Here is a 41,225-nt window from a genome sequence, read left to right as displayed (position 1 = left end):
CCCGGAGAGCCGGACGGCCACTCCAGGGAAGCCACGGTCGGCAAGAACCCATCAGCCACATCCGGCCCTCCCGGGCCACCTAACACCTTACGGAGCACCGATGAGCGAACGAACCGGACCCGCCCCCGACCGGCGCGCGGGGTGCGACGGACGCTCCTGGTGCTCCTGGTGCTCCTGGTGCTCCTGCCGCGATGGGCTCGGCGGGGTGGCCGCATGAGCACCACCGGCTCCCCCACCGACGCCCCCGTCCGGCTGCTGGTCTGCGACGACCACGCGGTGGTCCGGGCCGGCCTGCTGGCACTGCTCGCCAGCGCGGGCGACATCGCAGTGGTCGGCGAGGCCAGCACCGGGGAGGAGGCGGTCGCGCTGGCCGCCAGGCTGGCGCCGCAGGTGGTGCTGATGGACCTCCAACTCGGCGACGGCATCGACGGGGTGGAGGCCACCCGCCGGATCACCGCCACCCCGGGCGGCCCGCACGTGCTCGTGCTCACCACCTACGACACCGACGCCGACATCACCCGGGCGATCGCCGCGGGCGCCACCGGCTACCTGCTGAAGGCCGAGCGGCCGGAGGAGTTGTTCGCCGCCGTGCACGCCGCCGCCCGGGGCCGCACGGTGCTCTCGCCGCCGGTCGCCTCCCGGGTGATGGCACAGATGCGGGCGCCCGCACCGCAGCTCACCGAGCGCGAGCAGGACATCCTCGCGCAGCTGGGGCAGGGGCTGGGCAACCGGGAGATCGCCCGGGCGCTGTTCATCAGCGAGGCCACCGTGAAGACCCATCTCGGCCGGATCTACGACAAGTTGGGGGTGGACACCCGGGCCGGCGCGGTGGCCGTGGCCAAGGAGCGCCGACTGCTGCGCTGACGGGCGCTCACGTACGCCGGGCCCGGCCCGTCGGCGAACTCACTCCGCATCAGCCCGCCGGGGCACCGCCGGACGCATCCGCTGCGCTCAGCGCTCGCGTGGTGTCACTGCGTGCTGCCATGATGCTCGGAATGTCGGATTCCAGCACGGCCCACGCCCGGCCCGCCGCCCGTACCGGCGCCCGCCGCGCGCCCGCCGAAGGGCCGCCGGGCGCCCTGTCGGGCCTCAATCCGCTGGTCCGGCGCCTGGCGGGACCTTCCGGACCGACCATCACGTTTGTGGATTTTTCGTGGATCCCGCTATTGACAAACCAACCACGCGGTTTGTTAACGTGATACCAACGACGTCCCCGGGGGTGGGGGCTCGCCGGGGCCTGTGCGGACCGCTCTCGCCGGAGGGTGCTGCCAGGGGGGAACGGCGGGGCTGCCGGGGAGTCGGGGGGAGCGGCAGCGCGAAGCCGCGCGACGAGGCGGTGCGGAGCGAGTCCGGGGGGACTCGCTCCGCGCCTCCCCTGCGTGCGCGGCCCTCAGCCGCGTCCAGCGCCTTCCATTTCTTCCGGCTTTTCCGGCTTTTCCGGCTCTTCCGCAGCCGGCTAGACCATCGCGCTCCAGTACGGGCAGCACACGTTCGGCAGCGGCGCCGGGCCGCGGCCGCCGGCGCCCTGCAGTGACGGCAGCCGCTCCGAGCGGGCCACCCCGGGCGAGCTCGCGGTCAGCCCGGCCTCACCCAACTCGCCGAATGCCAGAGCCAGTTGATAACCGTCCAGGGTGGCGGCGGCAACCCCGGGACGGCTCCGGCCGGCGTTCAGCGAAGTGATCGTCCAGCCGCGCTGCCGCCAGTGCCGCTCGACCGCGTCCACCAGTGCCGCCCGCCGGACCGCCGAGACGATGGTGAGGATGTCCCGCCCCCGGGTGACGTACCAGCGCAGGTCCGGGTCCCGCCCCGGCAGCGACAGCCGTGCGCCCGCTCTGGGCGCCGCCCCCTGCCAGACCGGCGCCGGCCGGACGGCGTCCAGGGTGTCCTGAAGCAGGGTCTCGCAGCGCTCGGCGGCTTCGAGCTGATCGACCGCCGGCGCTGGGCCGGGCCACCGGGCGGGTGGCACGACCGGCGCACCGCCTCGGCTTCCACCCGGGAATCCGACGTTCAGTTCGGCACCACCTGGCTGCACTGGTCCCCTCCGCGCTCCTCCCGGTGTTCAGGCCGGGCCGGGATTCCGTCCACTGCTTGGACGGTGGGCGTGGACGGACAGTTCCGCCTCTTACCGTTCCCACACCCTCTTCCGCACCCCTCCCGCACGCCCCTCCCGCGCCCCCCGCATCCCACCCGCAGCCGCCAGGGGTCGCGCCCCGCTCACCGGCCCGGCTCGGCGCCCTGGGTGAGTTCGCGCAGGCGCTGGACCTCGGTGGTGAGTTCGTCGATGCGCCGGTTCAGGGCCTGGATGCAGACCAGGGCGATGCCGTTGGCGTCGACGACGGGGATCACGCGGGTGTTCTCGTGGTGGAAGTCGAAGGAGGCGTGCCAGTCCTGGGCCATCGGCCCGATGTGCCGCACCTGTTCGGGCTCCCACAGGTAGCGCCAGGTGCTGATGGGCAGGGCGAGGACCGTCTCCAGTACCTGATGGCCGTTGACCGCCCCGGCCGGGGCGACGGCGGCGGCGTCGGCGGTCTCGGTGTGCTCCGGGGCGGTCCGGGCCGCCTTCCCGGAGCGTCGGAACAGGCCCATGCTCAGCGGCTCCAGTCGATCGGGACGCCCATCCCACCCGAACGCCCCACCCGCCCGCGTCCGACAATCAGGACATAGGGGATCCCGCCGCCACGCTTCCCCCCATCGAGTGAAGCCCCCGCCCGGACCCGCATTCGACCGCCGCACCACCTGTCCGAGCCGCCGCACCACCTGTCCGAACCGCCGGCCGATCCGTCGAGGGCCGATCGGTACGAAGCCCAGGGGGAGTTGGCAGGAGCAACCGGCGTTGAGCCTCGGATTTCAAGGCCGGGGTCGAATGTTAACGGCGGGTTTCCGACGGGAACTATGCTCACGGTCGGAAGCACGGGGGGTCCTTGAGGTAAACGACGGGCCTTCTGTGCGCCTATGGCGGGTCAAGTCGCTTTTCGGGAGCTCTCATTGGGTCACGGTGCGTACCGACTGGGCGACGATCGCCACTCGGAGTCGTCAGGCGAACGGCCAACCCCGAGAGATCCCCTGTCCCGCCTCACCAAGGGCATCGTGGTCATGGCGGCCCTCGGGTTCTTCGCCGCCTCGGTCGTGGCCACCGTCCGAAACCGCGACGGCTTCTCGTACCAACTGGCCGCCATCACGGTCCTTTTGGTCCTGCTCGGCTTTCAGCTCCTGCACGCCGGCCCGTGGCGCCACAGACGGCCGTGGTGGCCGTGGAGCCTTCTCGCCCACGGAGTGATCACCTACCTGCCGTTCCTGGTCTTCGACGGGGCGTGGGTCGGCATCCCCGGGTCGTTCGCCGGATCGATGCTCCTGACCGTCGCCGCACCCAGGTCCTGGATCCTCTTCACCCTGCTGGTGGCGGGCCAGTACCCGATCTACGCGGCGCTGGGCGACGACGTCGGGCAGTGCCTCAACGCGAGCGTCTCCACGGCCGCGGGCGGAATCGTCGTCTACGGCGTGGCCCGACTGGCCGACCTGACCGCGGAGTTGCGGGCGGCCCGCACCGAGCTGGCGGAGCGCGCCGTGGACCAGGAGAGGCTGCGCTTCTCCCGGGACCTGCACGACCTGCTCGGCTACAGCCTCTCCGTGGCAGCACTGAAGTGCCAGATCGCCGAGCGGACCGTCCTGGAGGACCCGCGGCGCGCCCGGGCGGAGATCTCCGAGGTGCTGGCGATGGTGAGACAGGCGATGTCCGACACCCGGTGGATCTCCAGTGGCGACCTCCAGATGTCGTTGGCGCGGGAAACCCGCTTCGCCGCCTCGGCGTTGCGGGCGGCCGGCATCAGCGTGGAGGTCGACCTGGCCCACGGCGCCCTGCCGCCCGAGCACGACGCCGTACTGGCGACGGTGACGCGGGAGGCCGTCACCAACATGCTGCGGCACAGCGTGGCCCGGCGCTGCGAGATCCGGGCCGTCAGGGGCGAACTCGGCGATGTCAGCCTGGTGGTCTCCAACGACGGCGTCCTGGCGGAGGGTGTCTCGGCGGAGCCCGGCGGCGGCCAGGGCATCGACAACCTCACGGAGCGGTTGCTCGCCGTCGGGGGACGACTGACCGCGGAGGAGGGCGAGACCGGCTGGTTCCACCTCTCGGCGGTCATCGCGGCCCCGCCGACCAGGACGACGTCCAGGGCCGGCTGACCGTGCGGTCGTGGCCGCCCGACACCCGACGCCCGACACCCGGCGGCGACGGCCACGACCGCACGGCGCCCGCTACTCCCGAAGCCCCATGGCCTCGACCGGCTCCCTGCGCAGCGCCAGCCGGGTGGTCAGCAGCACGGTGCCCAGACCCAGCAGAGCTGCCCCGCCCAGCACCGCGGCCGCCCAGGCCGCGGGTACGGACGGCCAGGCCGAGCCGGTGAGCGCGAGGCTGACGGGCACCAGGACGGCGGCGGTGACCGCGGCGCCGAGGGCGAGGGCCACGCCGACCGTGATGCCCCCCTCCCAGGCCATCATGCGCAGGATCTGACGACGGGTGGTGCCCACCAGCCGCAGCAGGGCGAACTCGCGCAACCGCTCGGTCGTGGCCATCACCAGGGTGTTGACTACGGCGATGGCGGTGAACAGGCTGATCATGCCGAGGAGCAGCCGGCCGACGGCCGTGGCCGACTCCTGCCGGTGCCTGCGGGCTTCGTCGTACGCGGCCCGGTCGCTCGTACGGGCCATGGGGTAGGCGGCGGTGAGGCTTTGGAGCTCCCGGCCGACCTGCTGGGGGTCGGCGTCGGGGGCGGAGCGGACCAGGACCGTCGGCGCGAGGGGGTCCGGTGTGTGCGCGGCGGCGAACTCGGTGGGGAGGAGGGCGTCGGCGAACCCCAGGTCGCGGTCGTAGACGGCGACCACCGTGGCGGTGCTCTCGCTGCCGTCCATCCAGCCGATCCGGAGCTTGGTGCCGACGCCGGCGCCGAGTCCGGAGGCCGAGCGCTGCCCCAGCGCGACGCCGTCCCCGCGCAGTTGGGCCAGCGAGCCCGCGGTGACCCCGGGATCGAGCAGTTCGGACAGCTCGGCGGAATCGACCACCTTGGCGCTGACTCCCCGCGAGCCGGCGGTGCCGGGCGACGCGTTGGACACCATGGTCGTGGCGGGTACGACCCCGCTGACCGCTGTGACGCCGGGCAGTTGGCGGGCCGCGGCGACGAAGTCCGGGGGGAGCCCGACACCGTCGGCCTGGACCACGTGGTCGGCCCGCAGCCTTCGACCGTCCTCGGCCGCGGCGGCCTGGGCCTTGACGCCGGGGACGAACAGCACCGTGCTGGTGAAGGCCACCGCCAGCACCAGCGGGGTGACGGCGGCGGCGAAGCGGCGGGGCTGGGCACGCAGGGCCGCGGACGCGAGGAACCCCGCCACGGGGAAGAGCCTGCCCACTGGTCCACCGATCACCACACTGGCGACCCGCCCGACCACCGGTCCGAGCAGCGCCACCCCCAGGAGGAGCAGCAGGACCATGCTCTCGGCCGTGCCGGCCCCGCTCCGGCTGCCCGTGGAGGACGACAGCACCACGGCGCACACGGCGAGCGTCCCGGCCCCGAGCACCGTCCGCACCCAGCCGATCCGCGGCGCGGGCGCAGAGGACTCGCGCAGAGCCTGGGTCGGTTCGACCCGGGACGCCCGGCGCGCGGAGGCCCACACGGCGAGTTGCGCGGTGACGACGACCCCGCCGACGACGGTCAGCAGTGCGGTGGGCCCGACGTGGAGCGGGACGTCGGAGCGGACCACACCGCGGTCGACGAGTACGCCGCGGAGCAGCGAGGCGACGCCGACCCCGACCGGGCATCCGACCAGCGCGGCGCCGAGGGTCAGGACCAGCGTCTCCATCGCGATCATCCGCCGCACCTGTCCCGACGTGGCGCCCACCGCTCGCAGCAGGGCCATCTCCCGCAGGCGTTGCTGGACGGTGAGCGCGAGCGCTCCCGCCACCACGAACACCGAGATGAACAAGGACAGGATGCCGACGGTCCCGGCGAGCGAGGCCAGGCCGTCCCCGGGCCCGGGTGCGCCCGAGAACTCCCGCTCGCCCCGCTGGTCGCCGGTGCTCACCTCGGGCCCGGACCAGAGCTCCGCCCCGGTGGCCGGGAAGGCCGCGGCGAGGACCTGTTCGGCCTGCGCGGCCAGCGCCTGCGGGTCGGCCCCGTCCCGTGCCGTGATGCCGATCGCGTCCGCGCCCTTGGTGGTGCCCGCGAGCCGGGCCGCCTGGTCGGGGCTGAAGAAGAGGGCGCTCTGGCGGGCCAACTCCCTTGGGGGTGAGGCCAGTCCGGACACCGTGTAGGCGCGGGGGGCGGTGGTGGTGGCCAGCCGCACGGGGTCGCCGGGCCGGAGCCCGTCGCGTGCGGCCGTCGCCTCGTCGAGGACCACCTCGTCGGGGCCGGCCGGCGGGTGACCGGAGGTCAGGTGGAAGGGGGCGAGGACGGCGCTGGTCCAGGAGTGCCCGAGGGACGCCCCGCCCTGCGGGCCGGAGAGGACCTGCCCCGATCCGGTGATCACGGCGGCGGGGAAGGAGACCTCCGGGGCGACGGTCCCGGCGCCGGGCAGTGCGGCCAGCTTTCCGATCAGCGGATCGACGTCGGCCATCCGGGTCGAGCCGCCGATCACGACCGGGGCCGCCGCGTAGCGTTCGGTGGGGGTGCCCGCACGCAGGGCGGACTCCAGCAGGACGCCGCACGCGGCGGTCAGGACGAGGGCGAACGACAGTGCGGCGAAAGCACCCGCGAAGCCCGCCTTGCGGGCGCGCACCGTCTGCCAGGCCAGTAGGAGCATGCCGTTCAGCGCCTTCCCAGGTGGGTCATCCGGTCCGCGACCTGTTCGGGCGAGGGGTTGGCGAGCGCCTCGGCGAAGGAGCCGTCCGCCAGGAAGAACACCTGGTCCGCGTAGGAGGCGGCGACCGGGTCGTGCGTCACCATGATCACGGTCTGCCCCAGTCCGTCGACGACGTGCCGCAGCAGCCGCAGGACCTCCGTACCGGTGGTGCTGTCCAGGGCGCCCGTGGGCTCGTCCGCGAAGACGACCTCGGGTCGTGTGACCAGGGCCCGGGCGATCGCCACCCGCTGCTGCTGACCGCCCGACAGCTGGGTGGGCAGGTGCCGCACCCGGTCGGCGAGGCCGGTCCGGTCGAGGATCTCCCCCAGCCAGGCCCGGTCCGCCCGGCGCCGGGCCAGTCGCAACGGCAGCGTGACGTTCTGCTCGACCGTCAGGGAGGGCAGGAGGTTGAAGGACTGGAAGACGAAGCCGATCCGCTGCCGGCGCAGGACGGTCAGCTCGGTGTCGCCGAGCGCCCCCAGCTCCAGGCCGGCCAGCCGGACCTGCCCGGAGGTCGGGCGGTCGAGCCCGGCGGCGCAGTGCAGGAACGTGCTCTTCCCGGACCCCGAGGGCCCCATCACCGCGGTGAACCCGCCTCGGCGGAATTCCATCGACACCTCGCGCAGGGCGTGCACGGCCCCCGCTCCGCGCCCGTACACCTTGCTCACCCCGTCGAGCCGCACCGCCAGGTCCGGCTCCGAAGTGGAATGGGCCTGTTCCGGATCGCTGGAATCCGCAGTCCGAGAGAAAACGGGAATCCCCTCCTCGATGTGGCGCCCTGCCCTCATTTACCGCAAGCTTAGCCAAATCCACACCGCCCGCTTGGACGTCCGACGGCTTCCGGACAGCGGTCGAGCGGCGCCCCCGGAGGTTCCTTCCCAGGTCAACCGGCCGCCAAGCCTGCCGGCCGCCCGCCCGGGAGGGTCCGGAAGTGGACAACCCATGGACACATCCATGCGAATCGCATGGGGCATTTCATGGAGTACCTCGTAGCCAAAAGGCCACCCGGATGCCAGGATCGTACTTGTTCGAAATAACCAAACGCGAACCTCCGGAATTCGGCGAAGATAGCTCCTGTCCGGTTTTCCGGACTTCCGACGGTTCGGCCACTCATTGCTTTGGAGCACTTCGAAGAAGTCACGGGGGTAGTGATGTCCCAGCATTACGATGTGTACTGTATGGCTGATCCGACATTCTTCGACTCGCCCACCGAGTTGAAGGAGGAGGGCCTGGATTTCGCCCTGTCCGACCGGGCGGTGCCCGAGGGCTGGAGCCGGATCCGCAACGGTGACTGGGTGATATACCGCCCCGAGGGCGGCAGGCCGCTGCCCGGGCAGGGCTGGAAGATCCACACGTCCGGCCGAGCGGAGAACGCCGACAGGATTCTCGACGAGGTCTGGGACCACTGCTTCACCGAGCGCATCGCGTTCAAGCACCTGTCCGGCCGCCACATCCTGCACACCCGGAACATGAAGTACGCGCACCGGGGCTCCAGCGGCAAGCTCGTCACCATCTACCCTCGGGACGAGGCCCAGCTGAAGGCCGTGCTGGAGGCGCTCGACCTCCGCATCGGGGGCGAGACCGGGCCCTACATCCTGAGTGACCTGCGCTGGAACGCCGGCCCGCTGTACGTGCGCTACGGCGGCTTCACCGAGCGGCACATGGTCTCCGACCAGGGCCTGCTCGTCCAGGCCATCGAGGCGCCCGACGGAACGCTGGTGCCCGACCGGCGCGACCCGGCCTTCCACGTCCCGCCGTGGGTGACGCTTCCGGACTTCCTGGCTCCCCAACTGAGGGCCCGCCAGCAGGAGTCGGTCGAGGACCTGCCCTACCGGATCCAAAAGGTGCTGCACTTCTCGAACGGCGGCGGCCTCTACGTCGGCGAGGACGAACGGACCGGGCAGCAGATCGTGCTCAAGGAGGCCCGGGCCCACGCCGGTCTGACCAGCGACGGGGAGGACGCGGTCGCCCGGCTCCAACGCGAGCGGGACGTCCTCGAACGGCTCGCCGGACTGAGCGTCGTGCCCAGGGCCATCGACTACTTCGTGGTCGGCGACCACCATTTCCTGGTCGAGGAATTCCTGGACGGCCAGCCGCTCAACAAGTTCTTCGGCCAGCGCTACCCGTACAACAAGTCCAGGCCGGACGAGGCGGAAATCGCCGAGTACACGGACTGGGCCCTCGGGATCTGCCGCGCCATCGAGGAAGCGGTCGACGCGCTGCACGGGCGCGGAGTCGTCTTCGGTGACCTGCATCCGTTCAACGTCATGGTCCGGCCCGACGGCCGCGTCGCGCTGATCGACTACGAGGTCGCGGCCGGGGTGGAGGCCGAGTCCAAACCGGCGCTCGGCAACCCCGCCTACGCGGCGCCGCGCGACCGGACCGGGTTCGACATCGACCGGTACGCCTTGGGCTGCATCCGGCTCGCGATGTTCCTGCCCCTGACCGCCCTGCTCCGCCAGGACATCGGCAAGGCCAGGCACCTGGCGGAGGAGATCGCCGCCCGGTTCCCGGTGCCACCGGACTTCCTCGACGCCGCGGTGCGGGACATCCTCGGCCCGGCCCGTACCGACGCCACCGGCGCCGGCTCCGGGGGCGGCTCCCGCTCCCGCTCTGGCTCCGGTTCCGGTTCCAGCTCCGGGCCGGCCGCAGCGCCCTTGCCGACGCCGCGCCAGGCCGACTGGGCAGGCACCCGCGACTCGCTGGCGAGCGCCATCCTGGCAAGCGCCACCCCGGACCGTGACGACCGGCTCTTCCCCGGCGACATCGAGCAGTTCAAGACGGGCGGACTCAACCTCGCCCACGGCGCCGCCGGAGTGCTGTACGCGCTGGACGTGACCGGAGCCGGCCGTTTCCCGGAACACGAACAGTGGTTGCTGGACCGCGCCCTGCGGAGGGACCAGCGCGCCCGGTTGGGTTTCTACGACGGCCTGCACGGGGTGGCCCACGTCCTCGACCGTCTCGGTCATCGGACCGAGGCGTTGAAGGTGGTCGAGCTCTGCCTAGCCGAGGCCTGGGAAGGCCTGGGGGCCGACCTCCTGAGCGGTCTCTCCGGTCTCGCGCTCAACTTCGCGCACCTCGCCGACGCCACCGGGGAGTCCTCGCTGCGCGACGCCGCCTTCCGGGCCGCCGACCTGGTGTCGGGACAGCTCGGCGGAGCGGACGACGTGCCCGTGACCAGCGGCGGACGCCATCCGCATGCGGGGCTGATGCGCGGCTCCGCCGGACCCGCCCTGATGTTCATCCGACTGTACGAACAGACCCGCGACGAGGCCTTCCTGGACCTGGCCGCCACCGCACTGAGGCAGGACCTGCGCCGCTGCCTGGTCCGCGGGGACGGCGCCCTGCACGTCAACGAGGGGTGGCGCTCGATGCCCTACCTCGCGACCGGCAGCGCGGGCCTCGCGATGGTTCTGGAGCTCTACCTGGCGCACCGCGAGGACGAGCAGTTCCGCACCGCCACCGCCGGTGTCCGGATCTCCTCGCAGTCCGAGCACTACGTCCTGTCCGGCCTCTTCAACGGCAGGGCCGGCATCCTGCAGCACCTCGCCTCGACGTCACGGCACCCGCGGCCGGCGGACGACCCCGACGTGGCCGTGCAGATCAAGGCCCTCTCCTGGCACGCCCTCTCCTACCAGGGCCACCTCGCCTACCCCGGCGAGCAGCTGCTCCGGCTGTCGATGGACCTCGCCACCGGCTCCGCGGGGGTGCTGCTCGCCCTCGGCTCGGCCCTGGGCGAAGGCCCGGTCCACCTGCCGTTCCTCGGCCGCACCGGCTCCGCCTGAACCGGCCCGGACCGCCTGAACCGGTACAGAGGCCCGGACCGCCTGAACCGGTACAGAGGTCCGGGCCGCCTGAACCGGTACGGACCGCCGGCCGCAGCAGCCCTCCCGGCCGGGCGACGCCCTCCACCGGGCCGCGCGACCGCCGCCACCCCACAGACCCCCCTTCCGACCCCGGAAGGGTGCCCACAAGGGCAAGACCGCATCCACCTGAAAGGAACGACCATGGCACTGCTCGACCTGCAGACGATGGAACTCCCCGCCGAGGCGGAGGAGATGACCCCGATGGGCAGCGGCCAGAGCAACGACTGCTCGAACTCCAGCTGGCTGTTCTGCAACTGACGCCGACCGGTTCGGTTCGGTCGCAGCACCCGGCACAGCACTGACCACCGTACGACCACCCGCACGACAACCCGAAAGGAACGACCATGGCACTGCTCGACCTGCAGACGATGGAACTCCCCGCCGAGGCGGAGGAGATGACCCCGATGGGCAGCGGTCAGAGCAACGACTGCTCGAACTCCAGCTGGCTGTTCTGTAACTGACGCCGACTCACCCATTAGTCGGTGAGGCCACCCGGTCCTGGGCAAGCACCTGCCCAGGACCGGGTGGCCTGCGCCTCGCGTCCTCCGCACGGTCGACGCACGGCCGAAGATTCAGCAGTCCACCGCGACGACCTGGACGGGCAGAGCGATGACCGACTCCCTGGAAACGGGCGACCATGCCGGCCCCCGGCTCGGCCGTGCCGCTGACCGGCTGCTGCTGCGCACGGTGCGGCAGGCCGGCGGCTGGGCCGTCCTCCTGGTGCTCTCGGCGCTCGGGAGCGTGGTGGCCCAGGTGCTCCTCCCCGCCCTGGTCGGCGCCGCGGTGGACAGCGCGATGGCCGGCCGCACCGCGGACGGGCGGATCACCACCTGCTCCTTCGCGATCGCCCTGTTCATCGTCTGCGAGGTGCTGGCCGACCTCGCGGCGGGCCGGAGCTCCGCCACCGCCACGGCCTGGCTGCGCCGCGCCCAACTCGCCCATCTGCTGACCCTGGGCGGGCGGGCCACCGCCCGTTTCAGCCCCGGTGACCTCACCACCCGACTGATCGGCGGCGCCGCGGACGCGGGCGCCGCGGGGGAGGCCGCCGTGTGGGCGGCACTGTCCGCCATCCCGACGCTCACCAGCGTCGTCGCGCTCTGGCTTATCGACCCGCGGCTGGCCGCGACCTTCCTCCTCGGCATGCCCGCACTGTTCCTCTTCCTGCGGTCGTACGCCCAGGACATGTCGGCCCTGATCGCCCGCTACCAGCGGGTCCAAGGGGCCATCGCCGCGGGCTTCGTCGAGGCCTTGGGCGGAATGCGGACCATCGCCGCGGCGGGGACCGCGGACCGGGAGGCGGAACGGGTCCTGCGCCCGCTCCCCGAACTGAGCAGCCTCGGACACGGGTTCTGGCGGGCACAGACCAAGGTGGCGGCACAAAGCGCGCTCCTGGTGCCGCTGTTGGAGGTCGCCGTGCTCTCGGTCGCCGGGTTCGGCCTGGCGGCGGGCCGCGTCACGCCCGGCGAGATGCTGGCCGCCGCCCGCTACGCCGCCCTGGGCGCGGGAGTCGGCATGACCGCGATGCTCCTCGGCAGGATCGCCCGGGCCAGGGCCGCCGCCGGACGGATCGAGGAGGTCCTGGCAGAGCCCGCCATGGCGTACGGGACCAGGGAGCTGCCGGCCGGCGCCGGGCGTCTGGAACTCCGCGACGTCACCGTGCGGGTCGCGCAGGAGACACTGTTCGAAGGCGTCAACCTGACGGTGTCCGGCGGGACTTCACTCGCCCTGGTGGGCCGCTCCGGCGCGGGCAAGTCCGTACTCGCCTCCGTCGCCGGACGGTTGACGGACCCACAGGGCGGCACGGTGCTGCTGGACGGGGTGCCGCTGCCGGATCTGTCGCACGACGGGCTCCGCGGCGCGATCGCGTACGCCTTCGAACGCCCGGCCCTGTTGGGCGGGACCGTCGGGGAGGCCATCACGCTCGGCGACGCGGCGGAGGCGGACCGGCCGCGAATCGCCCGGGCCGCCGCGGCCGCCTGCATCGACGCGTTCGTCCAGCGGCTGCCGGAGGGCTACCGCACCGACGTCCGGAGGGTGCCGATGTCCGGGGGCGAGATCCAACGGATCGGCCTGGCCCGGGCATTCGCACACCGGGGCAAGGTCCTGATCCTCGACGACGCGACCTCCAGCCTCGACACCGTCACCGAGTTCCGGATCAGTGCCGCCCTCACCACCGAGTCGGGCAGCCGTACCCGCCTGATCGTGGCCCACCGGGCCTCCACCGCTGCCCGCTGCGATCTGGTGGCGTGGCTGGACGACGGCGGCATCCGGCAGGTCGGCCCGCACAGCGAGCTCTGGGGCCTGCCCGAGTACCGGGCCGTGTTCCAACCCGAGCCGTCGCCCGGCGGGGGCGGCTCGGAACACACCCCGGAGCGTCCCCGACAGGCCGAGGTGACCGCATGAGCGGCGTGAGCGGCATAAACGGTGTGAGCGGCGTGAGCGGGCCGCCGGCCGGCCGACCCGTCCCGCTGCGGACCGCGCTGATCGCCCCGCTTCGCCGTCAGCCCCGCGTGGTCGGGCAACTGGCGCTGTGGTCGATGGTGGAGGCGGTGCCCGGGTTCGCCGCCGGCCGGCTGGTGGCGGCCTCGGTCGACTCCGGCTTCGGCGCCGGCCGGCCGATGGCCGGGATGGCCTACCTGGCACTGCTCGGGGCCGCGGTCTTCCTCGGCGCATGGGCGACCCGCCAGGTGTACCCGCGGTTGGCGGCCCTGGTGGAACCCCTCCGGGACGAGCTGGTGCGGCGGGTGGTGACCGGCGGGCTGCACGCGGTCGAAGCGCTTCCGGGGCGTCCCGACACCTCGGGCGTTGCCAGGCTGACGCACCAGGTGGAAATCGTCCGCGAGGCGTACGCCGGGATCACCATGGTCGTCCGCAGGTTCGTCTTCACGGTGGGCGGCGCACTGCTGGGCATGTGCTTCCTGGAGCCCGTGGTCCTGGCCGTGGTCCTGCCGCCGCTGGTCGCCGCAGCAGGCCTGCTGGCGCTGATGCTCCGCCGGACGACCGACGGCCAGCGCGAACTGCTCCTCGCGGACGAGCACCTCGCCGCGATGGCCGGCACCGTCATCGCCGGACTGCGCGACGTGACCGCCGCCGGCGCCGAACGGTGGACGGGCGACCGGCTGGAGGCGGCCGTCCAGCGACAGGCCGACGCAGCACAGCGGATCGCCCGGCTGACGGCGAACCGGACCATGGTGCTGGCCGTCGGCGGCTGGCTACCGCTGGTCCTCCTGCTGTCCAGCGCATCCTGGCTGACCGGGCAGGGGGTGACGGCCGGGGCCCTCCTCGGCTCGGTCACCTACATCATGCAGGGACTCCAACCCGCGCTGCAGACCCTCGTCCAGGGCCTGGGCGGGAGCGGTGTCCGACTGGCCGTCACCCTGCGCCGCATCCTGGAATCCACTCCGGCCGTGCAGGCCCCGGCCGCCGGGGCCGTGGAAGGCCCCCACCAACCGGCGGACGCGCACGGCGGAACCGGCCTCGGGCGCGGCGTGGAGCTGAACCAGGTCACCTTCGCCTACGGCCCCGGTGCCGAACCGGTGGTGCGCGACCTCGACCTCGTCATCGAAGCCGGGGACCACCTGGTCGTGGTCGGCCCCAGCGGGATCGGGAAGTCGACCTTCGCCGGCCTGATCGCCGGCCTCCTCCGGCCCACGAGCGGCGAGGTGCGGTTCGACGGACGCCCGCTGCCCGACCTCGCAGCCGCACTGGTCCACCGCCGCGTCCTGATCCCGCAGGAGGCCTACGTCTTCTCCGGGACCCTGGCCGAGAACCTGACCTACCTCAACCCCACCGCGAGCTCGGACGAGTGGGAGGAGGCCGTGGCCGCCATCGGTCTGGAACGGCTGGTCGAACGGCTCGGCGGCTACCGGACCGCCGTCTCGGCGGAGGCGCTTTCGGCCGGTGAGCGCCAGCAGATCGCCCTGGCCCGCGCCTACCTGTCGCCTGCCGAACTCGTCATCCTGGACGAGGCGACGTGCCATCTCGACCCGGTCTCGGAGGCTCGGGCAGAGGAGGCGTTCGTCCGGCGCCCGGGAACCCTGGTGATCATCGCCCACCGGATGAGTTCGGCTCTGCGGGCCCGTCGAGTCCTCGTGATGGACGGGACGGACGCCACCGTGGGAAGCCACGAGGAACTGCTGACGCGCTCAGGGCTCTACCGTGACCTGGCCGGCCACTGGCAGCGACCCGCCGGCGCCGGGGCCCTATGAGGGGCGAGGACCGGCGGACAGCCATCCCATCTCCTCGGCGATCCGAATGGCATCCACCCGGCTGCGTCCCCCCGCCTTGGTCACCGCGGCGGCCAGGTGGTTGCGGGCGGTTCCCGCCGAAATGAACAGCCGGGCGGCGATCTCCGAGACGGAGGCACCTTCCGCGGCCAGGCGCAGGGTGTCGAGCTCCCTGGGCGTCAGCGGGTTCTCACGCGCCCCCAGGGCGGCGAGGGCCAGCTCCGGGTCGATGGCGCGCTCGCCGGCCGCCACCTTCCTGATCGCCGCAGCCAGTTCCTGTGCCGGGGCGTCCTTGCCGAGGAACCCGAGCACGTGAACGGACATCGCACTGCGCAGATGCGCGGGTCTCGCCAGCCCGGTCAGGATGAGCGTCCCGCACGTCGGGAGCTTCTCGTGCAACTCGGCCGCGGCCCGGAGCCCGTCCAGACCGGGCATGTCGATGTCGAGCACCGCCACGTCCGGCCGGACCCGCAGAGCCGTCGGCACCACCAGGTCACCACGCTCGACGTCCGCGACGACCTCCAGGTCGTCCTCGTACGCGAGGAGTGCCATCAGCGCGCTGCGCACCATGGTCATGTCCTCGGCTAACAGAACCCTGATCATCTGCGTCCTCCCCTGCCAGGCAACCGCTACCCGCGCGGCTCCATGAGACAACAGGGCTGCGGGCAGCCCGTATCCGATTGATCCACCATGCGTTACCGCGCGCGACGGAAACAACAGTGCGAAACCGATCGAACTACGGCCGACCCTCCACGAACACGGATCCGGCACAACGGACCCGAAGTGGTCCAGACAACAGAAAGAGCCGCAGGTCAGATGACCTGCGGCTCTACTGCTGGAGCGGGCGACGAGAATCGAACTCGCGCTCTAAGCTTGGGAATCTCGGTCAACTACCATCCCGAAATGTGGCCTGACCTGCGCTTATGCACCCGAGCAATCCTCTGGCTGACACTCTCAGGCGCCCTGTGGTGACCGTGATTTACCGGTAGATGCCGTCCAGTGGGGCACGCTTGGGACACGGTGCTACCTGCAGTAGACGAGGTCGGCGCACTCGCCGCACTGAAACACGTTCCGCCCGTTGGCCGGCTGATGCGGCCCCTCAGCGCCACAGCCCGTGCAACGCTTCTCGTGGAGCCACGGAACACCATTCTTGTCAGGCCTGACGACGCCGTTTCCAGACATCAACTCCCCTTCCGATGGCTGCCCATCCTCGCATCAACGCCCCCCAAAAAGGCGGATGTTGACCCGCGACACGGCGGGCACGACGCAATCGCCCCCGGCGCACCTCGGTCTGAGCGGGTGGTCCCCTCCTCGATCGGGCAGCTTCGCCGCACCCGGGTTCTCCAGGGGCCGCCAAGGCTCACCCGGTGACGCTTGCGCTTGGCCTTGGCGGCCCCTGGGGGTTCCGGGTACGCCCTTGGGTGACCGGTCGAGGAGGGGGCCTCCCGCGACCCGCCCACGATCACCCTCTCGAAGCCGCACCCGTGCGCCTGCCCCCGGTCCCCTCCGAGGAGGGCCCGGCGGAGCCTCTTGCCCTGACCCGCACCGTCCGTCTGCCCGGCGGGCTCTCTCACATCGGCATCCCGGCCGCACGCTCGACGTGCGCGGCCGGCCGCCGCCGAAGCGGGGCGCAGACAGGAGCGACGGCGAGCGGCAGGGCCGCGCGCTGGCGCGCTGTGCGCGCCCTTGAACCAGTAGCGAAACTCGTAACAACCACCTTGTCACCACACCCCCTCACACCCACTCCCCTGCTACCTACCTCCCAACCCACACACCGCCCGCCTGGGTCTGCACGACGTTGGCGCCCACCCCTTGAAGCCTGTAGGTACCTCACCCGCTCCGACCGTGCTTCCTTGTCCGTGGTTGAACTGGCCCGGCTAGCTGGCTCTCCGCGTTCCTGCTGATCGGTACGTGGGCATGCTGGCCTTGGTCAGGGAGGCCATGCCAGAGGGGGACGAATGACGGAGCTGGTGGTCAAGCCTTGGAGGGTGCCGGGGAAGGAACGGCTCTACATCAACACGGCTGGCGCCCGCGGGGATTCAGTGGCCTGGCTCGACTGCAAGACCGGGGTCGTCACGGTCGACGTCGCGGAGTTCGAGGCTCTCGCACTGGCCAAGGTCGAGGAGTGGTGCAAGTCCTTCGGCAGCCATGTGCCACCGCGGACCGTCCGGCACCAAGGAAAGAAGAATCTTCCGGCGAAGGCAGCTCCCGTGCCTGTGCCGCAGCCTCGGGCAGAGGTTCCGTTCCTTCCCCCAATGCGAGATGAAGACGACCTTGCACGGAACCTGCCCGGCGCGGGGTTGGAGAGCCTGGTGCGCGAGGGCGAGGAGAGGTACGGGCTACTCGTCCGGCTCGCTGCCAAGGTCTACCGCCAGCGCCTCGGTGATTCGAGCACGCTTCGCGGCCTGGAAGGTGAGCAGATCGTCGGGGCCCGGCTGGAGCTGCTGAAGGCCGCTGGCTGGAAGGTGCTGCACGGGGTTCCGCTGCCGTCCGGGTCTGACATCGACCACGTGGTGATCGGCCCGTCGGGCGTCTTCACGATCAACTCGAAGCACCACCCGGGTGCCACCGTGTGGGTCGGCGACAAGGTGGTGAAGGTCAACCGCAACGGCTTCCCGTACCTGGAGAACTCGGAGTTCGAGGCGAGCCGTACCGCCAAGTTGCTCACCGAGTGGTGCGGCTTCGAGGTCCCCGTTCACCCCGTCATCGCCGTCGTCGGTGCTCAGAAGATCACGCTCGGTGCGACACCGGGGGTGACGGTCATCGACGGTGAGCAGGTCGCCTCGGTTCTGCCCTCCCAGCCGGCAGTGCTGTCCCCGAACAGGGTGGATCGGGTTTTTACCATCGCCCGCCACCGGCACGTCTGGAGCCAGCTGGGCAAGCGCGGCCGGAAAACCGACTGACTCAGCTCGCCTACGGCATGTCGATGAGCGTCCGCCCGTCGTGCGTCCGGACGTGCGGGACCGTGTCGCCCCGGACGGCGTCGAGCAAGCGGACTGCGTAGACCTCGCCCATACGGTCGGTGATCTCCTCCGGAGTTAGCCAGGCGACGGCCGTCGACTCGTCGGACAGCTGCTCGCTGCCGCCCTCGGGGTGGCACCGGAAGACCAGGGCGACGATGCCACGGGTCACGTTCTTGTAGACCCCAGTGAGCCGCTCCACCGAGACCTTGATCCCGGTCTCCTCGTACACCTCGCGGCGCACGCCGTCCTCGACCGTCTCCGAGAGCTCCAGAACTCCGCCTGGCGGTTCCCAGGTGTCGTTATCGGCCCGCCGGATCGCGAGAATCCGGCCATCGTCGCGCACCACCGCCCCAGCCACGGACACGGAGTGGAGAGGCGTTGAAACTTGCCTTGCGGTGCTGGTACTCATGTACAGGAGAATAGGAGACCTTTCAGCACCATGGCGAGTGGCGAGGCCGCATCGACGGCGAAGGCGAAGTACCAGCAGATCGCGGACGACTTGGCGTCGCAGATCCGGTCCGGGGTCCTGGCTCCCGGCGCGGCGATCCCAAGTGAAGCCGAACTCATGGAGCGCTACGGGGTCGCCTCCGGCACGGTCCGCAAGGCGGTCGCGGAGCTTCGGACGACGCAGTTGATCGAAACGCACCACGGCCGCGGCTCCTTCGTCCGCTCTCGCCCGCCTGTGCAGCGCAAGTCCTCGGACCGCTTCCGCCGCGCCCACCGGCTCGCAGGCAAGGCGGCGTACCTGGCCGAGGCAGAGCAGTCCGGCGGCAAGCCTTCCGTGAACGTGCTCTTCGTCGGACCGGTCGATGCCCCGGAAGAGATCGCCGAGCGACTGAACGTGCCCGCCGGCTCGAAGGTACTGGCCCGTAAGCGGCGGTACTTCCGCGACGGGACACCGACTGAGGAAGCGACTTCCTACCTGCCGTGGGACGTGGTCAAGGACATCCCGGAGACCTTCGCCGAGAACCCCGGCGGCGGCGGCATCTACGCACGCCTAGAGGAGCACGGCCACACGTTGGCCGAGTTCACCGAGACCGTCCGGGCCCGGCTGGCCACGAAGGCCGAGACGGCCGCGCTGGCGCTGAGTCCTGGTTCCCCAGTGATCCACCTCGTCCGGGACGCCGTCACGAATGACGGCCGCGTGGTAGAGGTCTGCGACACCGTAATGGCCGCTGACCAGTTCGTTCTGGACTACCGCTTCGCCGCACGCGACTGACGCCAACTCAACTCCTGTAGCCCGTCGCAAGATTCTTTCTCGCGGCGGGTTGACTCATGTACAGGAGTCGGGCGCTCTTCTATCCATCAGCTCATGTACATGAGTGCATGAGAACATCTCCGTTAGAGGAGCTGCACCGGGCTGCCCCACTTGGCCCGGATGCCCGATGAAGGAGCCAGAGCATGCGCTTCATCCCCGTCGACACGACCGACGCGCTGGTGATGGTCGCCCAGGCGCCCCGCCCGAAGCTCAAGGACCGCCGGACCGGTGAGATGGCCATGGACGCCGAGACCGGTGCGCTGCTGATCACCCTGGATGTCACGTTCGTGGCCAACGGCGAGGCGGACATCCTGTCCCTCACCGTGCCGCAGCCGGGCATCCCGGACGGGCTGGCTCCCGGCGTGCTGGTCACCCTCACGCGGCTGATCGCCCGGCCGTGGGAGAACGAGTTCAACGGTCAGAAGCGCTCCGGCATCGCCTTCCGGGCCGACGCCGTGACGATCGCCTCCCCGGTCCTCGCCGGCGCGAACGCCTAATCGCCGTGGACACCCTGACCACGACGCTCCTGGAGCTGAGCGTCCCAGCGGCCACGGTCGGCGTCGGCGCGTTCTACGCCAAGGCAAAGATGCCCCGGACCTACTGGGCGACCATCGGCCTGCCGCTGGCCGTCCACCGCATCCGGCACGACTTCGAGAACGTCATGGAGGCCTGTGGGCTGACCGTGGAGCCCACGTTCTGGCGCGCCATGTCCTCATCCGGCACCGACCGGCCGGCCAAGCCCGCGATGCCGGTGATCCGTGGCGTGCAGCCGAGTTCGACTGGCCTGCGGATTCGACTCCGTCTCGCCCCGGGTCAGCAGACGGCGGACCTGGTCGACGCCGCCGAACGGCTGCGGCACGCCTGGGAGGTCCACGCGGTTCACGTCTCGGAGGTCAAGCCCGGGGTAGTCGACCTGCGGATCGTCGGCTTCGACGTGTTGCGGAACGTACGCATGCCGCGCCGGGCCATCGCCAAGTCCCCTGAGCTGCTTCGGGTTCCGGTCGCGCTGCGGGCCGACGGCACCGTTCACTACCGGGACTACCGGCAGGCTCCGAACGGGCTCAACCTCGGCGCCAACCAATCCGGGAAGTCGATGTTCACCCGCAATCTGGTCCACGGCCTCGCCCCTCAGCCGGTCGCCCTGGTCGGGATCGACTGCAAGCGCGGCGTTGAACAGCGCCCCTTCGCCCCGCGGCTGTCCGCTCTGGCCACCAACCAGGGCGAAGCGCTCGGGCTGCTACTCGCGCTGCTGGTCGAGATGGACGACCGGTACGACCTCATCCGGGACCACCAGGGCGTCCCCGGATCAGTCGCAGCCGAGGAGCTGACCGCCGACATCTGGGGCCTGCCCGAGGATGTTCGACCGGCCCCGATCGTCGTCCTGGTCGACGAGATCGCCGAACTCTTCCTGGCGGCCAGCAAGGCCGATGAGGAACGGCGAAACCAGATCGTCACGGCGCTCATCCGGCTGGCCCAACTCGCCCGCGCCGCCGGCATCTACCTGGAGATCGCCGGTCAGCGCTTCGGCTCGGAGCTAGGCAAGGGCGCGACCCTGCTCCGTTCCCAACTCACCGGCCGCACTGTCCACCGGGTCAACGACCTGGAGACGGCGAAGATGGGTCTCGGCGACATCTCCGACGACGCAGTCACGGCCTCCACCAGAATCAGCCCGGACATGCCCGGCATGGCGGTCGCCGGCGACACCTCCGGCCAGTGGTCCGAGATCCGCACGCCGTACCGCTCGCTCACCGAAGTCGCCGATCGCTGCGGCGAGTTCGCATACCTGACGCGCGACCTGGGCCGTCTGGCGGCCTTCCGCCCGCAGGTCGCCAGCCCGGCGAGCATTCCGCCGATTCCCTCGACGCCGCCGGACCTGGTTCCGGTCTCGCTCGGCAAGTAGCGACACCTCCCCCCCATCGGCCGGCGCGGCCGTATCGCGCCAAGTCCTTACCCCGCCACGTCTGATGCGAGGAGATCACCAATGTCCCGCAAGCCGTCCATCGCCGAGATCGGCGCCTTCCTCGGCCACCTCAAGGCCACCCGCGACAACAACGACGACGCCGGCCCGCTGCTCGCCGAGAAGGCCGATCTCCTGGAGCGCATCGCCAGGGCCAACCCGCACGACCGCGACGCCGCCCAGCTCGCCCGCGAGGCCCGCGCCGCCGCCGACCGCGCCCAGCGCAACAGCCGGTGACCCCGGTGGCCGCCCGCAAGCGCACCGCGCCGCCGAAGCCCTCGCCCTGTGAGCCCTGCAAGGGCACCGGCCAGACCACCGAGACCGTCTACGCCGGCCGGGGTTCGCGCCGCCGCCCGGTCGCCCAGCAGGAGGCGACCTGCCTCGACTGCCTCGGCACTGGCACCGCCCCCGCGTAACCCAGCCGCGACGGGACGGGCGGTCGACCACCAGATCGCCGCCCGGTCCGCACTCCACATGGGAGAGAAGCCATGAAGCAGGACACCTACCACTGCGTCCTCACGCTGCAGCAGACCGTGCCCGGCGCGACCGCCATCGGCACCTTCGCGAACATCATCACGCCCTCGCCCGGGATGACCCGCGCCGACATCTTCGAGAAGGCGATCGCCACGCTGACCCGACACCAGCCGGAGCTCACCGGCGGCGCGGTCCTCTTCTTCTCCCTCGACAAGAACCAGGTCTGACGGAGTACGTCATGCGTCGACTCCCCAAGCTGGACGCCGTACTGGCGCAAGCGGTGATCGCCGCCGCCCTCTCCTTCGCCCACCTCCACGACCTCGCCGCAGCCGCCGGCCAAGCCGGTTGGAAGTCCTGGGCCTACCCGGTGTCCGTCGACCTCTTGCTGGTCGCCGCCTGGCGCCGGATGCGCTCCGGGACCGCCCGCCGGCTCGCCTGGTGCTGGTTCGTCATCGCGCTGGCCGCCTCGCTCGGCGCCAACGTCGGCACCGCCGGACTGCTCGATCTCGGCAACGCCCCCGCCTGGCTCCGCGTTCTCGTCGCCGGCTGGCCCGCCGCCGCGTTCCTCGGCGGCACCCTGCTCGCCCACTCGACCACCACGCCCACCGCGGAATCCCCGACAGCCGAGCCGGAGCCGGACGACCGCGAGCCCAACGACGTCCCGCCGCTCTACGTCACCGCCGCAGAACCGATCACCGAACCGGACGTCGAGCCGACGCCCGTCCCGCCTCCTGCGGTTGTCCCGGCGATCGAACCGGCTCCCATTCCGGCGTCGCCCCAGCCTCCCGTACCGGTGCCGACCCCGGTCCCCGCACCAGCACCCGCGCCCACGGTCCCGGCCTTCCTCCTCGACCACGCCCGCAAGGTCGCCGACGATCACCACACCCGCACGGGAACCCCGATCGACGCCGCCACGCTTCGTGCCCGCCTCGGGGTTCAGGACCCGCTCGCCTCGGCGCTCGTCGCCGAACTCGCCTGAAGGGCTCGCCTGGTGAACATCCAGCTTCCGTTCATCGTCATTCTCGCGATCGTCGCCTGGTTCATCGTCCGGCACCTCCGACTGCGCTGGTGGACCGTCGCCGCGCTCGTCCTCCTCGGCTTCTACCTCGCCGGCACCTCCGCCGCCCCACTGATCGACAACACGACCCGCGACGGCGTGAGCGTCATCAACAAGACCTCCAACAAGTAGCAAGCCAGAAAGGAGAGTTGGCCATGGCGACCACTGTCCGTCTGCCGCCCTTGGTCACCGTGGACGGCTCCGGCCTCGTCGCCGAGATCGAGGCGTACCTGGCCTCGCTTCCCGCCCCGGCCCGCATCACGGTCCCGTACGTCTCGCCGCTCGGCTCCACCGTCCAGCCCTGGACCGCCGGCTACCCGGCGCCCCGGCTCACGCTCCTCGACCGGATCACCCACCGCCCGGCCCGCCCGGTGTCGGTGAGCGCCGCCGGCCACCTCCGGCTCACCTCCCGCTACATCGGCGCCTTCGGCTGGCTCCAGGGCGCCATGTGGGACTCCGCCGGCCGCGTCTGCCTCCTCGGCGCCCAGGCCGCCGTCCTCGCCCACGGCTACGGCACCCCGGCCACCGTCACCACGGCCCGCGTCCAGCTCATGGAGATTCTGCACGCCACCGGGCGTCCCGCCAGCTCCCCGGATGAGTACAACGACCGCCCCGCCACCCGGCAGGCCGACATCCACCACCTGCTCGCCCAGGCCGCCAGCCGCGCCCAGCGCCTCGGCCTCTGACCTCCCCGGGACGGCCAACACGCCGCCAGCATCCCGCCGCCCCGGAGATCGCGACCCCAACCACACCCATCACGAAGGACCGCACATGGATCTGCCCACGATCTTTGCCGCCGGTGCACCGCTGATCGGATGGACCACCCACGGCGCCTGGCTGAACCGCCGCCTCGCGACCGCCCGCCGCGACCCGCTCACCGGGCTCCACACCCGTGACGGCTTCACCGCCCGCGCCCACCGGCTGACCCAGCGCCACCCGGACCGCGCCTCGGTACTGCTGATCGACCTGGACGACTTCAAGGCCACCAACGACACCTACGGCCACGCCGCCGGCGACGTCGTGCTCACCGCAACCGCCGCTCGCCTGTCCGCCTGGTGCGGCCGTCCCGGCATCGCAGCCCGCCTCGGCGGGGACGAGTTCGCCGCCGTCGTCCTGGACGCCCCCGAGCGCCTGCCCGACCTCCGCGCAGCCCTCAACCAGCCGGTCCCACACTCCGGTCTCACGCTCTCGGCCTCCGCCTCGGTGGGTATCTGCCCCGTCGCCGAGCTTCCGGTCGTCTCGCTCACGGACGCACTCGCCTGCGCCGACCGGGACATGTACGCGCACAAGCGCGACGGCCGCACCTCCCGCCGCCGCTGATTCGAAGACCGGCCCCGGGGCGGCAACACGCCGCCAAGCATCCCGCCGCCCCGAGGCCGCAACCCCTTCCCGAACCGAAGCCCACGAAGGAGAGCTCCATCATGCCGCAGCACAGCCACGCCCCGAGCCGGATTTGCCCGAACTGCTCCGGCTTCGCCTCCGTCGTCATCGCCACCGGCATCCGCCGCCGCGACGGCTCCCGCGCCACCGTCCCGGTCACCTGCCCGACCTGCCACGGTGCCGGCACCATCGCCCGCCCGCTGGCCACCACCGCCAAGACGGCCTGACCGATGGCCCTCCTCGACTGGCGCGACTCCCGCCACTGGGCCCCGCAGCCCGCCCCCTGCGGCGTCTGCGACAAGCCCACCAACCTGCGCTCCGACCGTGGCAAGCCCGTCCACAAGGTCTGCGCCGAAGAGTGGACCGACCGCCACCAGAAGCCCGCCAACCCGTCCTGAGCCGCTCCGCCCCGGAGCCGCTCGCCCACCCGGCTCCGGGGCCCTCTCCCACAGGAGATGCCCCGTGCTCCACCAACTCCCGGACCGACTGGCCCTCGCCGACCTGGCCCGCCTCGCCTCCCGAGGCGACCTTCCCCGCCTCCACGACCAGCTCCGCCGTACCGGCGGCTGTGCCAACCCGATCCACCTCAAGGGCTTCCGCACCCTCACCCACGCCCCCACCGGCGCCGTCTGGCACCGGTACTCCACCGACCACGAGCCCGGCCAGCGTCTCAAGGTCGCCTGCGGCAACCGCCGTTCCTCCCGCTGCCCGTCCTGCGCCCGCACGTACTCGGCGGACACCTTTCACCTGATCCGCGCCGGCCTCGCCGGAGACACCACCAAGAACGTCCCGACCACCGTCCGCTCCCACCCCCGGGTCTTCGCCACCCTCACCGCCCCAAGCTTCGGCCCGGTCCACAACCGACCCGACAAGGGCACCTGCCGCTGCGGCCACGCCCACCCCGCCGGATCACCGCTGCTCGGCACGCCACTGACCCCGGAGCGCTACGACTACGGGCACGCGGTGCTGTGGAACAACCACGCCCCCGACCTGTGGCGCCGCTTCACGATCTACCTGTTCCGGGCCATGGCCAAGATGACCGGGCTCTACCAGCGGGACTTCAAGGAGCAGGCGAAGATCTCGTTCGGCAAGGTCGCCGAGTACCAGCGCCGCGGCGCCGTCCACTTCCACGCCGTCATCCGCATCGACGGCCCCGACGGCCCCGACACGCCCCCGCCCGCCTGGGCCACCGTCGCCCTGCTGGACGCCGCGATCCGGGCCGCCGCCCGCCGCGCCGGTGTCCCTGTCGCTGCCGGAGGTGACCAGCCCGCCCGCGTCCTGGAGTGGGGCACGCAGGTCGATGTCCGCCCGATCGGGGCCTTCGCCGGCGGGGAGATCACAGAGCGGGCCGTAGCCTCCTACGTCGCCAAGTACGCCACCAAGTCCGCCGAGACGACCGAGACGGTAGACCGGCGCATCCTGGAGCGCCACGAACTCGACCGGCACGACCTGCCCGCCCACACCCGCCGCCTGATCGAAGCCTGCTGGGACCTCGACAAGGACTATCCGGGCCGCCTGCTGGCGCACTGGTCCCACATGCTCGGCTTCCGCGGCCACTTCTCCAGCAAGTCCCCCACCTACTCGACCACCCTCGGCGCCCTCCGCCAGGTCCGCGCCGACTACCGCGCCGACCAAGCCCGCACCGAACTCCGGGAACGCCTGCTCGCCGCCGGGCTACCCGACCTGGACGACCTGCCCGACACCGAAACCCTGGTCCTCGCCCACTGGACCTTCGCCGGCGCCGGAAACTCCCCAGGTGAGTCGATGCTCGCCGCCACCATCGCCCGGGACCTGCACGAACGCCACACCACCGACCGACAGGAGATACGCGCCCAACTCGCGCGAGAAGAAGGGGAACAGGCATGGACCGCCTGCTGACCGTCAAGGAAGTCGCCGAACGCCTCGGCACCTGGGAAAGCAGCGGGGAGCGCTTCCCCCGCCGCCTGGTCGCCGAACGCCGGATCGCCTTCGTGAAGGTCGGACGCCACGTGCGCATCACGGAAGCGGCCCTCGCCAACTACGTGACCGCCAACACCGTCCAGCCCCGATCCCGCCGACTGCGGGCGGTGGCCTAAGTGGCAAGCAAGCGAAGGCAGTTCGGCCGCATCCGCAAGCTCCCGTCCGGCCGGTATCAGGCCCGGTACCTCGACCCGACCGGCCTCCTCCGGCCGGCCCCGGAGACCTTCGAGACCAAGACCGACGCGGACGACTGGCTGGCCGAGATGCAGACCAGCATCCGCAAGAAGGATTGGCGCGACCCCGACGCGGGAGCGGTCAACTTCGGCAAGTACGCCGAAGCGTGGATCACCGAACGCGGCCTGATGGCGACCACCCTGGAGCTGTACCGCCGACTGCTGCGGCTGCACTTGGAACCGACCTTCGGGGACCTCGACCTGGACGAGATCACGCCTCCGCTCGTCCGCGCATGGCGGGCCGAACTCCGGGCCACCGGCAAGCACACCACGGCTGCGAAGGCGTACCGCCTGCTCAAGTCCGTGATGGCCACCGCGACCGATGACGAGCTGATCCGCCGGAACCCGTGCCGGATCAAGGGTGCGGGCAAGGAGTCGGCCGAGGAACGCGGAGTTGCCAGCATTGAGAAGGTCTACGAGCTGGCCGAGTTCGTGGGGCCGCGCTGGCGCGCCATGGTCCTACTCGCCGCCTTCACCACGCTCCGCCCGGAGGAACTGGCCGAACTGCGGCGCAAGGACATCGACCTCGGGGCCAGTACGGTCCGCGTCCGGCTCGCCGCCCCCGAACTCAACACCGGCCGGCGCGCGCTCGGGGACACCAAGTCCGACGCGGGCAGACGGACCGTGACCATCCCGGCCGCCGTCCTGCCGGATGTCCGGCTGCACCTGGAGCTGTTCGCCGAGAAGGGTGATGAGGGCCTGCTGTTCGTCGGCGAGAAGGGTGCCCCGTTCCGCCGGACCTCCTTCGGGCGAATCTGGCGGAAGGCGCGCGCCAGGGCGGGCATGCCGGGCTTCCGCTTCTACGACCTCCGGCACACCGGCAACAACCTGGCTGCCGCCACCGGGGCCAGCCTCAAGGAGCTGATGGCTCGCATGGGGCACGCCTCCGTCCGGGCCGCGCTGATCTACCAGCACGCGACCAGCGAGCGGGATCAGAAGATCGCGGACGGCATGGATGCAGCGATCACCAATGCCCTCGGCCGGGACACGGAACCGCCCGACGAGTCATAGGGGCACGCAAGGGGCACGAGAGCCCAGAAACGCGAAAGGCCCGGGTCGGGGATCATGCCCCTGACCTGGGCCTTTACTGCTGGAGCGGGCGACGAGAATCGAACTCGCGCTCTAAGCTTGGGAAGCTCATGTTCTACCATTAAACTACGCCCGCCTGATGAGCCGTCAGAGACCGCTCAATCCAGTGTCACTGTACCCCATTCGCGACGGTGGTTGCACGGCCCGCCCAGGGAGTGGTGGGGCGGGTGGGGGTGGGTGGGGGTGGGTGGGGGGCGTACTGTGTGGGCCGCGTACGAGTGCTCCGGCGGGTGGGTTCGGGGCGGCGAGCCACGGTGTGGAATGTCCGGAGCATCCCCTAATGTGACGCTGTCCCGGGGCGAGGTCCCGCGGGGCGCGATGAGTACGGGTGAGTACTGGGTTAGGGATGGGAAGGGGATCGATGGAGCAGCGCGCCGTCGTTCGTTGTGCCGAGGGGCACCTGTTCAGCACCACCACGTTCCCGATGCAGAACCTCGGTCCGGGCCGGCTCGGGCCCGGGCGGCTGATCCGCTGTCCGCAGTGCGGGCGGCTGAGGAGTTCGGTGCTGGCCGACGTGCGGGAGCTGTCGGCGCCGCAACTGGACCGGGCGCTGCGGCTGGAGGCCGCGGAGTTCCTGGCCTGACGGTCGACGCGAGGACGGAACGGGCCCCGGGCGGATTCGTCCGGGGCCCTGTCGTGCACGTAACCTCGAAGCGTGCTGCTCTCTGACAAGGACATCCGGACCGAAATCGACCTGGGCCGGGTCGTCGTCGACCCGTTCGACCCGGCGATGATCCAGCCGTCGAGCATCGACGTGCGCCTCGACCGCTTCTTCCGCGTGTTCGAGAACCATCGCTACCCGCACATCGACCCCTCCGAGGAGCAGCCGGACCTGACCCGGCTGGTGGAGCCCGAGGGCGACGACGCGTTCATCCTGCACCCGGGCGAGTTCGTGCTGGCCTCGACGTACGAGGTCATCTCGCTGCCCGACGACGTGGCGTCCCGGCTGGAGGGCAAGTCGAGCCTGGGCCGGCTGGGCCTGCTGACGCACTCGACGGCCGGCTTCATCGACCCCGGTTTCAACGGTCACGTGACGCTGGAGCTGTCGAACGTCGCGACGCTGCCGATCAAGCTGTACCCGGGGATGAAGATCGGGCAGCTCTGCCTGTTCCGGCTCTCCTCGCCGTCGGAGCACCCGTACGGCTCGGAGCGGTACGGCTCGCGCTACCAGGGCCAGCGCGGCCCGACGCCGTCCCGTTCGTTCATGAACTTCCACCGCACCGACGTCTGATCCGGGCGGAGCGCACGCAGCACGGGCGGCCGCCCCTCGCCGATGACGGACGAGGGGCGGCCGCCCGTCGCGTTTCCCGCGTGCTCAGGCCCGCTTGGGGCGGGTGACGGCGACCAGTTCGGTGCCGTCCTCGGAGAGCCGCAGTTCGGTGCGGAGTTCGGCGAGTTCGCCGAGGTGGTGCAGGTGGGTGCCGCCGCAGAAGATCTGCGCGCCGCCCTCGGGCAGCTCGCAGTGCCACTGGCGGCGGGCGGTGAGCTCGGGGCCGGGGACCTCGATGCGGACCGGGGCGTCGGCGGCGACCCAGGCGGCGAGCCGGGCGTTGACGGCCTCGGTGAGGGCGGGCAGGGCGTCGGCGAGGGCGGGGAGCTCGTCGGTGGCGTCCGCCGTGAAGCCCTTCTTCTTCAGCGACTTGCCGAGCCGGTAGGTGTCGGTGCTGGCCTCGGTGTCCATCACCGAGGTGGCCATCGCGAGGCTGTCGAAGTCGGGGTGGCCGAGGGCGTCGGAGCGGCCCGGGTCCTTGCGCCAGCGCGGCGCGAGGGCCTCGTTGAGGGCGAGGGCGAGCAGGTGGCAGCCGCTGTGCGAGGCGCTGAGGGCGGCCCGGCGGTCGGCGTCGACGGCGAGGACGGCGGTGCGCCCGACGAGGTCGCCGGGGTCGGTGTCGACGACGTGCAGGACCAGCCAGGACCACTCCTCGTCGCCGCGCCGGACCGGGATGTCGGCGCCGACCAGCGGAGTTCCGCCGTCCGGGCCGACGGCGCCGGTGAGGCAGTCGACGACGGCCAGCTCGGTGCCGTCGACGGTGAGGGTGCCGAGGTCGGCGGGCTGGTCGGGCCAGGTGTGGTCGAGCGGGTGGAACGGGGTGGCCCCGGTCACGACGGCGTGCCGGCCGTCCCCCAGCGGGTGCACCGCGATCACCGTCGACTCGCCGGTCACCGCCCCGGCCGGGAAGCTGACGTGCGTGGTGGGGAGGGTCATTCCTGGCTCCGGTGACGTGGAACGGGTGAGGGAGTGAGGGGTGAGGGGGGGGCTGGGGGGTGAAGAGGGTGGACGGGCCCCGGCCTGACCGGGATCCGTCCACCATTGTGCCCTCCGGCCGTCAGCCCAGGGTCGGCAGCTTGATCAGCACCAGCAGCGCGAGCAGTTGCACCGCCGAGGCGGCGGCCGCCTTGCCCCAGGGCAGGTCGTGCACCCGTCGGACCATGCTGGTCAGCAGGTACGCGCAGAACGCCCAGGTGGCCCAGCCGGCGACCTGGACGACCGCGCTGCCCGAGGGCAGCACCAGGTCGAGCAGCAGCCGGGGCGTGTCCGTCAGCCAGCCGATCAGCGCGGCCAGGCCGACCGTCGACTTCCACGGGCCGTCCCCGCCGAGCTGGCGGGCCAGCGCGTAGGTGACGCCGCCGAAGAGCGCTCCGGCCACGGCGAAGCCGATCGCGGCGGCGGCGATGCCAGTCAGCGCGACGGTGAAGGTCGAGTCGACGATGTCGTCGTGGGTCAGGCCGATGCCGAGCACCGCGAGCGCGCCGTACAGCATCGAGACGGTGAGGGCGGGCAGCCAGACCTGGTGGTCGCGGGCGCGGTCGAAGGTCGCGGTGGGGGCGCGGAAGATGCCGATGAGCAGTTCGCGCCAGTGCGGGCGGGGCCCGGCGACGTGCGGGGCGGACTGGCCGCCGGCCCGGTAGACGGTGACGTTGTCCTGGCCGTACGGCGGCTGCTGCTGCGGCCCGTAGCCGTCCTGGCCGTAGCCGTCGCCCTGCGGGTGTCCGCCCTGGTCGTAGCCCTGGTCGTAGCCCTCGGCGCCGTACCCCGCCTGCGGGTACCCGGGGTGTCCGCCGTACTGGCCCTGGTCGTAGTACCCGCGGTGGGGCGGCTCCTGCGCGTACGGGTCGCCGGTCGGGAAGGCCCGGGTGCCGCCGGGCCGGTCGGCGGCGTACGGGTCGTAGCCGCCCTGCGGGCCCGGGGCGCCGGGGCCTCCGGGCGTGCCGTCGGGGCCGTCGGCCACACCCCGGTGCGGGGCCGTGAAGTACTCCGGCCCGTCCGTCTGCCCGTGCCCCCCGGGCCCCGCCGGCGGCGGAGGGGGCGCCCACCCGCCGTGGGGGTCGGCGCCCTGCCCGCTGTCGTATCGATTACCAGCCACGCTCTGACGGTACCCGTCCGGCCCAATCCGCGTGGGGCCTGGACGGAGCCGGGGCCGGTTTGCAGCGAGCCTGAGACGAACCCGGCCGAAATCCCGCCGCCGACGGCGCCAGCGGCCCGACCCGGCCCGGGTCCTACCGCTGCGCGCTGACCGAGGGCCCGTGCACCGCGGCGGCCGCGGCGGTGCCGGCCGGGCAGCCACCAGGGCCGGCCGAGGTGCGGACCGCGCCGACCGGCAGCAGGGTGCCGCAGGCGATCCGGATGCCGTTCGGCAGCTCGTTGTCGGATTCGACGATCGCGCCGTCGCCGATCACCGCGCCGTCCAGCGCCGAGCGGGCGCCGACGGTGGCGAAGGCGCCCACGATGGAGTCCTTGACCAGGGACTCCGGGCCGACCACCGCGCCCGGCAGGATCACGCTGCCCTCGACGATCGCGCCGGCCTCGACCACCGCGTTCGCGGAGACCACGGTGCCGCCGCTGAGCACCGCGCCGGGGTGGACGGTGGCGCCGGGCAGCAGCAGGGCGTCGCCGGTCGGGCCGGGGACGGCCGGGGAGTCGACCTTGCCGAGCACCAGGTCGGCCGATCCGCGGACGAACGCGGCCGGGGTGCCGAGGTCGAGCCAGTACGAGGTGTCGACGACGCCGCGCAGCAGCGCGCCGGTGGCCAGCAGCTCGGGGAAGGTCTCGCGTTCGACGGACACCTCGCGGCCGGCCGGGATGCGGTCGATGACGGACCGGGTGAAGACGTAGCAGCCGGCGTTGATCTGGTCGGTGACGATCTGCTCGGGCGTCTCCGGCTTCTCCAGGAACTCCAGCACCCGCCCGTTCGCGTCGGTCGGGACGAGGCCGAAGGCGCGCGGGTCCTCGACCCGGGTGAGGTGCAGGGTGACGTCGGCCCCGGCGGCCACGTGGCCGTCGCGCAGGGCGGCGATGTCGACGCCGGAGAGGATGTCGCCGTTGAAGACCAGCACGGGCTCGTCGGGGCCGCAGGTCAGCCCGGACGCCGCGTTGCGGATCGCGCCGCCGGTGCCCAGCGGCTCGCGTTCGGTCAGGTAGACCAGCTCGATGCCGTACGGGGTGCCGTCCTGGAAGTGGTCCTCGAAGACCTCGGCCAGGTACGAGGTGGCCAGCACGACGCGGGTGACGCCGGCGGCGGCCGCGCGGGCCAGCTGGTGGGCGATGAAGGGGACGCCCGCCACCGGCAGCATGGGCTTGGGGGTGTGGGTGGTCAGCGGACGCAGTCGCGTGCCCTTACCACCGACCAGCATGATCGCCTCGGTCATGGTCTGCGCTGTTCCCCTTGTGCTCTGCGGCCCCGGCCCGGCGGGCCGATACCTCCGTCGGTGGTCTGGACCCGTCCGGCCGTCCGGAACGGGTCGACCGGCGCGAGGCCGGTCTGCCGCCTACTGTATTTCCTCCCAACGGGCGGACACTCAGGCGGCCGTGCGATTGGCACCACTCCCCTACGGGTCCCGCCCCGGATCCACCCCCGGTCCGGCCCGTCCCGGCCCCCCAAAAGCCCGGCCCGGCGGGCGCTCTCGCGGTGACCACCGGGCCGGGCAGTTGTAGCAGAACTGTCGAACAGAGGACGCTACGCGTCCACCGTCGCAGGCTCCTCGGCGCCGGCCGGCGGGGTCGCCTTCACCGAGTCGAGCAGCAGCTGGGCGACGTCGACCACCTTCAGGTGCTCCTTGGCGGCGCCCTCGTTCTTCTTGCCGTTGACCGAGTCGGAGAGCATCACCAGGCAGAACGGGCAGGCGGTGGAGACGATGTCCGGGTTGAGGGACAGCGCCTCGTCCACGCGCTCGGTGTTGATCCGCTTGCCGATGCGCTCCTCCATCCACATCCGGGCACCGCCGGCGCCGCAGCAGAAGCCGCGCTCCTTGTGCCGGTGCATCTCCTGCTGGCGCAGACCGGGGACCTTGTCCATGATCTCGCGCGGCGGGCTGTAGACCTTGTTGTGGCGGCCCAGGTAGCAGGGGTCGTGGTAGGTGATCAGGCCCTCGACCGGGTTGACCGGGACGAGCTTGCCCTCGTCGATCAGGTGCTGCAGCAGCTGGGTGTGGTGGATGACCTCGAAGTGGCCGCCCAGCTGCGGGTACTCGTTGGCGATGGTGTTGAAGCAGTGCGGGCAGGTGGCGACGATCCGCTTGACCGGCGCGTCCTCCAGGGCCGCGTTCAGCGTCTCGACGTTCTGCGCGCCGAGCATCTGGAAGAGGAACTCGTTGCCCAGCCGGCGGGCGGAGTCACCGGTGCAGGACTCCTCCTTGCCGAGGATGGCGAACTTCACGCCCGCGGTGTGCAGCAGTTCGGCGAAGGCCTTGGTGGTCTTCTTGGCGCGGTCCTCCAGGGCGCCGGCGCAGCCGACCCAGTAGAGGTACTCGACCTCGGCGGGGTCGATGTCCTCGCCGATCACCGGCACCTCGATGCCGGTCTCCTTCTTGAGCTCCTTGACCCAGTCCAGGCGGGCCTTGGTGGCCATGCCCCACGGGTTGCCCTTGTTCTCCAGGTTCTTGAGCATCGTCCCGGCCTCGGTCGGGAACGAGGACTCGATCATCACCTGGTAGCGGCGCATGTCGACGATGTGGTCGATGTGCTCGATGTCCACCGGGCACTGCTCGACGCAGGCGCCGCAGGTGGTGCAGGACCACAGGACGTCCGGGTCGATGACGCCGTTCTCCTCCGCGGTGCCGATCAGCGGGCGCTCGGCCTCGGCCAGGGCGGCCGCCGGGACGTCCTTGAGCTGCTCGGCGGTGGCCTTCTCCTCGCCCTCCATGTCCTTGCCGCCACCGGCCAGCAGGTAGGGCGCCTTGCCGAAGGCGTGCTCGCGCAGGCTCATGATCAGCAGCTTCGGCGAGAGCGGCTTGCCGGTGTTCCAGGCCGGGCACTGCGACTGGCAGCGGCCGCACTCGGTGCAGGTGGAGAAGTCGAGGATGCCCTTCCAGGAGAAGTGCTCGACCTGGGAGACGCCGAAGACGGCGTCCTCGGCCGGGTCCTCGAAGTCGATCGGCCGGCCGCCGCTGGTCATCGGGCGCAGGGCGCCGAGCGCAGTGCCGCCGTCCTCCTCGCGCTTGAAGTAGATGTTGAAGAAGCCGAGGAAGCGGTGCCAGGCCACGCCCATCGAGGGGTTGATGCCGATGGTGGTCGCCCACGCGAACGAGATGCAGATCTTCAGCATCGCGAAGAGGTAGATCAGGTTCTCCAGCGTGCCGTGCGACAGGCCGCTGAGGGCGGAGACCAGCGGGTACGACACCAGGTGCTCGGGCCCGTACGAGTCGACGCCGTTGAGGGCGCCCTCCAGGGCGCGCAGCATCAGGATGCACAGGCCGATGCCGAGGATCGTGTACTCGACGTAGAAGGCCTGCCAGGCGATCGAGCCGGCGAAGCGGGACTTGCGGCCGGACCGGGACGGCAGGCTGAGCAGCCGGATCACGATCAGCGTCGCGATGCCCAGCGTGGTGAGGGTGCCGACGAGCTCGACGAAGAGCTGCCAGAGCATCCAGTGGCCGATGATCGGCAGCGCGAACTCGGCGTCGAAGAGCTGGCCGAAGGCGTTGACGATGGTCAGCACCAGGCTGAAGAAGCCGACGGCGACGAACCAGTGGGCGATGCCCACGATCCCCCAGCGGTTCATCCGGGTGTGGCCGATGAACTCGACCGCGACGGTCTTCACCCGCTGGGCGGGCCGGCCGAAGCGGGTGGGGTCCGGCTGGCCGGTCCGCACCACTTTGTAGATGTACAGCGCCGCACGGGCGGCGAGCGCGGTGCCGATCACGAATGTGACCAGCGAGATGACGATCGCTGCTAGCTGCATCGGCTCTCCGTCTCCTGCGGCTTGCTGTTGAGCGGTCTTTGAACGGTCTTGCGTGGAACGAATTGTACTCGTCGGTAACTTGCCGGGCCGACGGCCCGGACATTACCGCCCGCCACCAGTCCTCCAGAAGGTTCCCAAGCTATGGCGGCAGTCACGTGGCACCACACGCGCCACGGCCAGGACCACGGCCACGACCGAGGTCACGGGCAGTCGCCGCGGCCACGGGAAGCGGACCGCTCAGCAAAGTTGAGCGGCAGTGACTCATCCCTGTTGACGGCACCCACCCGGTCGTGCATCCTTGAGCCTGTAAAGCTCAACTCTTCCGTGGAGGTATTTACGATGGCACGCGCGGTCGGCATCGACCTCGGTACGACGAACTCGGTCGTCAGCGTTCTGGAGGGTGGCGAGCCCACCGTCATCACGAACGCCGAGGGCGCGCGGACCACGCCGTCCGTCGTCGCTTTCGCGAAGAACGGCGAGGTCCTGGTCGGCGAGGTGGCCAAGCGTCAGGCGGTCACCAACGTCGACCGCACCATCCGCTCGGTCAAGCGCCACATGGGCACCGGGTGGAAGATCAACCTGGACGGCAAGGACTTCAACCCGCAGCAGATCAGCGCCTTCGTGCTGCAGAAGCTGAAGCGGGACGCCGAGGCCTACCTGGGTGAGACCGTCACCGACGCCGTCATCACCGTCCCGGCGTACTTCTCCGACTCCGAGCGCCAGGCCACCAAGGAGGCCGGTGAGATCGCGGGCCTCAACGTCCTGCGCATCGTCAACGAGCCGACCGCGGCCGCCCTGGCCTACGGCCTCGACAAGGACGACCAGACCATTCTGGTCTTCGACCTCGGCGGCGGCACCTTCGACGTCTCCCTGCTGGAGATCGGCGACGGGGTCGTCGAGGTGAAGGCCACCAACGGTGACAACCACCTCGGTGGTGACGACTGGGACCAGAAGGTCGTCGACCACCTGGTCAAGGTCTTCCAGGCCGGCCACGGCGTCGACCTGTCCAAGGACAAGATGGCCCTGCAGCGTCTGCGCGAGGCCGCCGAGAAGGCCAAGATCGAGCTGTCCTCGTCCTCCGAGACCTCGATCAACCTGCCCTACATCACGGCCTCCGCCGAGGGCCCGCTGCACCTGGACGAGAAGCTCACCCGCGCCCAGTTCCAGCAGCTCACCTCCGACCTGCTGGAGCGCTGCAAGGTCCCGTTCCACAACGTGATCAAGGACGCCGGCATCTCGCTCTCCGAGATCGACCACGTCGTCCTGGTCGGCGGCTCGACCCGCATGCCCGCCGTCGCCGAGCTCGTCCGCGAGCTGACCGGCGGCAAGGACGCCAACAAGGGCGTCAACCCGGACGAGGTCGTCGCCATCGGCGCCGCGCTCCAGGCCGGTGTCCTCAAGGGCGAGGTCAAGGACGTCCTGCTGCTCGACGTCACCCCGCTGTCCCTCGGCATCGAGACCAAGGGCGGCATCATGACCAAGCTGATCGAGCGCAACACCACGATCCCGACCAAGCGCTCCGAGATCTTCACCACGGCCGAGGACAACCAGCCGTCCGTGCAGATCCAGGTCTACCAGGGCGAGCGCGAGATCGCGGCGTACAACAAGAAGCTGGGCATGTTCGAGCTGACCGGCCTGCCGCCGGCGCCGCGCGGCCTGCCGCAGATCGAGGTCACCTTCGACATCGACGCCAACGGCATCATGCACGTCGGCGCGAAGGACCTCGGCACCGGCAAGGAGCAGAAGATGACCGTCACCGGCGGCTCCGCGCTGCCGAAGGACGACATCGAGCGCATGATGCGCGAGGCCGAGCAGTACGCGGAGGAGGACCACAAGCGCCGCGAGTCCGTCGAGACCCGCAACTCCGCCGAGCAGCTCGTCTACTCGACCGAGAAGTTCATCGCGGACAACACCGACAAGCTCCCCGCCGACGTCAAGGCCGAGGTCGAGACCGCCATCGGCGAGCTCAAGGAGGCCCTGAAGGGCGAGGACATCGCGAAGATCCGCGAAGCCTCGGAGAAGGTCTCCACCACCGCGCAGAAGCTCGGCCAGGCGCTGTACGCCAACGCCGACGCCGCCGCCCCGGCCGGCGAGTCCGCCCAGGCCAAGGACGACGACGTCGTCGACGCCGAGATCGTGGACGACGAGAAGCCCAAGGGCGGTGCGGCATGACGGACAAGCCGCAGGGCGGCAAGCCCGGCGACGACTCCGCCGCCGACGAGGCTGTGATCAAGGCCGCCGAGGAGGCCGCCGCAGCCGGCGCCGCCGACTCCGGCTCCGGTGCTGGCTCCGACGAACTCGCCACTGCCAAGCGGGAGTCGGCCGAGCGCACCGCCGACCTGCAGCGTCTGCAGGCCGAGTACCAGAACTACCGCAAGCGGGTCGAGCGCGACCGGCTGACGGTCCGCGAGATCGCGGTCTCCAACATCCTGGAGTCCCTGATCCCGGTGCTCGACGACATCGGCCGCGCCCGCGAGCACGGCGAGGTCACCGGCGGCTTCAAGTCCGTCGCCGAGTCCCTGGAGACGGTCGTCGCCAAGCTGGGCCTCCAGCAGTTCGGCAAGGAGGGCGAGCCCTTCGACCCGACCATGCACGAGGCGCTGATGCACAGCTACTCCTCGGACGTCACCGAGGACACCTGCGTGCAGATCCTCCAGCCCGGCTACCGCATCGGCGAGCGGATCATCCGCCCCGCCATGGTCGCCGTCGCGGAGCCCCAGCCGGGCACCCAGACCACGGCCGCGCCCGACGGCGAGGCGAAGTCCGGGGACGCGGACAAGTCCGACGGTGGTTCGGACAGCTGACAACCTGTGACAGCTGACAACCAGTGCGCTGCGGAGTCGTACGCCGGCCAGAACGGCGGCCGACTCCGCAGCGCGCTGTCAACAGCGCCCGGTGGAGCGGCTGTTGACAGCGCAGCGAGGATGGACATCGGGAGGTGGCGGCAGCTATGAGCAAGCGCAGCGAGCGAATCGTTGAAAGGCGCGTGTTGCGCGGAGCGGCTGCCGAGCGGAGCGAGGTGGACGCATGAGTGGCAAGGACTACGTGGAGAAGGACTACTACAAGGTCCTCGGCGTGCCCAAGGACGCCACCGCCGCCGAGATCAAGAAGACCTACCGCAAGCTCGCGCGCGAGTTCCACCCGGACGCCAACAAGGGCGACGCCAAGGCCGAAGACCGCTTCAAGGACATCTCCGAGGCCTACGACGTCCTGTCCGACGAGAAGCGCCGCAAGGAGTACGACGAGGCCCGCAGCCTCTTCGCCAACGGCGGCTTCCGGGCCGGCGGCCCCGGCCAGGGCAACGGCAGCTACAGCTTCGACTTCGGCGACCTCTTCAGCGGCAGCCAGAACACCGGCAGCGGCGGGCTCGGCGACGTCTTCGGCGGACTCTTCAACCGCAGCGGCGGCCGGCAGGCCCAGCCCCGGCGCGGCGCCGACGTCGAGACCGAGGTGACCCTCGCCTTCGACGAGGCCGTCGACGGTGCGACCGTCCCGCTGCGGATGACCAGCCAGGCCCCCTGCCGCACCTGCAACGGCACCGGCGCCAAGTCCGGCACCACCCCGCGGGTCTGCCCGACCTGCGTCGGCGCCGGCACCGTCAGCCGCGGCCAGGGCGCGTTCGCGCTCTCCGAGCCGTGCAAGGACTGCCGCGGGCGCGGCATGATCGTCGATGACCCGTGCGTCGACTGCCACGGCAGCGGCCGGGCCAGCTCCGCCCACACCATGCAGGTCCGCATCCCGGCCGGCGTCCAGGACGCCCAGCGCATCCGGCTCAAGGGCAAGGGCGCCCAGGGCGAACGCGGCGGACAGCCCGGCGACCTCTACGTCACCGTGCACGTCGACCCGCACCCCGTCTTCGGGCGCAAGGGGGACAACCTCACCGTCACCGTCCCCGTCACCTTCCCCGAAGCCACCCTCGGCGCCACCATCGAGGTGCCCACGCTGAACGGGCCGGCCGTGAAGCTGAAGCTGCCCCCCGGCAGCGCCAACGGCCTCACCATGCGCGCCCGCGGCAAGGGCGCCACCCGCAAGGACGGCACCCGCGGCGACCTCCTCGTCACCGTCGAGGTCGTGGTGCCGCGGCACATCACCGGGGACGCGCTGAACGCCCTGGAGCAGTACCGCGAGGCCACCGCCTCCGACGACCCACGAGCCGCCCTGTTCCGGGCGGCGAAGGGAGCGTGACGACCAGATGATCCCCAACAGTCCCATCGGCCCCGGCATCGGTGAAGGCCTGCCCGGCGTCGGCGACGGCCTGCCGGGCGACGGCCGCCGCACCCGGCGGCCCACCGCCCCGCCGCAGTACGTCCTCACCGAGGACACCCCGGTGTACGTCATCTCCGTCGCCGCCGAGCTCTCCGGCCTGCACCCGCAGACCCTCCGCCAGTACGACCGCCTCGGTCTGGTCAGCCCCGACCGCACCGCCGGCCGGGGCCGCCGCTACTCCGCGCGCGACATCCAGCAGTTGCGCGAGGTCCAGCGGCTCTCCCAGGACGAGGGCATCAACCTGGCCGGCATCAAGCGGATCATCGAGCTGGAGAACCAGGTCACCGCGCTCCAGTCCCGCATCGGCGAACTGGTCGACTCCCTCGACGGCGCCACCAGCGCCCTCCAGCAGCGCGAGGCCGCCGTCCACGCCTCCTACCGCCGCGACCTCGTCCCCTACCAGCCGCCCACCCAGTCCAGCGCCCTGGTCGTCTGGCGCCCCAAGCGCTGAGACTTGGCTGAACACCTCCGGCCGCCGGCTCCCCTCCGCCCGGGGGGTGCCGGCGGCTTGATCGTGGTGAGAGAGTGCTGTCGAACAAATCTGGCCGCCCTCACCGATGCCACCCGATCTGGCATGCTGCACTGCGATTCCGGTATTGGTGCCCGGCAGGTAGTGCAGACACGGCCACGGCAAGGAGCCCGCAGATGAGTGGACGAGAACAGCCCGGTACCGCCGCGATTGGGCCCTCCGTCCTCTCGAAAGAAGCGCGGGAGCTGTATCTGGCGGTCATCCGCGAGAACGGGCGGTTTCCGAAGGACTCCGACCTCGCCAAGGCGGGCGGGGCCCAGGAGGAGTTGGTGGCGATAGGCCTTCTGGTCGCCGACACCGACGAACCCGGTGTCCTCGTCGCGGTCGACCCTCAGCAGCTGTCCGAGAGCCTCTCCGTGACCTGGCAGCGCCAGGCACTCGACCTGCTCACCCGCGCGTCGGCCCTCGCCACCGATCTCCACGACCTGACGGCCGCCTACCACTCACCGGAGCAGGCCGGCGGCGCGATCGAGTACGTGCGGGGAAAGGTGCTGATCAACCAGCGGGTGCAGCAGATCGTCGCCAGCGCCTCGGAGGAGATCCTCGCCGCCCAACCCGGCGGGCCGCGCCCGTCCGAGGCGCTCACCGGCATCCTCGCCCGCGACCTCGAAGCCCTCCGCCTGGGCATCACGCTCAGGACGATCTACCACCCGAGCACCCGGTACCACGCTCCCACCAGGGAGTACGTGGCCACGATAACCAAGGCCGGCGGACGGTTCCGGACGCTGGAGGAGCCCTACACGCGATTGATCGTCATCGATCGCCGAATCGCGGTCATCCCCATCGCCGAGGACCTCAATCTGGCCGCCTTCGTGCACGATCGGGCCGTCATCAGCTACCTGATCAGCGAGATCTTCGAGCGGAACTGGAGCCGGGCGCTGGACTTCGACGGCGCGCGCGCCGTTCCGCAGCAGGTGGTCTCCGGGATGCGGCAGACGATCATCGACCTCATGCTCGAAGGCGTGAACCACCGGGTGATCGCCCGCAGACTCGGCATCAGCGAACGGACGCTCGCGCGGCACCTGGCCGAGATGCGCGACGAGCACAATGTCGAGTCGCTGTTCCAACTCGGGTACGCATTGGCCCGGAACAGCGTTCCGACCGACTCCGACAGCTATCACTGACCAAGCGTCGCGGCGGTCTCAGTTCCAGATCGTGTCATTGGCCAGCGCCATGGTCTGAGGCGCTGCCGCATCGTGGGAAACCCCGATGTTCCAGATCGTGTCGTCAGCCGGGCTCGAACCGCTCCCGATGAAAAGCGCCAGACCCACAACGACTGGAACCAGGACAAATCGCACCACCCGGCGTATCCGAGACATGGTGCCCCCTCTCTTTGTTTAAGACTTGGCGCGGGTACCCAGCCATTGTTTCGAACAACCTGCCACATAATGCCGCAAGCCCATGCCGGAAGCCAGGGGGCCTGCTACCCCAGTGCGTCATCTCTCTGCCAGGCATCGAGATGACACCACGGCTCTGTGGACGGTGGCGACGGTCGACAGAGACGATCAGTGCACTCCCCAACCCCTCTCGCGGGAGGGGGAAGACGGGGACACCACAAACAACATGTCCATGACTAGTTCGTTTCGACCACAACGAATGCACAGCAGCATTCCGATAGTCACCACCCAACGGGGCGATCGGCCTGGTTGGCACCTATCCCCGGAGTCGACAATGAGTGAGCCCTACCTGCGAGAGCACGCCGGACAGACCCCCGAGGGCCGGCGTGCGCGTGTGTTCCTGGCCGCGCCGCTGATGCGGCTGACCGGGCCCGCGGACAGTGTGGTGACGCTCGCCAGCCGGACGCGGCTGACGACGCTCCGCACCACCCTGCTCCGCAGCGGTGCCGCCGTGTACAGCGCGCACCACAGTGATGCCTGGACCGTCGCCGGGCAGGCGCCGGAGCCCCGGGTGCCGTCCGACTTCCGGGCCCTGCAGTCCGCGGACCTCGTGTTCGCCTACGTC

The 41,225-nt window shown here is 71.2% G+C and carries 40 protein-coding genes, 1 tRNA gene and 1 pseudogene (1 of these 42 only partly in view); 31 read left to right on the top strand and 11 right to left on the bottom strand.

The annotated features are described in order from the left end of the window. Positions 1-213 precede the first annotated feature (213 nt). Positions 214-864 (top strand): response regulator transcription factor, encoded by a 651-nt coding sequence (locus ACFWPI_RS10050; RefSeq protein ID WP_063348555.1) that lies wholly within the window; start codon positions 214-216, stop codon positions 862-864. Positions 865-1,456: 592 nt separating this feature from the next. On the opposite strand, the gene ACFWPI_RS10045 is transcribed toward ACFWPI_RS10050, so the two are convergent. Continuing rightward, positions 1,457-1,966: a hypothetical protein gene (locus ACFWPI_RS10045; protein ID WP_380369927.1), complete on the bottom strand. Its 510-nt coding sequence runs from the start codon at positions 1,964-1,966 to the stop codon at positions 1,457-1,459. Between the two features lie 248 nt (positions 1,967-2,214). After that, a complete protein-coding gene (locus ACFWPI_RS10040) occupies positions 2,215-2,586 on the bottom strand; it encodes a tail fiber domain-containing protein (protein WP_380369924.1) in 372 nt (123 codons plus the stop codon). A gap of 507 nt (positions 2,587-3,093) precedes the next feature. On the opposite strand from ACFWPI_RS10040, the gene ACFWPI_RS10035 reads away from it, so the two are divergent. Beyond that, positions 3,094-4,179 (top strand): sensor histidine kinase, encoded by a 1,086-nt coding sequence (locus ACFWPI_RS10035; RefSeq protein ID WP_380369921.1) that lies wholly within the window; start codon positions 3,094-3,096, stop codon positions 4,177-4,179. A gap of 72 nt (positions 4,180-4,251) precedes the next feature. Here the strand turns inward: ACFWPI_RS10035 and ACFWPI_RS10030 are convergent, their stop codons facing one another. Both ACFWPI_RS10030 and ACFWPI_RS10025 read right to left on the bottom strand, forming a co-directional pair. Continuing rightward, positions 4,252-6,789 carry an ABC transporter permease gene (locus tag ACFWPI_RS10030; RefSeq protein WP_380369918.1) on the bottom strand — a complete coding sequence of 846 codons (2,538 nt, stop codon included), beginning with the start codon at positions 6,787-6,789 and terminating at the stop codon, positions 4,252-4,254. 5 nt (positions 6,790-6,794) lie between these two features. After that, the gene (locus ACFWPI_RS10025; RefSeq protein WP_079135747.1) at positions 6,795-7,616 is read right to left on the bottom strand and encodes an ABC transporter ATP-binding protein; all 822 of its coding nucleotides are present in this window, start codon (positions 7,614-7,616) and stop codon (positions 6,795-6,797) included. 363 nt (positions 7,617-7,979) lie between these two features. Here ACFWPI_RS10025 and lanKC point away from each other — a divergent pair, with 363 nt between their 5' ends. From lanKC to ACFWPI_RS10000, 5 genes are all read left to right on the top strand, one after another. Then, positions 7,980-10,613 (top strand): class III lanthionine synthetase LanKC, encoded by a 2,634-nt coding sequence (gene lanKC / locus ACFWPI_RS10020; protein ID WP_380369914.1) that lies wholly within the window; start codon positions 7,980-7,982, stop codon positions 10,611-10,613. 222 nt (positions 10,614-10,835) lie between these two features. Beyond that, complete coding sequence (locus tag ACFWPI_RS10015; RefSeq protein ID WP_363368353.1) at positions 10,836-10,952, top strand: SapB/AmfS family lanthipeptide; 117 nt, start codon at positions 10,836-10,838, stop codon at positions 10,950-10,952. Between the two features lie 86 nt (positions 10,953-11,038). Next, a complete protein-coding gene (locus ACFWPI_RS10010; protein WP_363368353.1) occupies positions 11,039-11,155 on the top strand; it encodes a SapB/AmfS family lanthipeptide in 117 nt (38 codons plus the stop codon). Between the two features lie 148 nt (positions 11,156-11,303). Continuing rightward, positions 11,304-13,097 (top strand): ABC transporter ATP-binding protein, encoded by a 1,794-nt coding sequence (locus ACFWPI_RS10005; protein ID WP_380369910.1) that lies wholly within the window; start codon positions 11,304-11,306, stop codon positions 13,095-13,097. Continuing rightward, the gene (locus tag ACFWPI_RS10000) at positions 13,094-14,902 is read left to right on the top strand and encodes an ABC transporter ATP-binding protein (RefSeq protein ID WP_380369907.1); all 1,809 of its coding nucleotides are present in this window, start codon (positions 13,094-13,096) and stop codon (positions 14,900-14,902) included. The genes ACFWPI_RS10005 and ACFWPI_RS10000 overlap by 4 nt, the downstream gene beginning before the upstream one ends. Here the strand turns inward: ACFWPI_RS10000 and ACFWPI_RS09995 are convergent. Next, positions 14,897-15,523: a response regulator transcription factor gene (locus tag ACFWPI_RS09995; RefSeq protein WP_363368347.1), complete on the bottom strand. Its 627-nt coding sequence runs from the start codon at positions 15,521-15,523 to the stop codon at positions 14,897-14,899. The two genes, ACFWPI_RS10000 and ACFWPI_RS09995, sit on opposite strands and share 6 nt — an antisense overlap. A 1,355-nt stretch (positions 15,524-16,878) precedes the next feature. Between ACFWPI_RS09995 and ACFWPI_RS09990 the strand changes: the two genes are divergently transcribed. Then, complete coding sequence (locus ACFWPI_RS09990; RefSeq protein WP_380369903.1) at positions 16,879-17,823, top strand: nuclease-related domain-containing protein; 945 nt, start codon at positions 16,879-16,881, stop codon at positions 17,821-17,823. A 10-nt stretch (positions 17,824-17,833) separates the two neighbouring features. On the opposite strand, the gene ACFWPI_RS09985 is transcribed toward ACFWPI_RS09990, so the two are convergent. Next, positions 17,834-18,304, bottom strand: a complete 471-nt coding sequence (locus ACFWPI_RS09985; RefSeq protein ID WP_380369930.1) for an NUDIX hydrolase — start codon at positions 18,302-18,304, stop codon at positions 17,834-17,836. Positions 18,305-18,322: 18 nt separating this feature from the next. On the opposite strand from ACFWPI_RS09985, the gene ACFWPI_RS09980 reads away from it, so the two are divergent. From ACFWPI_RS09980 to ACFWPI_RS09910, 15 genes are all read left to right on the top strand, one after another. Next, positions 18,323-19,102, top strand: coding sequence for a GntR family transcriptional regulator (locus ACFWPI_RS09980; RefSeq protein WP_380369900.1), 780 nt, complete (start codon positions 18,323-18,325; stop codon positions 19,100-19,102). A 182-nt stretch (positions 19,103-19,284) separates the two neighbouring features. Next, complete coding sequence (locus ACFWPI_RS09975) at positions 19,285-19,638, top strand: hypothetical protein (RefSeq protein ID WP_380369897.1); 354 nt, start codon at positions 19,285-19,287, stop codon at positions 19,636-19,638. Positions 19,639-19,643: 5 nt separating this feature from the next. Then, positions 19,644-21,041, top strand: a complete 1,398-nt coding sequence (locus ACFWPI_RS09970; protein WP_380369894.1) for an FtsK/SpoIIIE domain-containing protein — start codon at positions 19,644-19,646, stop codon at positions 21,039-21,041. A gap of 81 nt (positions 21,042-21,122) precedes the next feature. After that, a complete protein-coding gene (locus ACFWPI_RS09965) occupies positions 21,123-21,335 on the top strand; it encodes a hypothetical protein (protein ID WP_363370537.1) in 213 nt (70 codons plus the stop codon). Between the two features lie 5 nt (positions 21,336-21,340). Further along, positions 21,341-21,514 carry a hypothetical protein gene (locus tag ACFWPI_RS09960; RefSeq protein WP_380369890.1) on the top strand — a complete coding sequence of 58 codons (174 nt, stop codon included), beginning with the start codon at positions 21,341-21,343 and terminating at the stop codon, positions 21,512-21,514. A 72-nt stretch (positions 21,515-21,586) separates the two neighbouring features. Continuing rightward, on the top strand, positions 21,587-21,799 hold the full coding sequence (locus ACFWPI_RS09955; protein ID WP_380369887.1) for a hypothetical protein: 213 nt from the start codon (positions 21,587-21,589) through the stop codon (positions 21,797-21,799). Positions 21,800-21,810: 11 nt separating this feature from the next. Continuing rightward, the gene (locus ACFWPI_RS09950) at positions 21,811-22,551 is read left to right on the top strand and encodes a DUF2637 domain-containing protein (RefSeq protein WP_380369884.1); all 741 of its coding nucleotides are present in this window, start codon (positions 21,811-21,813) and stop codon (positions 22,549-22,551) included. A 12-nt stretch (positions 22,552-22,563) separates the two neighbouring features. Next, positions 22,564-22,761 (top strand): hypothetical protein, encoded by a 198-nt coding sequence (locus tag ACFWPI_RS09945; RefSeq protein ID WP_380369881.1) that lies wholly within the window; start codon positions 22,564-22,566, stop codon positions 22,759-22,761. A gap of 23 nt (positions 22,762-22,784) precedes the next feature. Then, on the top strand, positions 22,785-23,315 hold the full coding sequence (locus ACFWPI_RS09940; protein WP_380369878.1) for a hypothetical protein: 531 nt from the start codon (positions 22,785-22,787) through the stop codon (positions 23,313-23,315). 85 nt (positions 23,316-23,400) lie between these two features. Beyond that, on the top strand, positions 23,401-23,949 hold the full coding sequence (locus ACFWPI_RS09935; protein ID WP_380369875.1) for a GGDEF domain-containing protein: 549 nt from the start codon (positions 23,401-23,403) through the stop codon (positions 23,947-23,949). A gap of 101 nt (positions 23,950-24,050) precedes the next feature. After that, positions 24,051-24,236 carry a hypothetical protein gene (locus tag ACFWPI_RS09930; RefSeq protein WP_380369872.1) on the top strand — a complete coding sequence of 62 codons (186 nt, stop codon included), beginning with the start codon at positions 24,051-24,053 and terminating at the stop codon, positions 24,234-24,236. A 3-nt stretch (positions 24,237-24,239) separates the two neighbouring features. Further along, on the top strand, positions 24,240-24,407 hold the full coding sequence (locus ACFWPI_RS09925; RefSeq protein ID WP_380369869.1) for a hypothetical protein: 168 nt from the start codon (positions 24,240-24,242) through the stop codon (positions 24,405-24,407). Positions 24,408-24,471: 64 nt separating this feature from the next. Further along, positions 24,472-25,887: a replication initiator protein RepSA gene (gene repSA, locus ACFWPI_RS09920; protein WP_380369866.1), complete on the top strand. Its 1,416-nt coding sequence runs from the start codon at positions 24,472-24,474 to the stop codon at positions 25,885-25,887. Beyond that, entirely contained in the window at positions 25,872-26,084 is a 213-nt protein-coding gene (locus ACFWPI_RS09915) for an excisionase family DNA-binding protein (RefSeq protein ID WP_380369863.1), read from the top strand. The genes repSA and ACFWPI_RS09915 overlap by 16 nt, the downstream gene beginning before the upstream one ends. Continuing rightward, positions 26,085-27,212, top strand: coding sequence for a tyrosine-type recombinase/integrase (locus ACFWPI_RS09910; protein ID WP_380369860.1), 1,128 nt, complete (start codon positions 26,085-26,087; stop codon positions 27,210-27,212). It abuts the gene before it with no gap. Positions 27,213-27,292: 80 nt separating this feature from the next. On the opposite strand, the gene ACFWPI_RS09905 is transcribed toward ACFWPI_RS09910, so the two are convergent. Beyond that, positions 27,293-27,366 (bottom strand) — tRNA-Gly (locus ACFWPI_RS09905). A gap of 285 nt (positions 27,367-27,651) precedes the next feature. Here ACFWPI_RS09905 and ACFWPI_RS09900 point away from each other — a divergent pair. Next, positions 27,652-27,873 carry a hypothetical protein gene (locus ACFWPI_RS09900; RefSeq protein ID WP_079135746.1) on the top strand — a complete coding sequence of 74 codons (222 nt, stop codon included), beginning with the start codon at positions 27,652-27,654 and terminating at the stop codon, positions 27,871-27,873. 72 nt (positions 27,874-27,945) lie between these two features. Further along, positions 27,946-28,521 carry a dCTP deaminase gene (gene dcd, locus ACFWPI_RS09895; RefSeq protein WP_063348548.1) on the top strand — a complete coding sequence of 192 codons (576 nt, stop codon included), beginning with the start codon at positions 27,946-27,948 and terminating at the stop codon, positions 28,519-28,521. An 84-nt stretch (positions 28,522-28,605) separates the two neighbouring features. Here dcd and ACFWPI_RS09890 read toward each other — a convergent pair whose 3' ends face one another. The 4 genes and pseudogenes from ACFWPI_RS09890 to ACFWPI_RS09875 all read right to left on the bottom strand — a co-directional run bounded on the left by ACFWPI_RS09890 (position 28,606) and on the right by ACFWPI_RS09875 (position 34,468). Continuing rightward, on the bottom strand, positions 28,606-29,496 hold the full coding sequence (locus tag ACFWPI_RS09890; RefSeq protein ID WP_380369856.1) for a metal-dependent hydrolase: 891 nt from the start codon (positions 29,494-29,496) through the stop codon (positions 28,606-28,608). A 121-nt stretch (positions 29,497-29,617) separates the two neighbouring features. Beyond that, the gene (locus ACFWPI_RS09885; RefSeq protein WP_380369853.1) at positions 29,618-30,655 is read right to left on the bottom strand and encodes a Yip1 family protein; all 1,038 of its coding nucleotides are present in this window, start codon (positions 30,653-30,655) and stop codon (positions 29,618-29,620) included. 208 nt (positions 30,656-30,863) lie between these two features. Continuing rightward, positions 30,864-31,937: pseudogene (locus ACFWPI_RS09880) on the bottom strand (sugar phosphate nucleotidyltransferase); the annotation flags it as partial. 308 nt (positions 31,938-32,245) lie between these two features. After that, positions 32,246-34,468 carry a (Fe-S)-binding protein gene (locus ACFWPI_RS09875; protein WP_063348544.1) on the bottom strand — a complete coding sequence of 741 codons (2,223 nt, stop codon included), beginning with the start codon at positions 34,466-34,468 and terminating at the stop codon, positions 32,246-32,248. A 339-nt stretch (positions 34,469-34,807) separates the two neighbouring features. Between ACFWPI_RS09875 and dnaK the strand changes: the two genes are divergently transcribed. The 6 genes from dnaK to ACFWPI_RS09845 form a co-directional block, all read left to right on the top strand. Next, the gene (gene dnaK / locus ACFWPI_RS09870) at positions 34,808-36,640 is read left to right on the top strand and encodes a molecular chaperone DnaK (protein ID WP_063348543.1); all 1,833 of its coding nucleotides are present in this window, start codon (positions 34,808-34,810) and stop codon (positions 36,638-36,640) included. Beyond that, positions 36,637-37,272 carry a nucleotide exchange factor GrpE gene (gene grpE, locus ACFWPI_RS09865; protein ID WP_063348542.1) on the top strand — a complete coding sequence of 212 codons (636 nt, stop codon included), beginning with the start codon at positions 36,637-36,639 and terminating at the stop codon, positions 37,270-37,272. Before dnaK ends, grpE begins: the two co-directional genes overlap by 4 nt. Before the next feature lie 223 nt (positions 37,273-37,495). Beyond that, a complete protein-coding gene (gene dnaJ, locus ACFWPI_RS09860; RefSeq protein ID WP_363368337.1) occupies positions 37,496-38,653 on the top strand; it encodes a molecular chaperone DnaJ in 1,158 nt (385 codons plus the stop codon). A gap of 7 nt (positions 38,654-38,660) precedes the next feature. Continuing rightward, positions 38,661-39,185, top strand: coding sequence for a heat shock protein transcriptional repressor HspR (locus ACFWPI_RS09855; RefSeq protein WP_380369850.1), 525 nt, complete (start codon positions 38,661-38,663; stop codon positions 39,183-39,185). Positions 39,186-39,379: 194 nt separating this feature from the next. Next, positions 39,380-40,387, top strand: coding sequence for a hypothetical protein (locus tag ACFWPI_RS09850; RefSeq protein WP_380369848.1), 1,008 nt, complete (start codon positions 39,380-39,382; stop codon positions 40,385-40,387). A gap of 547 nt (positions 40,388-40,934) precedes the next feature. Continuing rightward, on the top strand, positions 40,935-41,225 hold the 5' end (the start) of the coding sequence (locus ACFWPI_RS09845; RefSeq protein WP_063348539.1) for a hypothetical protein. The gene runs 336 nt beyond the window's last position; the window shows 291 of its 627 coding nt (coding positions 1-291); the start codon lies at positions 40,935-40,937; its stop codon lies off the right edge, out of view.

Origin of the sequence: Kitasatospora sp. NPDC058492, assembly GCF_042720685.1 — a bacterium.
Lineage (GTDB): Bacteria > Actinomycetota > Actinomycetes > Streptomycetales > Streptomycetaceae > Kitasatospora.
This window is presented reverse-complemented; position numbering and strand designations above follow the sequence as displayed.

What these genes read in the sequence shown, in the direction of transcription:
- ACFWPI_RS10050 (WP_063348555.1), top strand. Translation starts at nt 214, where the DNA reads ATGAGCACCACCGGCTCCCCCACCGACGCCCCCGTCCGGCTGCTGGTC.
- ACFWPI_RS10040 (WP_380369924.1), bottom strand. Translation starts at nt 2,586, where the DNA reads ATGGGCCTGTTCCGACGCTCCGGGAAGGCGGCCCGGACCGCCCCGGAG.
- ACFWPI_RS10035 (WP_380369921.1), top strand. Translation starts at nt 3,094, where the DNA reads ATGGCGGCCCTCGGGTTCTTCGCCGCCTCGGTCGTGGCCACCGTCCGA.
- ACFWPI_RS10030 (WP_380369918.1), bottom strand. Translation starts at nt 6,789, where the DNA reads ATGCTCCTACTGGCCTGGCAGACGGTGCGCGCCCGCAAGGCGGGCTTC.
- ACFWPI_RS10025 (WP_079135747.1), bottom strand. Translation starts at nt 7,616, where the DNA reads ATGAGGGCAGGGCGCCACATCGAGGAGGGGATTCCCGTTTTCTCTCGG.
- lanKC (WP_380369914.1), top strand. Translation starts at nt 7,980, where the DNA reads ATGTCCCAGCATTACGATGTGTACTGTATGGCTGATCCGACATTCTTC.
- ACFWPI_RS10015 (WP_363368353.1), top strand. Translation starts at nt 10,836, where the DNA reads ATGGCACTGCTCGACCTGCAGACGATGGAACTCCCCGCCGAGGCGGAG.
- ACFWPI_RS10010 (WP_363368353.1), top strand. Translation starts at nt 11,039, where the DNA reads ATGGCACTGCTCGACCTGCAGACGATGGAACTCCCCGCCGAGGCGGAG.
- ACFWPI_RS10005 (WP_380369910.1), top strand. Translation starts at nt 11,304, where the DNA reads ATGACCGACTCCCTGGAAACGGGCGACCATGCCGGCCCCCGGCTCGGC.
- ACFWPI_RS10000 (WP_380369907.1), top strand. Translation starts at nt 13,094, where the DNA reads ATGAGCGGCGTGAGCGGCATAAACGGTGTGAGCGGCGTGAGCGGGCCG.
- ACFWPI_RS09995 (WP_363368347.1), bottom strand. Translation starts at nt 15,523, where the DNA reads ATGATCAGGGTTCTGTTAGCCGAGGACATGACCATGGTGCGCAGCGCG.
- ACFWPI_RS09990 (WP_380369903.1), top strand. Translation starts at nt 16,879, where the DNA reads ATGACGGAGCTGGTGGTCAAGCCTTGGAGGGTGCCGGGGAAGGAACGG.
- ACFWPI_RS09980 (WP_380369900.1), top strand. Translation starts at nt 18,323, where the DNA reads ATGGCGAGTGGCGAGGCCGCATCGACGGCGAAGGCGAAGTACCAGCAG.
- ACFWPI_RS09975 (WP_380369897.1), top strand. Translation starts at nt 19,285, where the DNA reads ATGCGCTTCATCCCCGTCGACACGACCGACGCGCTGGTGATGGTCGCC.
- ACFWPI_RS09965 (WP_363370537.1), top strand. Translation starts at nt 21,123, where the DNA reads ATGTCCCGCAAGCCGTCCATCGCCGAGATCGGCGCCTTCCTCGGCCAC.
- ACFWPI_RS09955 (WP_380369887.1), top strand. Translation starts at nt 21,587, where the DNA reads ATGAAGCAGGACACCTACCACTGCGTCCTCACGCTGCAGCAGACCGTG.
- ACFWPI_RS09950 (WP_380369884.1), top strand. Translation starts at nt 21,811, where the DNA reads ATGCGTCGACTCCCCAAGCTGGACGCCGTACTGGCGCAAGCGGTGATC.
- ACFWPI_RS09940 (WP_380369878.1), top strand. Translation starts at nt 22,785, where the DNA reads ATGGCGACCACTGTCCGTCTGCCGCCCTTGGTCACCGTGGACGGCTCC.
- ACFWPI_RS09935 (WP_380369875.1), top strand. Translation starts at nt 23,401, where the DNA reads ATGGATCTGCCCACGATCTTTGCCGCCGGTGCACCGCTGATCGGATGG.
- ACFWPI_RS09930 (WP_380369872.1), top strand. Translation starts at nt 24,051, where the DNA reads ATGCCGCAGCACAGCCACGCCCCGAGCCGGATTTGCCCGAACTGCTCC.
- ACFWPI_RS09925 (WP_380369869.1), top strand. Translation starts at nt 24,240, where the DNA reads ATGGCCCTCCTCGACTGGCGCGACTCCCGCCACTGGGCCCCGCAGCCC.
- ACFWPI_RS09915 (WP_380369863.1), top strand. Translation starts at nt 25,872, where the DNA reads ATGGACCGCCTGCTGACCGTCAAGGAAGTCGCCGAACGCCTCGGCACC.
- ACFWPI_RS09900 (WP_079135746.1), top strand. Translation starts at nt 27,652, where the DNA reads ATGGAGCAGCGCGCCGTCGTTCGTTGTGCCGAGGGGCACCTGTTCAGC.
- ACFWPI_RS09890 (WP_380369856.1), bottom strand. Translation starts at nt 29,496, where the DNA reads ATGACCCTCCCCACCACGCACGTCAGCTTCCCGGCCGGGGCGGTGACC.
- ACFWPI_RS09875 (WP_063348544.1), bottom strand. Translation starts at nt 34,468, where the DNA reads ATGCAGCTAGCAGCGATCGTCATCTCGCTGGTCACATTCGTGATCGGC.
- dnaK (WP_063348543.1), top strand. Translation starts at nt 34,808, where the DNA reads ATGGCACGCGCGGTCGGCATCGACCTCGGTACGACGAACTCGGTCGTC.
- grpE (WP_063348542.1), top strand. Translation starts at nt 36,637, where the DNA reads ATGACGGACAAGCCGCAGGGCGGCAAGCCCGGCGACGACTCCGCCGCC.
- dnaJ (WP_363368337.1), top strand. Translation starts at nt 37,496, where the DNA reads ATGAGTGGCAAGGACTACGTGGAGAAGGACTACTACAAGGTCCTCGGC.
- ACFWPI_RS09855 (WP_380369850.1), top strand. Translation starts at nt 38,661, where the DNA reads ATGATCCCCAACAGTCCCATCGGCCCCGGCATCGGTGAAGGCCTGCCC.
- ACFWPI_RS09850 (WP_380369848.1), top strand. Translation starts at nt 39,380, where the DNA reads ATGAGTGGACGAGAACAGCCCGGTACCGCCGCGATTGGGCCCTCCGTC.